Below are 54,324 nucleotides of genomic sequence, written 5' to 3' on the forward strand. Positions count from 1 at the left end.
CTGGCCGCGGACCACTGCCTGGAGCGGGTGGACGGGGGCGGCTCGGAGTTCAGCACGCTCGGCAACCCGAGCGATGAGATCAAGATCGCAAAGCCGGTCATCTACAAGGCCGAGGGGAAGGACCGCTACATCGCCGCTGCCAGCTGGAAGTGGAAGAAGATCCCCTCCAACACCAAGGGGCTCGACGCGTTCGCCATCAGCTTCAGCAAGAAGGTCACCCCCCTGGCGCACTCGCTTGTCTATCGGGGCAACGGGCAGGTCTACGGCAAGAAGAAGATGACGCAGGCGTTCAAGTCCAGCGCCTACGGAGCGGGATTCCTCTTCAACGAGGGCCCGAATGTGGGCAAGATCGACATGCAGGGGTACCAGGGCGTCATGGGTATCTCCTTCAAGGCCAGCAAGCGCGGCTGCTGGAACCTCCAGGCGTTCTCCAAGTACGGCCACTCCTGGAAGTCCCAAAGCGCGACCGGCATCACCCTCGGACTCACGAGCATCGGCTTCAACTGGGCGAACACCGGCAACAAGTGGACCCAGGCCAGCCAGCCCAGCCGCGAAGTGCGAGTCTGCCGGTCATAGCGCGGGCGCAGTGAGCAGCGGCCGGCGTCCCCTGAGCGGGGCGCCGGCCGCCAGGGGAGGGAGCACACGATGTCCATTCGACGCCTGTGGGACCGCTGGTTCGCGTCCCGGCCCCGGCTGCGGGTGCCGCTCGCCGTGGTGCTCGTCCTCGCGCTGGGGGCGGGCGGCTGGCAGGCGTACGCCCGGTTCACGGACGACGACGGCCCGCGCGAGTGGACGAAGGGGCCGTACGGCAAGGCGCCCGTGGCGCTGGGGAAGACGGCCCCGGCCCGCCCCGGCGAGATGGTGCGGCGCCTGAACAGGACTCCCCTTGCCGTCGTCGGCGGGCTGGCGCTCTACAAGGACACCACCCGCGACGGCACCCGCCTGACCGCGCGGAATGTGCGCACGGACCGGATCCACTGGCAGTACGGGCGCGACAAGGAGCTCCCGTACGACCTGGTGATCGGCGACGAACTGGCCCTCCTGTGGTGGAACGGCGGGGGCCTGACCGCCGTCGATCTGCGCACCGGCGAGCCGCGGTGGCACGCCGAGACGCCGAGGACGCTCGACGACGGCTACCACGGCCTGGTCACGAACCTGCGCGTCATGGACGGAACCGTGCTCGTCGCGTCCGAGGAGGAGCTGTGGGCGCTCTCCGCGGCCGACGGGAAGCGCCGGTGGCGGGCCGCGCCGCCGAAGGGCTGCGAGCGGTGGTCGCCCACGGACGCACCATTCGCGCTGGGGGAGGTGTACGTCGTGGAGGCCGGCGGCTGCCCGGACGACCCCGCCCTGGACGACGATCCGCAGACCGCCCGGATGGCGCAGATCGGGCTGGACGCGGACACCGGCGCCGTACGGTGGCGGTTCGCGCACGACGCGCGGCTCGCCCCGTACCGGCCCGTGGACGACGCCACCCTGGTCGCCGCCCCGGCCGACAGCGACGGCGGCATGTCGGTGACCGATGTGTCCGGGCGGCGGCCCAGCACCCGTACCCTGCCGTTCCCCGACGGGGAGCGGGCGCGGGGAAACACGGCCAGGACCCTGGTGTCCCAGGCTTACGACGACCCCGGCGCGCTGCGCGGCTACGCCCTGGACGACGGCCGGCGCCGGTGGACCCACCGGCCGCCGAAGGGCACCCGCCTCGGGGAGGCGGTGGTCGCCGACGGACGGGTGTATGTCGTGGAGCAGCCGCCCCAGGAGAAGGGCTGGCCGCCCCCGCCCGGCCCGTCGCGGCTGCTGGTCCTGGACGCCGAGCGCGGCGAACTCCTGCACTTCCTCGACCTGCCCGAGCTGGACGGGAGGCGAGGCGGCGGGGCGCAGGAACTGGTGCCGTCGCACGCCCGGAACGGCGTGGTCACGGTCTCCTGGGACAGGAGCAGCCGCTACGTCGATGTGCTGGTCCTCACCGACGCCCGGCCCTGAGAACCCTGAGCGCCTCGGGCACCGGGCGCCTCAGGCACCGGTGCCCGGGCCGGCGGCCACGGCCGAGGCGGCGGCCGTGTCCGCGGCCGTCGGCTTGCGGAGCAGCACCAGCGCCGCGTCGTCGTGGAGCCGGCCGCCGACGTGCTCCAGCAGCTCGTCGTGGAGGGCGGCGACGGTGCGGGACGGCTCCGCGCAGGCGTGCCGGGCCACCCGCTCGGCCAGCGGGTAGAAGGCGCGCATGCCGTCCCGGGCCTCGGTGACCCCGTCGGTGTAGAGCAGCAGCTGGTCGCCGTCGGAGAAGGGCAGCACCTGGAGACTCGGGCGGCGGCCGACCAGGGCGCGCAGCCCCAGCGGCGGGGCCGGGTGGGTCGGCTCGACCGCCGTGACGTTGGAGTGGCTGACCAGCAGCGGCGGGGCGTGTCCGCAGTTGACGACCTCCATCCGGCCCGGCTGGGGGTATCCGGCGACCACGGCGGTCACGAAATCGTCGGGGCCGAGGTTGCGGGCCAGGCTGCGTTCGATCCGCTCGACGACATCGAGCAGGTCAGGCTCGTCGTACGCGGCCTCGCGGAAGACGCCGAGCACCAGCGCGGTGGTGCCCACCGCGGGCAGCCCCTTCCCGCGCACATCGCCCACGATCAGCCGTACGCCGTACGGCGTGGGCACCAGCGCGTACAGGTCGCCGCCGATCCGGGCCTCCGCGGCGGCGGCGCTGTAGCGCACGGCCACCTGGAACGGGCCGACGGTCGCGGGCACCGGCTTGAGCAGGGCGTTCTGGGCGGTCTCGGCGACCGAGCGGACGGCCGCCAGCACCCGTTCGCGGCGCCCGCGCAGCAGGCTGGCCAGCCCGCTGGCCAGGGTGACGGCGACCAGCGCGGACAGTGTGACCGCCTGCTCGCGGGCCGGTTCCCCGGTCCGGGCGGCGAGCACCGCGCCCAGCGCCACGGCGAGGAAGCCGATGCCCAGCACGCTGCGGGGCCGGCAGGTGGCGGCGGCCAGCGCGGGGCCCACGGCGAGCAGCGGGAGCCAGCTCAGCCCGGCGTCCCCGATGCAGACGAGCAGCGCGACCAGGGAGGTGGTCAGCACGGTCACCACGACGGCGATGTACGCGCCGCAGCGGGATTCGTCCAGGGATGCCGCCCAGGAGGCCGGGTCCGGCCGCCGGGCATGCGCATGCTTCAGCCGGTGGCCATGGTGATGGTCTCGGGCCTGGCTCATGTCAGTGTCCGAACTCTCTCCGCTCGCGGCGCGCACCCAGGCTGCTCTCGCCCGAATGTCCGTGATGCCCGTCTCTTGTGGAGACGTCCCTTATAGACAACACGCCCACGATGGCCATTACAAGAGTTCGAATTTCAGATAGTGAGCGAAAGCCCCCTGGTCACGCGGTCGCCCGCGGGGATCAGCCGGGCCCGGACCACGTCCAGGCGCGAGGCCCCGACGCGCGCGGCCCCGGGACGGGAGGACCTCAGACGGGAGGACCCCAAGCGCGAGGACGACTCCGCCCGCAGCGAGACCCCGAGCGCGCCGAGCATGTCCCCGCTGTAGACGGGCACCGCGAGACAGACCGCACCGAGGACGGACTCCTCGCGGTCGAGGACGGGCGCCCCGGACGGGCCGGCGTCGAGGCGCCGGAGAAGTTCGGCCCGGTGGGTCACGGTCCGGGGCGTGAGATCGACCAGCGGGTGCCGGGACAGATAGTCCTCGCGGGAATCGGCGCCCAGCTCGCGCAACACGCACTTGCCCAGCGCCGTGGCGTGTCCGGCCTCCTCGAACCCCACCCCGAGGTCCACCCGCGGCACCCGCGGGCTGTCGACGATGTCGACGACCCTGATCTCGCCATCCTCGTAGAAGGTCAGATACGCGGCGACCGACAGCTCGTCGCGCAGCGCGGCGAGCGTGGGGCGGACGCGGGCCAGCAGCGTCTGGCCGCGGCTGCCGGCGCGCAGGGCGTCGACCTTCTCCCCGACCACGAACCCGCCGTCGTCGAGCTTGTGCGCATACCCGTCGTGACAGAGCGTGCGCAGCAGGTGGTAGGTGGTGGCCAGGGGCAGCCCCACCTCGCGTGCGAGCTGCTTCGCCGGCGCGCCGCCCTCGTGCGCGCCCACGGCCTCCAGCAGCCGGAAGGCCCGCTGCACGGATGTGATGAGCGTAGGGGCCACCTGAGCGCTCATGACTCCAGCTTGCGCCGGACGGCCGGGGCAGGCAAGGGATGGCGGCAAGCCTCTGACCTGCGACGCGGCCATGACAGAACGGCCCGCGGCACGCGAGCGCCGCTCCGGCGCCGCCCGCACCCCATCCATTCATCTCAACTACGCCTGCATCACGGTTACTTCACACCTGACAGATTTTGTTAAGCAACTCTTGTCACGCCAGTTGGGCCGTGTCATGGTGCTTGCCATTCATCTCCCGTCGATCACTTCCGCTTCCTACCCCGCCCGGAGCTCAAGTGTCCGCCGAACCCAAGTCCGTCCCCGAACCGAAGTCCGCCCCCGAACCGCCCGCCGAACGTCCCGAGTCGGACGTGGGCAGGCGTGTGCATGCGTTCCGACGCCTGCGCCGTATGTCGCTGCGCGCCCTCGCGGAGCGCAGCGACGTCAGCGGGAGCTTCCTCAGCCAGCTCGAGCGCGGGCGCAGCAGCGCCTCCATCTCGACGCTGGCGCGCATCGCCTCCGCCCTCGGCATCACCATGGCCGAGCTGTTCGACACCTCGGCCATCGGTCCCACGCCCCTGCGCGCCCAGGACCGGCCGGAGCTCCCCTGGGTCGGTGGTGGCCGCAAGACCTCGCTCACCCGGGAACCGCTGGCCGGTTTCGGGGTGTACGAGGCCGAGTTCGCGCCGGGAGGCTCGACCGGGGACGAGCAGTACAGCCACCCCGGGTGGCATGAGGTCGTCGTGGTGCTGACCAACCAGGTGACCGTACTGCTCGACACCGAGCGCTTCGTGCTCGGCGAGGGAGACAGCCTGGACTTCGACTCCAGGCAACCGCACCGCATCGTCAACGAGACCGATGCCATGTCCGTCGTCCACTGGGTGCTGGGCCCCGTTCAGCCCGGCGACAAGGAGTAGCCGATGTCCCCCCGATCCCCATTCTCCGGAGCATTCCACGGGGCGTTCCGCGGAGTGCGGACCCGACGCCCCGCGCTGGCCGGGACCGCCTTCGCGACCGTCGGTGTGCTGCTCACGGCCGGCTGCGCGCAAGGGGGGCCCGGCAAGGAGGCCGACGCGGCCGATCTCGTCGGCAAGCCCGCGGGCACGGTCAAGAAGGAAGCGCTCAAGGACGTCCGGATGACCTATGTGTCATACGGCGGCGGCATGCAGGACGGCCAGGAGGCCGCGTTCGTCGAGCCGTTCGCCAAGGAGTCCGGCGCCGATGTGCTCACCGACGGCCCCACCGACCCGGCCAAGATCAAGACGCAGGTGGACTCCAAGAACGTGCTGTGGGACGTGGTCGACACCACCCCGTGGGACGCCGCCGCCAACTGCGGGACGCTGTACGAAAAGCTGGACTACAAAATCATCGACACCAGCCAGCTGCCGCGCCAGACCCCCGAGTCGGACTGCATGGTCCCCTCGCTGATCTACGGGTACGGCCTCTTCTACAACGCCGAGAAGTACGGGGACAATCCCCCCACGACCTGGGCGGACTTCTTCGACACCGAGAAGTTCCCGGGCAAGCGGGGCGTCGACGGCCGTCCGACCCCCACCCCCGGCATCTTCGAGGCGGCCCTGCTGGCCGACGGCGTGGGCCCGAGCAAGCTGTACCCGCTGGACACCAAGCGGGCGCTGCGCAAGTGGGACAGCGTCAAGTCCGACCTCACGTACTGGAAGACCGGCGCCCAGCAGACCCAGATCGTGCAGTCCGGCCAGGCGGACATGGTGATGGCGTGGAGCGGCCGCATCTACGAGGCCAACGCCAACGGCGCCGACTTCCGCCCGGTGTGGAACAACAGCTTCACCCTCTATGACGTGTTCGCCGTGCCGAAGGGCTCGAAGAACGACAAGGCCGCGATGGGCCTGATCAACTACGCGCTCGGGGCCGAGCAGCAGACCAGGCAGTCCGAGTACACCAGCTACGCGCCGGTCAACGTCGGCGCCAAGCCCAAGCTGTCCCCGCAGGGCAAGAAGCTCGACCCGACACAGGAGACGGTGCTCAACCAGTCCATCACCCCCGACTTCACCTACTGGGGCAAGAACCGGGACAAGCTGTCCAAGGCCTGGTCCGACTGGCTGAACGGATGACAGCGCTCTCCCCCCGTACGGACCGTACGACGCCCGGCCGGCACGCCGACCGGCCGGGCGGGCGCGCGGAGCCCCCCGCCGCCACCGACCGGGCCCCCGGCTCCCCCCGGCGCTGGCTGCTGATCGTGCCGACCGCGCTGCTGGTGCTGGCCGGCTTCGTCTACCCGGTCGCCACGATCGTGGTGCGCAGCGTCACCCAGCCGGAGCCCGGTCTCCAGAACTTCTCGTGGCTGCTGCACGACACCACCTCGCTCGAGGTGCTGGGCCGCACCCTGGCCGTCGCCGCCCTGGCCACGCTGATCACCCTGGTGCTCGGCTACCCGTACGCGTATCTGATGACGGTGTCCGGACCGGCGCTGCGCGGGCTGCTGATGCTGGCCGTGCTGATGCCGTTCTGGACCAGCCTGATGGTGCGCGTCTTCGCCTGGGTGATCATCCTTCAGGACAACGGCGTGCTCAACACGGTCCTGGGCGCGCTGGGCCTCGGCGAGACGCATCTGCTCGGGACCACCACGGGCGTGCTGATCGGCATGTGCCAGCTCCTGATGCCGTTCATGGTGCTGCCCCTGTTCAACGCGATGCGCTCGATCGACCGGCGGGTGGTGCAGGCCGGGATGATCTGCGGCGCACCGCCCTGGACGGCGTTCCGGCGGGTCTTCGTCCCGCTGTCGCTGCCCGGGGTGTTCGCCGGGTCGCTGATGGTGTTCATCCTCTCGCTCGGCTTCTACATCACCCCCGCCGTGCTCGGCTCGCCCCGCCAGGAGCTGCTGCCCAACGCGCTGTACACGCAGATCAGCGAGTTGCTGAACTGGGGCCGCGGCGGGGCGCTCGCGGTGGCCCTGCTGCTCACGGCGGGCCTGCTGCTCGCGGTGACGGCCTGGGTGTCCAAGCGGGTCACCGGTAAGTCGGCCCAGGTCACGGGAGGTCTGGAGCTGTGAGCAGGCGAATCCCCCTCAAGATCTTCGGCGCGCTGGTCGCGCTCTGGCTGGTCGCCCCGACGCTGGTGGTGATCCCGCTCAGCTTCACCGGGCAGCGCTCGCTGGCGTTTCCGCCCGAGCGCTGGTCCCTGCGGTGGTACGAGTCGTTCTTCTCGGACAGCCGCTGGGTGGCCGATCTGCTGAACTCGCTCCAGATCGCCGCCCTCGTCGGGGTCCTGGCCACCGTGCTGGGCACGGCCGCCAGCTACGCCCTGACCCGCGGCCGGTTCCGGGGCCGGGGCGTGGCGGGCGCGCTGCTGATCGCCCCGATGCTGGTGCCCACGGTCGTCTTCGCGGTGGGCCTCTACGCGCTGTTCCTCCAGCTGCGGCTGGTGGGGACGTTCACCGGGTTCCTGATCGCGCACACCGTGCTGGCCCTGCCGTTCGTGATCGTCCCGGTGTCCTCGGTGCTGTCGCGGTTCGACACCACGCTGGAGCGCGCGGCGGCGATCTGCGGCGCGAGCCGCGGGCGCGCCTTTCTCACGGTCACCCTGCCGGTGATCGCGCCCGGTCTGCTGTCCGGGTTCATGTTCGCCTTCGTGACCTCCTTCGACGAGGTCGTGGTGTCCATGTTCATCTCCAGCCCCTATCTGGAGACCCTGCCGGTGCGGATGTACAGCAGCATCCAGCGCGACGTCGATCCCACCATCGCCGCCGCGGCCACCCTCATCATCTGCTTCACCAGCGCGCTGATCGCGATCGCGCTGCTCGCACCATCGCGGAGGCGACGTGTCAGCTGACCTCAAGCGCGGCGGGTCCGCCGACCTCACGTCGGCCGACCTCAAGCGCACCGGGGCCGCCATCGAACTGCGCGGCCTGACCAAGAACTACGGGTCGAGCCGGGCCGTGCGCGGCGTCTATCTCACCATCCAGCCGGGCGAGTTCATGACCTTCCTGGGCCCCAGCGGCTCGGGCAAGACGACCACGCTCAACATGATCGCGGGCTTTGTGCCGCCGACCTCGGGCGACATCCTGGTCGACGGCAAGCCGCTGAACTCCGTGCCCCCGCACCGGCGCGAGATGGGCATGGTCTTCCAGGGCTACGCCCTGTTCCCGCACCTGAGTGTGTGGGACAACATCGAATTCCCGTTGCGGCAGCGGAAGCTGCCGAAGGCGCGGCGGCGCGAACTGGTGCGCGCGGCGGTGCGGACCGTACAGCTGGAGGGGTTCGAACGGCGCCGCCCCGCGGAGCTGTCCGGCGGCCAGCAGCAGCGGGTCGCCTTCGCGCGGGCCATCGTCTACCGGCCGCCGGTGCTGCTCATGGACGAGCCGCTGGGCGCGCTCGACAAGAAGCTCCGCGAGGCCCTCCAGGAGGAGATCCGGGAGATCCACCGCCAGGTGGGCACCACGTTCCTCTATGTCACCCACGACCAGGAGGAGGCGCTCACCCTCTCCGACCGGATCGCCGTCTACGACGACGGGCGGATCGTGCAGGTGGGCACCGCGGAGGAGCTCTACGAGCGGCCCGAGTCGCTGTTCGTGGCCCAGTTCCTCGGCGAGTCCACGCTGCTGCGCGGCGTCGTCCACCCCGACGACCCGGGGCGGCTGCACGCGGGCGCGTACGGCGTGCCGCTGGGCGGCGCCCACACGGTGCGCGGCGACGCCGTGGTCGTGATCCGCCCCGAGCGGCTGCGGCTGTCGGCCGAGCAGCCGGCCCCCGGCCGGGCCGGGGTGCCGATCACCGTGCGCGACGAGACGTACCTCGGCCACTCGCGGAAGCTGACCGTCGAACTGCCCGGCGGGTCCACCGGGCTGGTCCGGGAGGGCCCCGGCACCGCCTCCGGGCTGCGCGTCGGCGACACCGGCTTCGCCACCTGGGACCCGGCCGTCGCCGCCGTGGTCCCCGCCACATGACCTCTTGATAAGGACAAGCGAAGTGATCAACGGTCAGGTCTCCTACTGGATGCAGGACACGGCCGCCTCCGAACGCCCGGAAAGGCCCCCGCTGGACGGGGACACCACCGTCGACGTGTGCGTCGTCGGCGCCGGATACACCGGGCTGTGGACCGCGTACTGGCTCCGCCAGGCGCTGCCCGACGCCTCGATCCTCGTGGTCGAGGCGCAGCACGTCGGCTACGGCGCCTCCGGCCGCAACGGCGGCTGGCTCTCCGGCAAGATGATCGGGCTCTCCCGCCACATGGCCGAGGGCCCCGGAGGCCGGGAGGCGGTCCTCGAACTGCGGCGCGCGGCGGTCGACGCGTTCGACGAGATCCTCGGGATCATGGCCGACCACGCCGTGGACGTGGACGCCGTGCACGGCGGCTACCTCACCATCGGCCGCACCCCCGCCGAACTCGCCCGGCTCCGGGCGGCGGTCGAGGCCGAGCGCGCGTGGGGCATGACCGAGGACGACGTACGGCTGCTGTCCGCAGCCGAGGCGGCCGACCGGATCAGCATCGACGGGATGCTCGGCGCGCTCTACAGCCCGCACAACGTACGGCTCCACCCCGGAAAGCTGGTCGCCGGCCTGGCCTCGGCCGCCGAGGCCGCCGGCGTCCGGATCGCCGAGCGCACCCCGGCCCTGGACATCGCCCCCGGCCGCGTCCGCACCGCGCACGGCACCGTGACCGCCCGCCACGTCCTGCGCGCCACCGAGGGATACACCGCGCGGCTGCCCGGCCGCCGCCGCGACATGCTGCCCATGAACAGCTCGATGGTCATCACCGAGCCGCTGTCCGAAGCGGACTGGAAGACCATCGGCTGGACCGGCGGCGAAGCCCTCTCCGGCGCCCAGCACACCTACTTCTACGCCCAGCGCACCGCCGACGGCCGCATCGCCCTCGGCGGCCGCGGCCTCCCGTACCGCTTCGGCTCCCGGCTCGACCAGGACGGACGCCTGGACCGCTGGACCATCGGCCAGCTGCACGGCGTGCTGCGCGGCCTGTGGCCCGAGGTGCGCTTCGAACTCGCCCACGCCTGGTGCGGCTCCCTGGGCGTACCGCGCGACTGGTCCCCCTCGGTGGTGTGGGACCCGGCGACGGGCCTCGGCCACGCCGGGGGCTACGTCGGCCAGGGCGTGACGGCCTCCTACCTGGCCGGCCGAACCCTCGCCGACCTGGTGGCCGGGAAGGAGACCCGCTACACCCGCCTGCCCTGGTCGGGCCGGACCTCCCCCCGCTGGGAACCGGAACCGCTGCGCTGGCTGGGCTCCTACGCCATGTACGGCCTCTACCGAATCGCCGACCTCAGCGAGGGCAGCGCCCGCCACGAGGGCACCTCGACCTTCGCCCGGCTGGCCGACACGATCACCGGCCGGCACTGATTCCTTGTCGTGCTCGGTTCTCCCCCAGCCACCGCTGGGGTACCCGCTCTGCCTCTCTGAGCAGGGGCGGAGGGCCGATCATCGGATGCACGGCGACCGCGATCCGGGCGCCCCGGAGCCGATGTTGGTGATCCGGCCGCCGTCGCCCATCGGTGGCGGCGCGAGCTGGATGATGAAGTACGGTGCCCTCACATTCACGGCGAACAGGCGGTCGAACGCCTGCCAGGACACGGTGCGCTCGGGAGGGACGGCATGAGGTGGCGGTGGCGCAGTCCGTTCACGGGGAGCCCGAAAAAGCCGCAGGCTGCGGAGCGGGCGCGGCTCGACGCGGCGATCACGGCTCTCGGCATCGCCCTTGACGAGCATCCCTTCCGCCCCGGTCAGGACGGTACGACGGCCGCCATGCGGCGGGACCTGCTGGACGCCCTCGACGCCTACGACCGGGCCAAACGCAGGGCAGCGGACGACGACCCGCACGGCGCGCGGGAAGCGGTGGAGGACGGCCGGCACGCGCTGGCCGTCCTCGACGCCCGGCTCGCGGGGCAGCGTCCGCCGGACCGGATGCCGGAGTGCTTCTTCGACCCCGTTCACGGCCGCGCGACGGCGCGCGTCCGGTGGGCGCCGGAGGGCGGCCGGGAGCGCCTCGTGGCCGTCTGCGCCACCGACGCCGCGCGCCTGGCCGAGATCTCCGGCCCGAGGGCGTCCGGCAAGGACGAGGCGTACGGAGACGAGCGTCGTCGTCCCGTGACACTGCCGGACGCGCGGGGGCCCTATGTCCTGCGGGTGGTGGCCGTCTCCCCGGCCCGTTTCATCGTGAGCAGGGACCCGGGGCGCGGAGGGCAGACCTACCGGGTGCACGGCGGGGGCGGACCGGCGGGCGCCCTGCTTCCGCTCCCGGCCGGGAGGGGCGGGACCCAGGTGTGGGTGGAGGCGGCGGCGGACGACGGAGCCGCAGGCACGGACTGGGCGGCCACCGCGCACACCCTGGATGAGGTCGCAGCGCACGATCCGATGACCCTCGGCCACGGCGACGGCCTGGTCCGCCACGACGGCCCTGCCGGCCCGGCTGTTTTCGCCCATCGCGGCCCCGGACGGTTCGAACTGCTCGCCCTGAACGGACGGCTCGTCAGGTGGGCCACGGCCGCGTCCGGGACGGGCGACCAGGACGTGTCATTCTCCCTTCCCGGCCCCGGGTGGTACCAGGTGCGGGCCCGTGGGTCGTGGACCCTCACCATGGCCGACGGCTAGGGGCTTATCGGGCAGGGGATGGCCGGGCGGATCCGGTTCGCGCTGCATGCGACCACGTGGACGGAGGCGAATCCGGTCCCCCGCAGATACCACCCGCCCACAACATCCCCACCCCAGCCGAGCCGGTCCCCTGCGGCCGCGAACCGTTCGGTCTGCCGCGCGGGGTTCTTGTCGTGGTCGGTCATGAAGGCGGGGGTCAGGTCGGTGACCTGGTCTTGGTACCAGACAGCGGCTTTCTCCGGTTCCCCGAAGGTCGCCTTGATCATCCTGGCGGGGCGCAGCAGCCAGTGCGGTACCTCCAGCGGCGGCACCTCGCTCGCCATGAACGCGGGGCTCGCGGAGGCGATCTGCCTCCACTCCTGGGGCGAGACATCGTGGACGACGAGGTGTGGTGGGCGGCGTGTGGACTCGTCGTCGTAGGTTCGGCGTTCTCCGGTCCAGCGGTAGCAGTGCCAGTGTGACGCTGTCATGAGGGTGGCTCCTGCGGGGTGGGAGCGGCCCCGCCCCGGCGGGGCGGTCTGAGGGCGGGGCCGCGGTCGGCTAGTGCGCGTACTGTCGTCCGTCGTCGGAGTCGCCGGGTGTCTGTCCGCCGGGTGTCGGGGCGTCGGTGTCCGGCATGGTGTCGCCGCCTTCTGGGTCCTGGCGGGAGGCGTGCTGTAATCGCATGGGCTGCTCCTGTGAGTTCAGATGTGCAGGGGTGTCCTCGCGCGGTTGCGCGGTGCTCGTCCCGGTCACTGGCCTGCAAGCGGGGGCCGGGGCGAGGCCCTGCCCCGGAGGGGCAGGGGATGGGGGATGGGCCGCCGAGCGGCCCACCGGTCTAGGTGGCGTCTGCCTTCAGCGCCTCGATGGGCGGCGCCTTGTGGCAGTCGCAGTCACACCGGACGGTGAAGATGAGCGCGCCACGGGTCGCGGGCGGTATGGGTGCCGCGCGGACCTCGCCTGGTCCATTGCAGAACCCGTGGATCTCGGTGGGCGTGGTGTCGGGTTCGGCGGTGTACAGCGCGCAGTACGGGGACAGGCGCCGGGCGCCGACCGGGGCAGTCACCATGCTCTCCCCGCCTGAGCTGCCCGCAGTGCCATGACCGCCTCACCCTCGTGGCGAGCGCGCCGTAGAGCGTCGATCTGAACGATCGGGTCGATGTGTTGGGGGAAGGTGAGGGCGTGCTCGGGGCAGGAGTAGATAGTCCGGCCGCCGATGCTCGCGGAGTGCACGTGTCCCACGATGACCGGCTCGTTGGTCGGCTTGTCGCAGCGCGCGCAGACATGAGACGTCACTGACTGGCCTCCTCGCCGGAACCGAACTCGACAACCGCCGCAAGAAGAAGGGCCTGGCGCAGTTGCTCGGCGTCGGTCAGGTACCGGTTGGGACCCACCGGAATGTGCCAGTGCAGGCCGGGTCCCTTCCTGCAGTGCCCGGGCGGCACACCCATGTACGTGAGCTCGGCGGTGGTCGTCGCAAGTACCTGCACCTGCCGGATGGGCTGCCAGTAGTGGGCGCTTCCCGGCGAGATGAGCCAGTACATGGTGCTGTAGTCGGCGATGACGGCGCCGCCCTGCTTGCCGAGAAGATCAAGGGTGCGTTCGCTGATGGCCTTGGGGGCGCGCACAGCGTCCCAGTAGTGGCCGACCTCGACCATCTCTACGTCGTTGCCGCGCGGCGGTGTCCACGCGGCGGGCGCGGGCTGAGCGAATGTCATGAAGATGCCTCCGGCGGAGCGTGTCTCCCAGTGCATCCAGGCAACCGCTGCGCCGTTGCCGCCGTCTCGGGCGTATGCATCTGACGCTGTGCGTATGCGGAACCTGCCCTACGCCTGCGACTGGATCGCTACTGTGGGTATTCCTTGTCGAGCCACGCCCACCGCAGATCGGGAGCGGATATGGCGCAGTCAGCACACCACCGCAGCGCAGGTGAGGCCATCGCGGCCGCCCGCCGCGAACGCGGTTGGCCGCAACGGCAACTGGCCGAAATGTGCGGGTACAGCCAGAGCACCATCAGCCGGTTAGAACGCGGTCGTCAGTCTGCCCGCGACGTCGATGTGCTCGCGCTCGTCGCCGACCGGCTCGGAATGCATCCCTCCGAAGTCGGATTGGCCGGAGGCACCACCCACAATGCTGACGTGAACCGCCGTTACTTTCTGGGCGCAGCGGCCGGCCTCGGTATACTCCCCACCCCAGTCGGCTCCACGAGCCGCCGCCCGATCAATCCAGCGGTCGTTGGCCACCTCTCCCAGCTTCGCTCCACCCTGGTCCAATCAGACGGGCTTTACGGACCGCACTCCGCCATCAGCGCCGTCCATGACCACCTCGCTGTCATCGAGCAGCAACTGCTTCCTGTAGCTACCGGTGCCCTTCGCCGCCGCATCCTGGAAACCGCCTCCGAGTGGGCAGAATTCGCCGGCTGGCTGTACGAGGACCTCGGCCACCCCGACAAGGGCCTATGGTGGTCCGACCGCGCGATGGAGTGGGCGCAGGAGGCCGACGAGCCCGTGCTCCAGGCATTCATCCTGATGCGCAAGTCCCAGCAATCCGTCGGTCTGATGCAGCAACAGCGGGCGGTTGGTTTGGCGGCGGCTGCGCTACGAGTCCGAGGCGATGTGTCCGCCCGTATCCGCGCCTCGGCTCGCCTCCAGGAGGCGCACGGCCACGCGCTTGGCGGCGACGAGAGCAAGGCCCTGCGCGCGCTCGACGCCGCCGACGCACTCGTCGGCGGAGACGATGCGGTGACCAATCAGCTTGGGGGGTACTGCAACTCTTCCTACGCCAAGGCCCAGCGGGCGACTTGCTACCTTCGCTTGGGCAAGCCAGCCGACGCCGTGACCGCCTACCAGCGAGCGCTCAAAAGTTGGCCTGATACCTACCAACGCGAGCGCGGGCTGCACCTGGCACGCCTCGCGGGCGCTCACGCCGCAAACCGTTCCCCCGATGCGGCTTGCAGCACCGCCATGGAAGCCCTGGAGATCACCCGCGAGACGGAGTCACGACGCACCACCGCAGAGCTGCGCCGGGTCGTCACCGGCCTCGCGCCCTGGCGGCGCACCGCGATGGTCCAGAGCCTGACCGAGGCAATCGCCACTGTCTGACCTAGGCTCACCGATATAAACCTCCGGGAAAGGGACCCATGGACATCAGCGAGTTGGTCGGCGCCGACGAGTGGACCACTGTTGAGGGACGCCCGTACGTCGTCTACAAGTACGCGGCCACGCTGGACGGCCGGATCGCCGCAGCGGATTCCACCAGCCAGTGGATCACGAGCGCGGCGTCGCGAGCCGAGGTCCATGCCCTGCGCGCGGCCTGCCAGGCTACGGTGGTGGGCTCCGGCACACAGCAAGCGGACAATCCGCACCTCGCCGTGCGCTCGGCGGTGGACGACCCCAAGCTGAAGGTGGCCGTACCAGCCGACGAGCAGCCGTGGCGGGTGATCGTCGACAGCAACGCGCGCACGCCCGCCGGGGCCCGCGTGCTCGATGCCGCCGCGCCCACGATCATCGCCGTGGCCGAGGACGCGGACGCCACGCACCTGGAGGGCATCGGGACCGTCGTCCGGCTCCCGCGCGCCAAGGAGGGCCTGGATCTCGACGCGCTGCTGCGCGAGTTGTCATCGCGCGGCGTGCGCGGGATGTTCCTCGAAGGCGGGCCCACCCTCGCCGCTTCCTTCGTGTCGGCCGGGCTGGTCGACCGCGTCATCGCCTATATCGCGCCCGCGCTCCTCGGACGCGGTAAGAGCGCGCTCCAGGGCGGCACCATCGAGACCATCGACGACATCCTGCGGTGCGAGCTGCTGGACGTCGCGCGGTCAGGACCTGACATCCGGCTGATCGCACGCCCGCAGCTGTGAAGCCAAGCGCCCGGCGTCTCTCTTGATCGGCAGATCAGCCTTGGATGATCGCGTTGGGCAGCATGACCAGCGACGTGGTGCCGTCGTGATTGTCGGAGGGGCACAGCTGGACGCGGATGCCGTGCCGATCGGCGAGGCAGCCGACCACGACGAGGCCCATGCGCTGCGAGACCGCGGCGTCCACGGTCGGCGGGTTGGCCAGCTTGTGGTTGATGTCCGCCAAGTCCGCGACAGTCAGGCCGATGCCCTCGTCATGGATCTCGATCATGACACGGCCGTCGGGCAGCCGGATCGCGGTCACCCGCACCTTGGTGTACGGAGAGGAGAAGGTGGTGGCGTTCTCCAGGAGCTCGGCGAGCAGGTGCACCAGGTCGGTCACGGCGCGGCCGCGGATCCCGGCCTCGGGGATGCCGGTAAGTTCGATGCGCTGGTACTGCTCCATCTCAGAGGAGGCAGCTCGCAGGACGTCGATCAGTGGGACAGGATGGGGCCACCGGAGGTGAGGCTCCGCGCCGATGAGGGTCAGGAGGTTTTCGCCGCTGCGGCGCATGCGGACCGCGAGGTGGTCCAGCTTGAAGAGGTTCTCCAACTGGTCCCGGTCGGCCTCCTCGTTCTCCAGTGCGCTGATCAGGCCCAGTTGGGCCTGAAGGAGGCCCAGATTGCGATGGGCGAGGTTACTGACCATCGAGGTGATGTGGCGGCGGAGCAGCGTCTGCTCAGCAACGAGCCGGACCGCCTGGCGGTGGACCTCGTCGAAGGCGCGGGCGACCGCCCCGATTTCGTCCTTGCTGTGAATACCGACCGGCTTGACCGTGATATCGGCCTTGTCCAGGTCGGCTCGGGACAGCTCCTCGACCAGCCCGGGAAGGCTTCGATTCGCGATGTCGAGCGCGTAGTCCCTCAGTTGCCGCAGCGCCGCTGACCTGCTGACGACCGAGGGTCGGATCCGCGTCACCCTGGAAGTGGCTTCTTCAATGATCTCTCTGGCCTTCGCCTCGGACTCTTCGCGGCGGGCAGCGGCATCCCGGGCGGCCGCCAAGCGCACCTGCTCGGCCTCTCTGTGTACCCGCTCAAGGTCTACGCGATACTGCTCGGCGGTATCCGCCGCCTTCGCGATGCGCAGACGTTCATCCTGCACCTGCCGTTCCAGTGCTTCGCGCTCTGCCGCTTCTTCCGCGGCGGCGAGCTCTGCTTCGAGTTCCGCACAGCGCGTTTGTGCGGCGTCTCGGTCGCGCACCGCTTCTTCCAGCGCCGTCTCCAGGTCCTCGATCGTCGCGCGCAGGTGCTCGCACCGCCCTTCGAGCTCGGCCTTCTGACGGCGGTGCAGTTCAAGCGCTGCCCCCAAACGCTGCTGCCTGCGCGCGTAGGCCGCCTCGTTCTGCCGGATTGACGATTCGAGCTCACCCAGCAGGCGTTTCTGATCGGATACGTCCTTTTCGAGTTCGCGGATGCGCAGCTCGGCCTGTTCCTTCTCCAGAACCGCGTCCTCCAGACGGTCACTGGCCATCTGCTCGCGGTACCTGGCCGGCTGGACGGCCAGCAGTGCCTCGCGGTGCCTCTGGTAGAGGTGTCCCTGCAAGTCCGCGGTGACCTCGATCCCGTTGAAGCCGCACGCCGCCTTCATCAGGACGTCGAGGAACTGTTTGTCAGGAATTCGTTCACCCGCGAAGTAGCGGGAGAGGGAGGGCGCGCTGACGTGATGGCATGAGGCGAACTCACGCAAGCTCTTGCCCGTGGCCCGGAACAGACCCCGCAGCGCGCGTGCCAAGTCTCGCGCCTCCGGGGAAAGACCAGGTAATAAGGGTTTGAAGCCCTTGAGGTCTTCCACGTCGCCGAAGGAAGTCTCCCCAGCCCCCGTGAATTCGCGCTCCCTCACCTGTCCGTCCTACCTCTCCGTGCCCGTCGCTGACATAGGTTCCCACCACGCAAAGCCGCCGTAGTCCACCACGCTCGGTGATCATTCGATGAGTGTGTTGAAGAACGGCACGGCGAAGCCGAAGGCCGCCACTCCTGACAGGACCGCTTTCGAAGGGCTTGCGCCGGCGGAGCCGGTCAGGATGGCTGCTCCGATGCCGCACAGGATCGCCAGCAGAAGGATGAGGGCCGACCGCGTGGTCAGCAGTGCACGGTTCACAGCAATCCCCTCGGCTGCGGCGGCATATGACCGCCGGTGACGTCTCGTCCCGCTACGCAGGTGGCTCCACTCTGCAAGCGGTCAGAGTGTTGCGGAACGGAAACACCGGTTGTTTCCGCAGATGGGAACAGATTCACGTCTCAGGTCTGTGATTCCGGCCGGAAACGGTCTGAAACGGCGCGCCTTCGCGCGCCCGCCAGCCGCCACCCCTGGCCGACCTGCGACGGAACACGGATCCGCCCCCACACACGGCCATCTATACACCACGTTTATAGACGCCATGTATAGTCCGGTGTCGATCAAGACCACGGCATCCGCCGGCGCGTCGGAAAGGCACCCATGTACGCCAAGGCATTAGCGCCCGAGTACCAAGGCGCGCTCAGTTCCCTGTCCGTGAACTCCTCCCTCGCCGACGTCCTCGCCGAGGGCACCGACCGGCTGCGCGCCGCCGAGCGGGCGGGGTCCCAGGGGGAGGCCGCTCGCTCGGGGCTCGCCGTGGCGGAGGCGTACCGCCGGCTGGGCCACATCGAGGAGGCCGATCGCGCCTGGAAGGCGAGCTACCGCGCCGCCCGGTCGGCGGGCGACGTGGGCGCGATGGCGTGGGCGGTGTGGAGCGGCGGCACCCTCGCCCGGCAGCGGGGCTCCCTCGCGCTGGCCCGCCGGCTGCTCACCCACGCCGCCGAGTTGGGCAAGCGCGGCGGAGACGTCGTGGCCCGCGGCTACTCGCTGGCCGGCCTCGCGGAGACCGGCCGTATCCAGGGCGACTACGAGGCCGTGCACGCCCTCCACGAGCAGCTGCTCGCCGAGGCCCGCAAGCGCGGCGAGGCCCGCCACACCGTGTGGGCGCTGGAGGGCATCGCCCAGATCCACCGGAACACCGGCTCGTACGACACCGCCTTCGCGATGTTCGAGGAGGCCGCGGCCATCGCGGCCCAGGCCGACGACCGGCGCGGCCACGCGTGGGCGCTGCGCGGCATGGCCGACATCGTGTCCCTGCGGGACAAGGACGTGGACCGGGCCCTGGCGCTGCTGTCCGAGGCCGAGCTCACCTGCCGCGAGATGAAGCTGTCCAGCGCGCTGGCCTACAACCACAAGATGCGCGGCAACGTCCTGTACCGCGCCGCCCATTACCCGTCGGCCCGGGAGTACTACGAGACGGCGCTGGCCGAGTTCCGCGCCATGAGCGAGCCGCGCGGCACCGCGCTGTCCCGCCTCGGGCTGGCCAAGACGCTCGCCCGCCTCGGGCAGGACCCGGCGGTCACCGCCGCGGAACTGGACGAGCTGCGGGGGGAGCTGGACCGGATCGGGCTGCGACACGCCCGCGAGATGGTCGACGCGGCGTACGAGGAGCTGGGCATATCGGCCCAGGAGAGGGGGGCCGCCCGATGACCGCGCCACCGGCCACGCTCCTCCCCGCCTCCGCCTCCGCTTCGCGGACCCTCACCCGCTGCCGCGGCCTCGTACGCCCCGCGCTGACCGCGGCCGTCGAGCGGCTCCACCCGTATCCGGGCGAGATGGCCGCCTTCTCCTTCGGCTGGTGCGAGGTGGGCGGCGGCCCGGCCGTCCGGCCCGGTGGCGGCAAGGGCGTGCGCCAGGCCCTGGCCGTGCTCGGCGCGGAGGCGGCGGGCGCGCCCGGGGCGGCCGCGATCCCCGGGGCGGTGGCCGTCGAGCTGGTCCACGCCTTCTCGCTCCTGCACGACGACATCATGGACGGCGACGAGACCCGGCGCCGGCGCGCGACCGTGTGGAAGGCGTACGGCACCGGCCCCGCCGTCCTGGCCGGGGACGCGCTGTTCGCCCTCGCGGTGCAGACGCTCGCCGAGTCGCCCGGCCCGCACGGCGGCGCGGCCATCCGGCATCTGTCGGGGGCGCTGGGCGACTTGGTGCGCGGTCAGGCGGAGGACCTGCTGTTCGAGTCCCGCCCCTGGACCGGCCCCGACGCGGTCCGCACCGCCGAGTACCGCGCCATGGCCGAGGCCAAGACCGGTGCGCTCCTGGGCTGCGCCGCGGCCCTCGGCGCCGTATTGACGGGCGCCCCGGAGCCGGTCGTCACCGCGCTGGACCGGGCCGGGCGCCACCTGGGGGTGGCCTTCCAGGCCGTGGACGATCTGCTCGGCATGTGGGGTGACCCGGAGGTCACGGGCAAGCCCGTGCACGGCGATCTGCGCCGGCGGAAGAAGACGCTGCCCGTGCTGGCGGCCCTGGCCGCGGACGGCCCGGCCGCCCGCGAACTCGCCGCGCTGCTCACCGCCGACCCGGGGACCGCTGACCCGGGCACCTCCGACGCCGCCGTCCGCCGCGCCGCCGAGCTGGTCGAGCGGGCGGGCGGCCGCGCCACCACCCTGGCCGAGGCCCACCACCACCTGGACGCCGCCCGCGCCTGTCTGGCCTCCGTCCCGCTGGCCCCGGCCGCGGCAGGGGAGCTGCTGGGCCTGATGCCGTTCCTCGTCGACCGCGCGCTCTGACGCGTCGGACCACCCCTTTGGCCCGGCTGTGCGCGCGGCGGTACGCCGCCTCGCCCATGCTGCTGGTGTGGAAGGACGGGGCCCGATGAGGCTTGTTGTCGATCTGAACCGCTGTCAGGGGTACGCGCAGTGCGTCTTCCTGGCGCCCGAGGTGTTCGCCCTGCACGGGGACGAGGCGCTGCGGTACACCCCTTACGCGGACGACTCGCGGCGCGAGCAGGTGGCCCGCGCGGTGGCCGCCTGCCCGGTCCAGGCGATCCTCCTGGACGAGGTGGACGAGACGGGCGAAGCAGGCGAGGCTTACGACCTGCCCCCGGTGGGCTCCGATGTCCGCTGACGGCCTGGAGTGGCTGCGGCGCGAGGGGCGGATCGTGATCGTCGGCGCGTCCCTGGCCGGGCTGCGGGCCGCGGAGACCCTGCGCGAGGAGGGGTTCACCGGCTCGCTCACGCTCATCGGCGACGAGCCCGACCAGCCGTACGACCGGCCGCCGCTGTCCAAACAGGTCCTGGTGGGCGACGCGCCCGCGGACCGCACCACGCTGCCCCGGCGCCGCGCGGTCGAGGCCCACTGGCGCCTGGGGACGGCCGCGGTCGGGCTGGACCCGGCGGCCCGGCGGGTGCGCTTGGCCGACGGCGACGAGGTGCCGTACGACCGGCTGCTGATCGCCACCGGCGTCCGCTCCCGCCCGTGGCCGAACCCCGCCGAAGCCGAGCTCGACGGCGTCTTCGTGCTGCGCACCAGCCGGGAGGCGGCACGGCTGCGGCGCCGGCTGGCGGCCGGGCCGCGGCGGGTGCTGGTCATCGGCGGCGGCTTCACCGGCTCGGAGATCGCGTCCGCCTGCCGGGAGCTGGGGGTGCCGGTCACCGTCGCGGAGCGCGGCCCGACGCCGCTGGTGGGCGCCCTGGGCGGGGTGATCGGCCAGATCGCGGCGGAGCTCCAGCGCGCGCACGGCGTCGATCTGCGCTGCTCGGTCACGGTCACGGGTCTTGAGGGGGACGCGGCCGGGCGGCTGCGGCGCGCCCATCTGTCCGACGGCACCGCCCTCGACGTGGACGTGGCCGTGATCGCGCTCGGCACCGTCCGCAACACCGAGTGGCTCGCCGGCTCGGGGCTCGGCGCCGGGCCCCGCGGGGTCGCCTGCGACGCCGGGTGCCGGGTCTTCGACGTCCGGGGCCTGGTCACCGACGACATCTTCGCGGCCGGGGACGTCGCCCGGTGCCCGCATCCGCTCTTCGGCTACCAGTTCCTGTCCCTCGAACACTGGGGCAACGCCGTCGCGCAGGCCGAGGTCGCGGCGCACAACATGATCAGCGCCGGTCCGGACCGCCGCCCCCACCTCTGGGTCCCCGCCTTCTGGTCCGCGCAGTTCGGGGTGAACATCAAGTCGATCGGGGTGCCCTCCCTGGGCGACGAGCTCCTCATCGCCCAGGGGTCGCTCGCCGAGCGCAGCTTCACCGGCGTCTACGGCCATCAGGGCCGCGTCATCGCCGCCGTCACCTTCGACCGGACCAGGTGGCTGGACTTCTACCGGCGGCAGATCGAGACGGCCGCGCCCTTCCCGCCGGACTTCCCCACCACGGACCGCGGCCCCGACGCGCTGCGCCCGGTCCCCGCCGACTTCCCCGACCCGTCCCTGCCCACCCACGGGCCGACCGTCACCCTCAGCGGCTACTCACCGACCGACCGGCGGATCGTCTTCACGCCCGCCCGGGCCTAGAGGCCTCACCCGGAAGGACTCTCCGTCATGACGCACGGCACGTATATGCGGAAGATCATCGACTACGCCAACCGCGCCGACCCCTATCCCCTCTACTCCGAGCTGCGGAAGACGCCCGTGCTGCGGGACGAGGACGGCCCGTACCTCGTCAGCACGTACTGGGAGATCCACGGCCTGCTGCACGACCCGCGGATCAGCTCGGACCGCCGCAACCTCAACCCGGACGCCGCGCGTCTGGTCGCCCTCGAGGACGAGGAGGACGACCCGATGCTGACCCCGAACTTCATTCGGCTCGACCCGCCCGACCACGACCGGCTGCGCCGGATCGCGATGTACCCCTTCGGGCCGCCGCACACCCCGCGGCGGATCCACGACATGCGCGGCGAGCTCACCCGGATCGTCTCCGGGCTGATCGACGACTTCCAGGGCCGGGACGGGGCCGACCTCGTCGACGACTTCGCGTACCCCTTCCCGGTGACCGTGATCTGCCGGCTGCTGGGGGTGCCCCGCAACGACGAGCCGCTGTTCCACGACTGGGCCGACACCATCGTCGCCGGCGCGGACCCCGATCCGGACGCGGACGCCACGGAGCGGCGCGCCACCGTCCGGCGGGCCCGCACCGAACTGAGCATGTACCTGTCCGAGTTGATCGAGGACCGCCGCCGCACCCCCAGCGAGGACATGCTCTCCGCGCTGGTCCACGGGGACGGGCCGGACGGGCGGATGACCCACGCCGAACTGGTCAGCACCGCCTCGCTGCTGCTGATCGCCGGGCACGAGACGACGGTCAACCTGATCACCAACGGCATGCTGACCCTGCTGCGCCACCCCGATGTCCTCAAGCGGCTGCACGACGATCCGCATCTGGCCGCCTCGCTGGTGGAGGAGGTGCTGCGCTACGAGCCCCCGGTCCAGCTGCTGCCGCAGCGCACCCCGCTCACCGACGTCGACATCGCGGGCGTCACCATCCCCAAGGGCGAGTCGATCTGGCTGATCCTGGCCTCGGGCAACCGCGACCCCCGGCGCTTCCCCGACCCCGACCGGTTCGACCCGGACCGCAAGGACAACCAGCACCTGGGCTTCGGCAGCGGCATCCACATCTGCTACGGCGCGCCGCTGGCCCGGCTGGAGGCGCAGCTCGCGCTGACCGAGCTGGCCCGCAGGCTCGAGAACCCCCGGCTGCTGGAGGACCCGCCCCCGTACCGCCGGAACGCGGTGCTGCGCGGCCCGCGTCACCTGCCGGTCGGGTTCGACGGGGTGCACGCGGCCCGGGAACCCTGAAAGCGCCGCTGGTTTCGGCTCAGGCTCAGGAGCCGCGGCAACGTCTGAAGCGGGCCGCCGCCTCGTCGAGGTCCACGATCGGGTCGGGGTAGGCCAGGGCGGCGCGGTCCGGTCCTGGCAGCCGCCAGGGGCGGTGCACGGCGGGGCCCTGGACGGCGGCGAGTTCGGGCACCCAGCGGCGCACGTACGCCCCGTCGGGGTCGTGGCGCAGCGCCTGGGCAAGCGGGTTGAGAATCCGATTGGGGCGGGTGTCGGTGCCGGTGCCCGCCACCCACTGCCAGTTGAGCTGGTTGTTCGCGAGGTCGCCGTCCACCAGCAGCGCCAGGAAGTGCCGCGCGCCGATGCGCCAGTCGGCGTACAGGGTCTTGGCCAGGAAGCTCGCCGTCAGCAGCCGCGCCCGATTGTGCATCCAGCCCTCCTGCCTCAGCTGCCGCATCGCCGCGTCCACGACCGGAAAGCCCGTCAGCCCCTCCCGCCAGGCCGCGATCTCGTCCGCGTCGTGGCGCCAGCGGTCGTGGCGCGGGCGGTAGTCGCGGTGGGCGGCGTCCGGGCGCGCGGCCAGGACCTGGTGGTGGAAGTCCCGCCAGGCCAGCTGGCGCACGAACGCGTCCGCACCCGGGCCGCGCGCCTCCAGCGCCCGGCGCGCCACCTCCCCCGGCGACAGACAGCCGAAGTGCAGATAAGGGGAGAGCCGGGAGGTGGCGTCCCCGGCGAGGTCGTCATGGCGCTCGGCGTAGTCGGCCAGCGGGCCGGACGCCCAGAGCCGCAGCCTGCGGCGGGCCGCCGTCTCTCCCCCGGCGGGCAGCTCCGGGGAGGCCGCGCCCGGGGCCAGGGACGCCGCGGTGGGCAGGCCCGCGGAGCGGATCCGGGGCACGCGGACCGCGCGCGGCGCGGCGAGCGGGGCGCGCCAGGGCTCCTCGCGCCATCGGCGGTAGTACGGCGTGAAGACCGCGAAGTGGTCCTTGCCCCCGCCCGAGGGGCCCGAGGGGCCCGAGGGGCCCGAGGGGACGAGCGCGCCGGGCGCGACCACCGTCAGCGCCGCCTCGTGCACCCGCAGCTCGCGCCCGGCCTCCGCCAGCGCCGCCCGCAGCCGCTCCTCGCGCCGCGCCGCGTAACCGCTCACCCCGGCCGCCAGATGCACCGACCCGGCGCCGGTGCGCTCCGCCACCCGGCAGGTCTCCTGGACCACCTCGCCGCGCCGGACCACCAGCCGTCCGCCGCGCGCCCGCAGCACCGCGTCGAGATCGGCGAGGCAGTCGGCGAGAAACGCCGCCCTGTTGGGCGTGGCGAAACCGGCGTCCCGTATCCCGGAATCGACGACGAACAGCGGCACCACGCTCTCCGCCTCCCGCAGCGCCCCGTGCAGCACCGGGTTGTCGTGCACCCGCAGATCCGCGGTGAACAGGGCGACGCTGACCCGCACCGGCACCCACCCCCGCTCAGCCGGGCACGGCCGCGTGCGCCTCGGCCCTGGCGACGACGTTCCGGGCCATGCCGCCGAAGACCAGACCGCCGCAGGCCGCGCCGCCCCACCCGCACAGCCGTCCGGTCAGTCCGCGCGGCTCGAAGACGGCGCGCTGCCGGTACACCGCTCCGCCCGCCCCGTCCTCGGCCACCGCGATCTCCAGCCAGGCCGGCCCGGGCAGCGGCAGCTCGGAGCGCAGCCGCAGCCGCCGCCGCGGCTCCACCGCCTCCACCCGCCAGAAGCCCAGCCGGTCCCCGGCCCGCAGCGGCGCCGCCTCCGGGCGCCCCAGGTGCAGACCCACCCCGCCGACCGCCGCGTCCAACCAGCCGCGCAGCGCCCAGGCGGGCGGCAGGGACTGCCAGCGGCCACCGCCCGCGATGCCCTCCACCGCCTGCCACAGCTCCTCGGGCGCGGCGTCCACCACGCGCTCGCGGTCGTCCGTACGGCAGCTGCCGCGCGCCCAGGGCGGGTCCGTCGGCAGCGGATCGCTCGGCTCGCCCCGGGCGGCGGGCGGCCGCAGCGCCAGCCGCAGCGCCCGGTCCAGCGGGAGCAGGCCGTCGGGGGGCGGCGGCACATAGCGGGCGATGTCGTCCTCCCGGCAGACCACCTCATGCCGCAGCGACTCCACCAGCGGGCGGGCGAGGGCGCCCGGCACGGGCGTGACCAGGCCGACCCACAGGCTGGAGAGATACGGGGTGAGCACCGGCACGGGGATCACCAGCCGCCGCGGCAGCCGGGCCACGGCCGCGTACCGCCGCATCATGTCGCGGTACGTCACCACGTCCGGCCCGCCGATGTCGAAGGCGCGGTTCACCTCGTACGGCAGCCGGGCGCAGCCCACCAGCACCCGGAGCACATCGCGGACGGCGATCGGCTGGGTCCGGGTGCGCACCCAGCGCGGGGTGACCATCACCGGAAGGCGTTCGGTCAGATGGCGCAGCATCTCGAACGAGGCCGAGCCCGAGCCGATGATCACACCGGCCCGCAGTACGGCGGTCGGCACCCCCGACGCCAGCAGCACTCGGCCCACCTCGGCGCGCGAGCGCAGATGGGGCGACAGCTCGCGCTCGGGCACCCCGGACGGGGTCAGCCCGCCGAGGTAGACGATCCGCCGGACCCCGGCGGCCCGCGCCTGCTCGCCGAAGATCCGGGCCGCCCGGCGGTCGGTCTCCTCGAAGCCGGGGCCGGTCCCCAGCGAGTGCACCAGGTAGTACGCGACGTCCACGCCCTCCAGGGCCGCCCGCACGGACCGCGCGTCCAGGACGTCCCCGCGCGCCTGCCCCACCCGCGCGGCCCAGGGGTGCCGGCGCAGCTTGTCGGGCGAGCGGACCAGGCAGCGCACCGGATGCCCGGCCGCCAGCAGCTCGGGCACCAGCCTGCTGCCGAGGTAGCCGGTCGCCCCGGTGACCAGACAGCGCGGCAGTGGTGCGGACGGGCCAGGGTTTCGGCGGTCTGCCATGCCGGACTCCATGACTGCGCGGACTGCGCGGCTGATGTCCACTGTCTTCCCCTGCCCATGCTCGGAGCCTCCGCCGGTCGGTGCAACCGGCGGACGCTGGAGTGGCCGCGCGCCAAGGGCCGTTGGAGGATGGGGGCAAGCGATGTTTGGAGGGCACGGTGTTCGAGGCCGACGACATCCGGAAGTGGCGCGACCGTGACGTGGTGGACAGCACCGGTCGCAAGATCGGCACCTTGGAGTCGATCTATGTGGACACCGCCACCGACCAACCCGCCTTCGCGACCGTCACGGTCGGCATGCCGACCCGGCGGCGGCTGGTGTTCGTCCCGTTGGGCGGCGCGAAGGTGGGCCCGAGCTATCTGAAGGTCACCTATCCCAAGGACCAGGTGCGGGACGCCCCCTCCATCGGGACCGACGGCGTGCTGCCCGCCGCGGAGGAAGAGGCGGTCTTCCAGCACTACAAGCTCAGCTATCAGCCGGGCACCGGCGGCGAGCGGCGGCTGGGCCGCCCCTGAGCGGCGCGGCCGCCGCATCGCAGGCAGGAAAAAACCTGCGAGGTGGGCTCCCTTCGCCGGCATTGTCCGGATCAGGTGTTTGGAGGTCGCCTTCCGGTCTCCCCGACCTTCCGGCCTCTCAGCCCGGCCATCTAGGACGCGCCCTTTCCAGAAAACCTCTCCGTTCCGAAGAACCGAAGCCCTTCTTCCTGGAGTCCTGACGTTCTCTTTCCTGAACGTGTCTCCGGTCGAGCTCCCTCGCTCGCCCCGCAGGCTGTTATTTACGTTACTCCCGCACCTTCCGTGCGACTAGCCCCGTTCAAGCATTTTTTCCCGATTTGCGGACTTTTTCGGCTCCACCCCCTCGGAGCAGGCCCGGAGCGGCCCTGATGCCGACCCACCCGGCCCCACCCGGCCCCGGAGTGGCCTCGGAGTGACCTCCGGGCGGCCTCGGGGTGGGCGACAGGCACCGTCCACTCCCGCGCCTTGGCTGCGCCAGGTGCCGCTTGCCCGGTAGGCTTTCCGTGTGATCTTCAAGCGCATCGGAAACGGTCGGCCGTACCCCGACCACGGCCGGGAAAGCACCCGCCAGTGGGCGGATGTCGCCCCACGCCCGGTACGTCTTGACCAGCTGGTCACCACGAAGCAGCAGCTCGACCTCGAGACGCTGCTCGCGGAGGACTCGACGTTCTACGGGGACCTCTTCGCCCATGTCGTGAAATGGCAGGGCGATCTGTACCTGGAGGACGGGCTGCACCGCGCCGTGCGCGCCGCGCTCCAGCAGCGCCAGGTGCTGCACGCGCGCGTCCTCGAACTCGGCTAGCCGACCCCTCGTCGACCCCCCGTTCGGCCCCTCGTTGGCCCTTTCGGGTTGGGCTGCGCGGCAACCATTGATCATTTAGTAGGCATCGTCACCGAGCGGCACTACGCTGCGCCTATGAGCATGCTCACCCCTCCCGGCATGGGCGGAAAGTACCGCATCACGGGCAATCGATACCCGCGCATGCGCCGGCCCCGAGGCCGCCGCCGGCTCGCGTTCGCCGCGATGGGTGCGGCGGTCGCCCTCGGCCTGGTCGGCTGGGGGACCATTCAGCTCATCGACGTGTTCTCGGGCGGCGACGACGAGAAGACGGTGCGCGCGGCGCGCGGCACGGCGGACTGCAAGCGCGAGCCCGCCAAGGGCCAGGTCAAGGGCCAGGTGAAGGCCCCGCACAAGGCCTCCAAGACGCTGCCGAAGCCCGCCGACATCACCGTCAACGTCTACAACGCCACCCCGCGCACCGGGCTGGCCAAGGAGACCGCCGACGAACTGAAGAAGCGCGGCTTCAAGATCGGAAAGGTGGGCAACGCGCCCTCCGCGTACGACAAGAAGGTCAAGGCCCCCGGCATGCTGCTCGGTGCCCCGGCGGCCACCAACGGCCCCTTCGACGTGCTCGGCACTCAGCTCGCGGGCGCCGAGACCAAGAACGACGCGCGCTCCGGCAACGACATCGACCTGATCATCGGAAACGGCTTCAAGGACCTGGTCAAGAAGAAGGACGCCGTCAAGGCGCTGACCGCCCTGGCCGAGCCGAAGCCGTCGTCCCCCGCCCCGACCTGCTGATCTGCTGATCTGTTGTTCTGCTGACCGCCCCGGGGCCGGCCCTCTCGGCCCCGGGTCAGCCCGCCGTTCCGCTCAGCCCGCCGTCCCGTACATCCGGTCCCCGGCGTCGCCGAGCCCCGGGACGATGTACCCGTTCTCGTTCAGCCGCTCGTCGACCGAGGCGGTGACCACCGTGACGGGCGCGCCGGCCAGCTCGCGCTCCAGGGTCTCCACGCCCTCGGGCGCGGCCAGCAGACACAGGGCGGTGACATCGTCGGCGCCCCGCGATATCAGCTCCCTGATCGCCGCGACGAGCGTCCCGCCGGTCGCCAGCATCGGGTCCAGGACGTACACCTGACGGCCGGAGAGGTCCTCGGGCATCCGGGTCGCGTACGTCGACGCCTGAAGCGTCGCCTCGTCGCGGATCATGCCCAGGAAGCCGACCTCGGCGGTCGGCAGCAGCCGCACCATGCCGTCCAGCATCCCCAGGCCGGCCCGCAGGATCGGCACCACCATGGGGCGCGGGTGGGACAGCCGCACCCCGGTCGTCGCCGTCACCGGGGTCTCGATGTCGACCTGCTCGGTGCGCACGTCCCGGGTCGCCTCGTACGCGAGCAGGGTGACCAGCTCGTCGGCGAGCCGCCGGAAGGTGGGGGAGTCGGTGCGCTTGTCGCGCAGCGTGGTGAGTTTGTGCGCCACCAGCGGGTGGTCGACGACATGGATCCGCATGGCATCGACAGTAACCGAGCCCGGCGGCGCCCACGCCGCCCGGCCGCCCTTCCGGCCCCTGTCCGGCCCTCCGGACGCGGCAGGCGCCACGCCATCCGGGCCTTCCGCTGGTGGGGCCGCACGACGGCGCTCACAGCGGTCCGTTTCGGTCCGCGTGAGTTACATCTCTTGGGACTGGGGCACGACGCAGCGCGGAAGACCTCTCGCAAAGCGAAGGTTTCTGCCACGATGCCGATTGGGGCGGGGCACTGTCCCGCCCGCCCCGGCACGCCTATGACCAGTGGGAGAGTCACGGTGTACTTCGCCGCATTGCTCGCGCGCACCGCAGAAGGGTGGGAAGCGAGCGACACAGAGCTCGATGATGTGGAGACCCTGACAGATCTGATCGAGCTGGCCCGTGAGGCCTCAGACGACGACACGGTGCTGGCCTTCATCGAGCACGAAGACGCGTGGTTCGGCGTCGTCCGCGTGGACGGCGAGGAGGACCCGCACATCTATGTATCGGACGCCGCCGCGGCCGCCCGCAGCTCGTACGGCCAGATGCTCACCGACGAACTGCTCGGCCGGGGCCCCGACGAGGACCTGGACAGCCTCGTCGACCTCGACGGCACCGAGGACGGTGAGCCCGAGGCGAGCGACGACGAGGACGCCGACTCGGACACGCCGGTCCCGGCGGGCCCGCTCGGCGACGCCGACATCCTCGCCGACCTCGGCATGGACGAGAAGGAGCTGAAGGCCCTGGACGGGGACGCGCTCGAATCCATCGCCGACATGCTGGGGTGCAGCATGGAGGGGCTGGAGGCGGTGCGCTGACCGCTGCCGATCCAGGCCCTGACGTCGGAGGGCGCCCCCTTCGACGCCGGACCCAGGCCGCGCCGTCCGCCACACTGGTGCCATGACCGATCCGCTGTCCGGCCTCATCTCCGGGCCCGCCCCCGACCCCCTCCGCGACCCCTGGCGCTCCACCATGCGCCTGGCGCTGGAGGAGGCGGCGCGGGCGCCGGAGACGGGCGACGTGCCGGTCGGCGCCATCGTGCTGGGCCCCGACGGCTCCCCCCTCGGCCACGGCCGCAACGAGCGCGAGGCCCACGGCGACCCCACAGCCCACGCCGAGATCCTCGCGCTCCGCGACGCCGCCGCCCGTCTCGGCGGCTGGCGCCTGACCGGATGCACTCTTGTGGTGACGCTCGAACCCTGCACCATGTGCGCCGGCGCGATCGTCCTGTCCCGCCTGGACCGCGTGGTCTACGGCGCCATCGACGACAAGGCCGGCGCCGTCGGCTCCCTCTGGGACGTTGTCCGCGACCGCCGCCTCAACCACCGCCCCGAGGTCGTCTCCGGCGTCCTCGCCGACCAGTGCGCCGCGCTCCTCACCGCCTTCTTCCGCACCCCCCGCCCATAACCGATTTAGGAGCACGGCCACCCGTCCGCTAAGCTCTCTCTCGGTAGCGTGTCCGAGCGGCCTAAGGAGCACGCCTCGAAAGCGTGTGAGGGGGCAACTCCTCCGTGGGTTCAAATCCCACCGCTACCGCTCTGAAGTGCAAAGACAAGGGCCCCGATCCCAACAGGTCGGGGCCCTTGTCGCGCTCTGTCCCGGTTTCCGTCCCGTTCCGTCCCGTTCAGCGCCCGCACCTCGAACGGCGACTTGGCGGGGGCGGGCCAGGACGTCGGGGAGTCGCTGTGGCGGCATGCGGTGACGGCCGTCCAGCAGGCCTTCGCGGCGCTGGTCGTGTCCACCTTCGTCTACCACTTCCTCTCGCTGGGCGTGATGGGCCGCACCCAAGGGGCAGCGGGCGGCCCGGGCGGGGCCGGGCCGGGGTGCGTGCCGCCATGACCATGCTGGTCGACGTCGGCTGGTATGCGCTGGCCTGTTGTCTGCTGGCCGGGGGCGCGATCGGGCTCTCGGTGCTGTGCTGGGTCGTCGCCGTGGCCTTCTTCGCCTTCAACGCGGCGCTGGCACTGGTGGGCTCCCGGAGGTCGCCGGCCGACCGGCTCGGTGGCGTCACGGTCACCAGCACATGGCGCGTCCCCGCCGCGCTCACCCGGATCGGCGGCGCGGTGCGGCGGCGCGGTGCGGCGGCGCGGTGCGGCGGCGCGGTGCGGCGGCGCGGCCAACCGGACTACTTGGAACCTGCGGAGCCTACGCCGCCGGCCAGTCGTCGGGGCCGCCGCCGTGCCACTCGATGAGCTGCGGGTCGTCGATGGGGGCGTCCGCCGCCATCAGGCCCGCACGGCTCAGTACGCCGCGCAGTTCGTCGGCGCTGACGACGACCCCGACGTCCTTGCCGTCGATCATGACTCGGCGGCGGCCGTCGAGCGGCTCGTCCACCACCACGCGGGGCCGGTCCCTGGTCTTGTCCTCCATACGACCAGCCTCACCGCGACCCGCGCCGCCCGCACCTCGGGCCCGTCGGCCGGGTGGCCCGGGCGGAGCGAATATCAGCCGTGTGGCTCAGCGCCGGCGCCGGCGTCTGCGTCGAAGAGCGCGGCGGAGTGGTGGACCTGGGCCAGGCGGCGGAGCGCGACAAGGAGGGCGTCGCCGAGGATGTTGCCGAGGATCACGGCCTCGGCCATGCCGTCGATGTCGGGGCGGCGGCGGACGAGGTCGAGAGTGGATGACATCGTCGCCATCGCCTTCGGGCCGGCGCCGCCGGGCCCCGCAGGAGCGCTAGCCCACCCGGTCCTTGTCGAAGTCGAGGTCGAGCATCCGGATCGCGTTGCCCCGGAGGATCTTGTAGACGGTCTCCGGCGGCAGCCCGGTCACATGCTCGGCCGCGACGCGCTTGGTGTGCGGCCAGGTCGAGTCGACGTGCGGATAGTCCGTCTCGAAGGTCGCGTTGTCCACGCCGACGGTGTCCAGCGAGGCGACGCCGTGCTTGTCGCGGAAGAAGCAGCAGAAGATCTGCCGGTAGTAGTACGTGGACGGCGGCTCCGGGATCAGGTCGCGCACCCCGCCCCAGGCCCGGTGCTCCTCCCAGACGTCGTCCGCGCGCTCCAGGGCGTAGGGGATCCATCCCATCTGGCCCTCGGCGTACGCGAGCTTCAGCCGCGGGAAGCGCACCAGGACGCCGCTGAACAGGAAGTCCATCATCGACGCCATGGCGTTGTTGAAGCTCAGGGCCGCCTGGACGGCGGGTGGGGCGTCCGGTGAGGCGGCGGGCATCTGGGAGGACGAGCCGATGTGCATGCACACCACCGTGCCCGTGGCCTCGCACTCCGCGAAGAACGGGTCCCAGTAGCCGCTGTGGATGCTCGGCAGCCCCAGATACGTGGGGATCTCGCTGAACGTCACGGCGCGCACGCCCCGCGCCGCGTTCCGGCGGATCTCCTGGACGGCCAGCTCCACGTCCCACAGCGGGATCAGGCACAGCGGGATCAGCCGCCCGCCGCTGTCGCCGCACCACTCCTCCACCATCCAGTCGTTGTACGCGCGCACGCACGCGAGGCCGACCTCCTTGTCGTCGGCCTCGGCGAAGGTCTGGCCGCAGAAGCGCGGGAAGGTCGGGAAGCACAGCGAGGCCTCGACGTGGTTCATCTCCATGTCCGCGATCCGGGCCTTGGGGTCCCAGCAGCCGCGCCGCATCTGCTCGCGGGTGATGCCTTCGAGGGTCATCTCGTCGCGCGAGAAGCCGACGGCCGCGATGATCCGCTTGTACGGGAACAGCAGCCCCTCGTACGTCCACCAGTCGGTCGGCGGGCCGTCCGGGTCGGTGGTGATGCGGTACTTGCCGCCGATGTAGGCCAACTCGCCGATTCCGGCGGTCATGGGCTTCGGGCCACGGTCCCGGTACTTGGCGGGCAGCCAGGTGTCGAAGAGGTGCGCGGGCTCGATCACGTGGTCGTCCACGCTGATGACCATGGGCAGTTCGGTTGCGCCGTTCGTCTCGCCAGCCATGCCGTCCTCTCCCCTGGCGTCCGGCGATCCGACCGGACACCCTAATCTGACGATCCGTCAGATGGAGAGTACAGCAACACTTCGCGCTGCTCCAAGCAGCAAGAGAAACCGGCGACCGCCTCGCCTACTGTTCGCCGCCGGCGATCTCGACCCGGCGCGGCTTGGTGGCCTCGGCCTTCGGGACGGTCAGGCCGAGCACCCCGCCGGCCAGCCGCGCGCTCGCCTTGTCGGCGTTCACCTCGCCGGGCAGCGCCATACGGAACTCGAACCGGCCGGTGCGGCGCGTGCTGCGGCGCAGCGCCCCGGGGCGCTCCGGCTTCTTCAGCTCGCCGGAGACGGTCAGTTCCCGCTCGCCGACCTCGACGTCGATGTCGTCCCGCCGGGCGCCGGGCAGTTCGAGTTCGACCGTGTACGCCTCGTCGGTCTCGGTCACCTCGGCCGGCGGCGTCCACGCCCGCCCCGGTGCGGTGGGCGGCAGTCCACCGCCGACGGTGGACTCCAGCAGCGTGCCCATCTGCTCGAAGATCTCATCGAGCTCCGCCATGGGGTTCCGCCACCTGGAGAGCCGCTGTTCGGCCGGCACACCGGACCGCCCTCGCCGTACGGGCACGCTCATCCCCGGTCACCTTCCCTTCGACGCTTCCCCTCCCCGACCACTACTACGGACATTCACCTCATATCTAGACTAAATGAGGAAAGGAGCCTCTGATGAACGGACCCGTTGTGGCCGGAGTCGACGGTTCCGAGCACAGTCTGGCGGCGGCCGGCTGGGCCGCCGGGGAGGCGCTGGACCGAGCGGTTCCGCTGCTGCTGTTGCACGCCTCCCAGCCCCTTCCGCCCCGGATCTCCCCCGTACCGGGCGCGGACGCCTGGCGGCACATCGGCGCGCAGATGATCCAGCAGGCCGCGGCGGACCTCGCCGACCGCCATCCGGGCCTGGAGGTGACCGGCGAACACATCGCGACGGCCGCGGACAAGGCGCTGCTCAGGGCGGCGCGGAGCGCCGGGCTCCTGGTCGTGGGGGCGCGCGGGTGGGGCGGCTTCGACGGGCTGGCGGTGGGATCCGTGGCGCTGCGGGTGGCGACCGCCGCGGACTGCCCCGTGGTGACGGTCCCCGAGGGGTGCGCCGGGGCGGGTACGGAGGCCGGGGCGGGCCCGGAAGCCGAGGTCGTGGCCGCCCTCGACACGCACGGCCGGATGGCCGAGACCGCCGACTTCGCCTTCCGCGCCGCCCAGGCGCGCCGGGTCCGGCTGCGCGTGGTGCACGCGTGGGCGCTGCCCGCGCCCACCCCCTCCGCGTGGATGATCGGCGTCCTCGAAGAGGACCGCGCCATGTGGGAGGACCAGGAGGGCCAGGCGGTGGCCGACGCCCTGCGGCCGTGGCGGGCGAGCCATCCGCGGGTCGAGGTCCTCATCGACGTCGTCCTGCTCAACCCGGCTCAGGCGCTGGTCAGATCCTCGGAACGGGCGCTGCTGCTGGTCGTCGGCCGCCGTACGGGCGACCGGGTCGCCGAGCGGCACCTCGGGCCGGTCGCCCACGCCGTACTGCACCACGCGCGCTGCCCGGTCGCCGTGGTCCCGCACCCGGCCTGACTCCCGTCGGCCCATCGGCCCATCGGCCCATCGAGCTGTCGGACTGTCGGACTGTCGGCCTCAGCCGAAGAAGACGCCGAACTCCGCGTAGAGGGCCGGGTCGACGCCCTTGGTCCCCACCGTGACCTCGGACAGCGGCACCCGCACGATGTCCGCGCCGCGCAGCGCCACCATCGTGCCGAAGTCCCGCTCGTACACCGCGTCGATCGCGCGCAGCCCGAAGCGCGTCGCCAGCCAGCGGTCGAACGCGCTGGGGGTGCCGCCGCGCTGGATGTGCCCGAGGACCGTGGTGCGGGCCTCCTTGCCGGTGCGGTCGGCGATCTCCCGCGCCAGCCACTCCCCGATGCCCGAGAGCCGCACATGGCCGAACTCGTCGAGCGAGGAGTCCTTCACCACCATCTGCCCCGCCTTCGGGACCGCGCCCTCGGCCACCACGACGATCGGGGCGTACCGGATCTTGAAGCGGTCCTCCACCCAGGCGCAGACCTGATCCACGTCGAACGGCTGCTCGGGGATGAGGATGACGTTGGCGCCGCCCGCGATGCCCGAGTGCAGGGCGATCCAGCCCGCGTGCCGGCCCATCACCTCGACGACCAGCGTCCGGGAGTGCGACTCGGCGGTGGTGTGCAGGCGGTCGATGGCCTCGGTCGCGATATTGACCGCGGTGTCGAAGCCGAAGGTGTAGTCGGTGCCCGTGACGTCGTTGTCGATGGTCTTGGGCACGCCGACCACGCCGATCCCCTCGCCTGCCAGCACCGCCGCGACCCCGAGCGTGTCCTCGCCGCCGATCGCGATGAGCGCGTCCATCTCGTACGCCGCAAGGGTCTCCCGCACCCGGGCCACCCCGTCCTCGCTCTTGAGCGGGTTGGTCCGGGAGGAGCCGAGGATGGTCCCGCCGCGCGGGAGGATGCCGCGTACGGCAGGGATGTCCAGCGGCACGACCGCGCCCTCCAGGGCGCCGCGCCAGCCGTCCCGCAGGCCGACGAACTCGAAGCCGCACTCCTGCACGCCCTTGCGCACGATCGCGCGGATCGCCGCGTTGAGGCCCGGGCAGTCGCCGCCACCGGTCAGCACACCGACACGCATCCGAGCCCCCTTCCGGCCGCTCGCCCGCTCCATGCCCCTCCACTCCCAGAATCCACCCTTGTACCCCGCTTTGCCCACCGTGCCCCGCGGTGCCCGCGTACGCGTGCGGAAGGGGCCCGAGCTCGGCGCGGGACACGATTTGATTCGTAGGACTGATGCGACCACTGCGCCAAACGTGTGGATAGACTCACGCGACTGCACAGGGGTCCGCGGGGAGGCAGCACGAGATGGCACAGGCGAAGAAAGTCGTGCTCTACATGCTCATCGTCTTCGTGCTGTACACGATCATCAACAGCCCGGCGCGCGCCGCCGACCTGGTCCAGGTGGGCTTCGAGGGCATATCGGACGCCGCCAAGAGCGTCGGCGAGTTCATGACCGAACTGATCAACTGATTCAACCGATCATCCGCCCGGCCGACCAACCGGCCACTGGCTCCCACCAGGCCCCTTCGGACCCCCGGCCCCGCCCCGCCGGGGGTTGTTCCATGCCTGCCCGCACCCCCGCGGACACCCCCTCCCTCCCTCACTTCACCTTTCGAACACGTAGCAATACCGCCACCAACACGTAGTAATGCGGTGCTTGCACACAGTGCACATGTCTTGTGATGCTATGACCGCTTTGCCGGGTGAGTACATCGTGAAGGGGTGGCGTGACCGTGTCGGCCCGTACCGCGCCAAGAACCCCGCCCCAGGGCGACGGCGGCAGCGACAGCGGCAGAAGCCGCGGGGCGGACGCCAGGGCGCTCACCCAGGTGCTGTTCGCCGAGCTCTCCTGCCTGACGCCCGGCACCCCCGAACACGCCCGCGTGCGCGACGCGCTGATCGAGGCCAACCTGCCGCTGGTGCGCTACGCCGCGGCCCGGTTCCGCAGCCGCAACGAGCCGATGGAGGACGTGGTCCAGGTCGGGACGATCGGCCTGATCAACGCGATCGACCGGTTCGACCCCGAGCGCGGGGTGCAGTTCCCGACCTTCGCCATGCCCACCGTGGTCGGCGAGATCAAGCGCTACTTCCGCGACAACGTCCGCACCGTCCATGTGCCGCGCCGGCTCCATGAGCTGTGGGTGCAGGTCAACGGCGCGACCGAGGATCTGACGGTGCTGCACGGCCGGTCCCCCACCACGGCCGAGATCGCCGAACGGCTCGGGCTCGGCGAGGACGAGGTGCTGGCCTGCATCGAGGCCGGGCGCTCGTACCACGCCACCTCGCTCGAGGCCGCCCAGGAAGGTGACGGACTGCCAGGGCTGGTCGACCGGCTCGGCTACGAGGATCCGGCGCTCGCCGGAGTCGAGCACCGCGATCTGGTGCGGCACCTCCTCGTCCAACTGCCCGAGCGCGAGCAGCGCATCCTTTTGCTGCGTTACTACAGCAATCTGACTCAATCTCAGATCAGCGCCGAGCTCGGCGTCTCGCAGATGCATGTCTCACGGCTGCTGTCCCGCAGCTTTGCCAGACTCAGGTCCGCAAACCGGATCGAGTCATAACCGGGACGGGGGACCCCTCCCTCACTCCTTCCGGGCAGTAATGTCGACATGGCGCTACAGCGTGTTGCCGACATGTGACATTCTGCTTGAACCGCGTTTGCCGCGGCCCGACCTCCGGTATTCAGGGGGAGGCTGCGTTCGACGCGACGAGCGCAGCTGGGATCCGTCCGCGACCCAAAGGGGGTGGCATGTCCGTAGAACTGGGCAGCTCGAAGGTGCTCACCAACGACGCACCGCACGTGCTCAACGACGGCGACGCCATCGACACCCGCACCCTCTCCCGCTCCCTGTTTCTGCGGCTCGCCGCGCTCGACCGGGACAGCGCGGAGCGCACCTACGTACGTGACACCCTCATCGAGCTGAACCTCCCTCTGGTGCGCTACGCCGCGGCCCGGTTCCGCAGCCGCAACGAACCGATGGAGGACATCGTCCAGGTCGGGACGATCGGCCTGATCAAGGCGATCGACCGGTTCGACTGCGAGCGGGGCGTGGAGTTCCCGACCTTCGCCATGCCGACCGTCGTGGGCGAGATCAAGCGCTTCTTCCGCGACACCAGCTGGTCCGTACGGGTGCCGCGGCGGCTCCAGGAGCTGCGTCTGGCCCTCACCAAGGCCAGTGACGAGCTGTCACAGAAGCTCGACCGCTCCCCGACGGTCCCCGAGCTCGCCACCGCGCTCGGCGTCTCGGAGGAGGACGTGGTCGACGGGCTCGCGGTGGGCAACGCCTACACCGCCTCCTCGCTCGACTCCCCGTCCCCCGAGGACGACGGCGGCGAGGGGTCGCTGGCCGACCGGCTCGGCTACGAGGACACCGCCCTGGAGGGGGTGGAGTACCGCGAGTCTCTCAAGCCGCTGCTGGCCAAACTCCCGCCGCGCGAGCGCCAGATCATCATGCTCCGCTTCTTCGCCAACATGACGCAGTCGCAAATCGGCGAAGAGGTCGGGATCTCCCAGATGCATGTCTCACGGCTGCTGACGCGGACTCTGGCGCAGCTGCGAGAGGGCCTCATCGCCGACTGACGCGCCGTCCGTCGGGCGCCTCCGGTGGGCTGTTGCGTGACCCTGTACTCCTGACGGGGCGTCAGCCACACTGGCCCGATGCGATACGCGTGGAGCCGGACAACGGGCCGCCGGGGCACGGCGATCGCCTCCTCGGCGGCCGCGCTGTGCCTCGGCGCGCTGCTCAGCGGCTGCGCCGGCGGCGACGACGGATATCTGGCGGCCGAGGCGGCCGGACCGGACGCACCGCGGGCCACATCCGCGCCGCCGAGGGGCGACGTGGAGCTGGTGCCGCTCGACGGCGACGGCAACGGCAACGGCACGGGCAAGGGCTCCGGCCGGGACGGGAAGCGGCGGCCCTCCGGGGCCGGGGGCACCGGGGCTCCGAGCGCCCCGGGCGCCTCGCCCCGGCCGGACGGGTCCGCCGCGACGCCGACGCCGGGCGAATCGCCCGGGAGAGACGGTGACCGGGCCGACAGCCCTCCTGACGGCGCGAGCGACGGAAGCGGATCGGGCGGCTCCGGGACACCCGGCAGCTCAAGCGGCCCGACCGACCCAGGCGGCTCAGGCGGGGGATCGGCGCCCCCTCAGTCCACACCCGGCTCGCCCTCCACCCCGAGCGGCCCGGCCGAGCTGACGCTCGGCGAGCTCGTACGCACCGCGGCCGACGACCGCTGGTGCGAGAAGGTGACCGTCGAGTTCCGGAACACCGGGGGCGCCCCCGTGACCTCGGGGACGATCACCTTCGCGACCCACATCATCGACGCCCTCGGCATCGACTGGGCGACGATCGAGTCGAAGCGCGACCTGCCGGTGCCGATCGGGACGGGCGAGAAGAAGGAGAAGACCTGGGAGGTGTGCGTGGACGACTGGCGGGTGCCGCTCGGTATGCACATCGAGACCCGGACCGCCTCGGCGACCTGGCCCGGGGGCCAGGCCGAGAGCCCGCCCGAGGACCAGGCCACGGATGAGACCGGGGACCGGTCCGGGGGTTGGGCCGTGTCCGGCGGATCTTGACGCCTACAGCGGGCCCTCCCCCACCCCGCCCCTTCCCGAGACTGGGGCTTCGCCCCAGACCCCGGGGGTCCAGGGGCGAAGCTCCTGCCACGCGGCGGAGCCGCACATCGAGACTGCGGGAAGGGGCGGGGTGGGGAAAGATCCGCCAGACACCCCTGGCCCGAGGCCCGACCCAGGGACCGCGCCCCGGGACCGGACGGGGATCAGGCCAGAGCCAGCCAGGCGACTCCGGCGACGACGGCGATCGCGACGATCACACCGACGATCACACCGATCCGCGGACCGCCGGAGGCGGAGGGAGCGGCCGCCTGCTGCTGCCGCCCGCCGCCTTCGTCGTCGACGAAGGCCCGGAACATCTGGGTCGAGCCGGCCGGGTCGTAGTTGCCCTCAGGACCTTGGGGGTTGTTCGCCATGGCCCACGACCCTAGCGAATGAGCGGATTCCCGCACACCCCCGGTCCCCAACACCCCCACACACCCCTCCCGCACCACAGACCGGCCTCTTGACCGACCCCTGAGCGAGCCTTTGCGGGCAATTTACTCTGCGAAGCCCGATTTCGTTTGCCTATAGCAACTAACTTATCTATGGTTGCCCTAAGCAACCGATAGCTCTGGAGGCGCCATGGCAGCACGGAGTCAGTACGAGGAGCTGGCACGGCAACTCAGCGCCATCGGCACCGTCAAGCGAGGGCTGTCGCGTGTCCTCCCCCAAGACTGCGCGGCCGGCTCGGCCATCGTCCTCATGCTGCTCAGCCGCTACGGCGAGATGCGCATGAGCAAACTCGCCGAGCTGCTCGACATCGACATGTCGGTCACGAGCCGCCATGTCGCCCACGCCGCCGAGCGCGGCTGGATCGACCGGCACCCGGATCCACTGGACCGCCGGTCGCGGCTGCTGAGCATCAACGCCAGCGGCGAGAAGCTGCTCGGCGAGGTGTCCGAGCGCTATACACAGGCGCTCGCCGCCTGTCTGAGCGACTGGTCCGACGACGACGTCGGCCGCCTCAACGAACTACTCGCCCGGCTGCGGACGAGCTTCGGTGACACCAGATCCCGGGTTCCCCAGCTGATCGACGAGAGCACCACCCGTACACCAACGCAACGATAGGAACTTCATGGCAACGACCACACCGGACGGCGGTGTGCGGGGACCCGCGGGGCACCCCGCCCATGCCAAGCACGGTGGCGGAGGCCACCACGGCCGCCACGACTCCGGCTCGACGGCACCGATGACCCACCGGCAGATCATGGAGGCGCTGTCCGGGCTGCTGCTCGGCATGTTCGTCGCGATCCTCTCCTCGACGATCGTCTCGAACGCCCTCCCGGAGATCATCGCCGACCTCCATGGCGGCCAGTCCGCCTACACCTGGGTGGTCACCGCCGCCCTGCTGTCGATGACCGCCACCACCCCGCTGTGGGGCAAGCTCTCCGACCTGTTCAGCAAGAAGCTCCTGGTCCAGATATCGCTGGTCATCTATGTGGCCGGCTCGGTGGTCGCCGGTCTCTCGCAGAACGCGGGCATGCTGATCGCCTGCCGTGTGGTGCAGGGCATCGGCGTGGGCGGTCTGTCGGCCCTCGCACAGATCGTGATGGCCGCGATGATCTCCCCGCGCGAGCGCGGCCGCTACAGCGGCTACCTCGGCGCGACCTTCGCGGTGGCGACCGTCGGCGGCCCGCTGCTGGGCGGCGTGATCACCGACACCTCGTGGCTCGGCTGGCGCTGGTGCTTCTACGTCGGTGTGCCGTTCGCCGTGATCGCGCTGATCGTGCTCCAGAAGACCCTGAAGCTGCCGGTCGTGAAGCGGCAGGTCAAGGTCGACTGGTCCGGTGCCTTCTTCATCAGCGCCGCGGTCTCGCTGCTGCTGATCTGGGTGACCTTCGCGGGTGACAAGTACGACTGGGTCTCCTGGCAGACCTACGCGATGGTCGGCGGCTCGATCGCCCTCGGACTGATCTTCCTCCTGATCGAGAACAAGGCGAGCGAGCCGATCATCCCGCTCCGCCTGTTCCGCAACAAGACGATCGCCCTCGCCTCGATCGCTTCGCTGTTCGTCGGTATCGCGATGTTCGCCGGGACCGTCTTCTTCAGCCAGTACTTCCAGCTGGCGCGCGACAAGTCGCCGACCATGTCCGGCGTCATGACCATCCCGATGATCAGCGGCCTGTTCATCTCCTCGACCGTCTCGGGCCAGGTCATCACCAAGACCGGCCGCTGGAAGGCCTGGCTGGTCGCCGGCGGTGTGCTGGTGACCGCGGGCCTGGGGCTGCTGGGCACCATGCGGTACGACACGCCCTACTGGCACCTGGCCATCTATATGGCGCTCATGGGCCTCGGCATCGGCATGATGATGCAGAACCTGGTGCTGGCCACCCAGAACCAGGTAGCCCCGCAGGACCTGGGCGCGGCCAGCGCCGTCGTGACCTTCTTCCGCTCCCTGGGCGGTGCGGTCGGCGTCTCGGCGCTCGGCGCCGTGCTCGGCAACCGCGTCACCCACTACGTCAAGGAGGGTCTGGCAGAGCTCGGCCCCAAGGGCCAGGCCCTGGGCCACGGCGGCACCGGCGGCGGCGGAATCCCCGACCTGGACAAGCTCCCCGCGCCGATCCGCACCGTCATGGAGAGCGCGTACGGCCACGGCATCGCGGATGTCTTCCTGTACGCCTCCGGGGCCGCGCTGCTGGCCTTCGTCTTCACGCTGTTCATCAAGGAGGTCCCGCTGAAGACCCGGTCCGGCTCCCAGGCCGCCTCCTCCGAGGACGCCGTCGAGACCCCGGCCGCGGCCGCGGGCACCCCGGCGGACCAGGAACCGGCCGCCGTGCAGCAGCCGGAGCCCGCGCTCGTGGGCGCGCCGGCCGCCGACTCGTCCGACACCGCGTCGGCGTACGCCCTGACGGACGCGACCGTTCCGCAGCGGCTCGCCGCGTTTGCCTCTGTCGCTGATGGCGGCGACGGCCACCACCCCCGGCAGGGCGTGCACGGCTTCGTACGGAACGCCGACCGCACCGCCGTCCCGCGCGCCGCGGTCACGCTGATCTCGCTGAACGGGCGGCAGCTGGGCCGTTCGGTGGCGCACGTCGACGGCTCGTTCGCGCTGGACGCGCCGGGCTCCGGCACCTACGTCCTGATCGCGGCCGCCGACGGCCACCAGCCGCAGGCGTCCACCGTCGTGGTCGGCGACGAGCCGCTCGCCTTCGACGTCGTACTGGCGGCGACCAGCGGCCTGGCGGGCACCGTGCACGGCGCCTCCGACGGGGAGCCGGTCGAGGCGGCCATGGTCGTGATCACCGATGTCCGCGGCGAGGTGCTGGCCACCGGCAAGACCGGTGAGCGCGGCGACTTCCGCTTCGAGGAGCTCGTCCCCGGGACCTTCACGGTCGCGGTCAACGCCGCCGGGTTCCGGCCCGCCGCGCTGCCCGTCGACGTCGGCGCCCAGGGTCTGACCCGGGTCGAGATCGCGCTCCAGGCCGGTGCGCGGGTGCAGGGCGTGGTGCGGGCCGGTGCCGACCGGCGGCCGCTGCCGGACGCGCGGGTCACGCTGGTGGACGCGGCCGGGAACGTGGTCGCCACCGCGACGACCGGGGAGGACGGGGCGTACGCCTTCACCGACCTGGACGCGGGCGACTACACGGTCATCGCGAGCGGCTACCCGCCGGTCGCGGGGGCGCTGACGGTCCAGGGGCAGGGGGTCGACGGACACGACGTCGAGCTCGCCCACCCCCTCGACTGAAAAGGCTGAGGACCCCGGGGCCGGGGCGCGCAGAGCGGAGACGCGCCCCGGCCCCGGCCGGGACGGCGCCGGAGCGCCGGGCCCGGAACCCGGAACCCGGCGGCGGTGTATAGCAGGTGAAGACCTGCCAGGCAGGGGACGGCCTGACACCGCCGTCCGGGTCCGGCGCACCAAGACACCCCACAGACACCGCACAGCACAGACGAGACAGCCCTGACGGAAACGGAAACGGGAGCGAGAGCGAGAGGCGGCATGACGACCACAGCAGCAGGAACGGGCGGAAGCGCGGGCGGGGGGCTGCGCGCCCAGATCCGCACGCGCGACGGCTGGGCGGTGCAGCACGCCGTGCTGACCGTCACGGACATGACGGGCGCTCAGGTGTTGCGCGCCCAGGCCGACGAGAACGGCGCGGTGCGCACGCGGGAGCCGCTGCCGCCCGGGCCGTACACGGTCATCGCCACGGCCGTGGGCTACGCCCCCGCCGCCTCGACGTCGATCGTCACGGCCTCGGGCCGCGCCGATGTCGGCACCGTGGTGCTGGCGCGGCAGGGCGGGGTGGAGCTGCCGCCGCCCGGCGCGTGGACGATCGACCCGGCGCACTCGACGGTGGGGGCCGTCGCCCAGCATCTGGGCATCTCCAGCGTGCGCGGCCGGTTCACGGAGTTCAGCGGGCGGATCGAGATAGCCGAAGACATCGAGAAGTCCGGGGTCGAGGCGGTCATCCAGGCCACGAGCATCGACACGGGGAACGGGATGCGGGACGGCCATCTGCGGTCGGCCGACTTCCTCGACGTGGAGCGGTTCCCGGTCCTGACGTACCAGAGCACCGGGCTGACCCCGGCCGGCGCGGACCGCTGGACGGTGCACGGCAAGCTGTCCCTGCACGGCGTGATCCGGGAGGTGGACCTGGACCTGACGTACCTGGGGACGGGCCCCGACCCGTGGGGCGGGGTGCGGGCCGCCTTCCGCGCGACGGCGCAGCTGCACCGCGAGGACTTCGCGATGAACTACAACCAGGTGGTCGCGGCGGGCATAGCCGCCATCGGCACGACGCTGCGGGTGGAGCTGGACGTCCAGGCCGTCCAGGGCACGGAGCTGCCGGGCGTCTGAGGCGCCGCCGTCAGTCCTGGCCGCCTGCGTCGCGGAGGGCCTCGATGCCGACGATGGCGCAGTCCAGGGCGAAGGTGAAGTCCCGCTCGCGCATCTCCTGGACGGTGGAGCCGCCCCGGGCCTCCATCACGGCCCGCGATTCGTCGAACTCCGGGCGGCCCTCGATACTGGCCATCGTCTCGGCGAAGAGCTCGTCCTGGGTGATGCCCGCGGCGCGGGAGCGGGCGGCGAAGCGGCCCTCGATGGTGCTGAAGCCGTAGACGAACTGGAACACGAGGGCCAGCGCGCCCGGCACCTGCGAGGCGGGCAGGCCGCTGTCGCGCAACACGCGCTGCACCGCGGTGGCGAAGGCCATGGCGTTCGGCCCGATGTTCATGTACTCCCCCAGCAGCGGGGGGACCCAGGAGTGGGCGACCAGCAGCCTGCGGTACTCGGAGGCGATCTGGCGGAGCTGATCGCGCCAGTCCCGCTCCTGGGGCGGTTCCAGGTGCTCATAGCCCTCGACGGGGCCCAGGCTCCCGGCGGGCAGCGACATCTCGCCCATGGCCGTGTCGAGGGCGAGTTCGAGAAGCTGGTCCTTGGTCTCGACGTACCAGTAGACCGACATCGCGGTGACCTCCAGCTCGGCCGCCAGCCGGCGCATCGAGAACCCGGCGAGCCCCTCGGCGTCCAGCAGCCGGACCGTGGCCGCGACGATCTTCACATGGTCGAGCCCGGACGGCTGCTGCTCCGCCTTGCGCTTCGGGGCCTTGCGCTCGGAGAGCCAGATGCTGGTCCGCGGACGGATGACCCGGCTGCCTGTCGCCATGGCGCGCTCTCCTTCTTCCATGCGCCAGGGCCGCGCGGCTGGGGCGCGCGGCCGATGGCGTCTTACTACCCGATGCTATGCCGCCGAGGTCTCTTGTGAAGATCGCTCGGCCCGGCGCAGCAGCAGCGCCGTCAGCGCGCCGCCCGCCAGTACGGCGACCGCTCCGACCAGCTGGCTGGTGTGCACACCGGAGGCGAAGGCGTCCGCGACGGCGGCCCGGTCCTCGTCGGTGCGCGCCGACGCGTAGGCGGCCGGGAGCGAGCCCGCCCCGACGGCGACCGCGGGCAGCAGCCCGACGAACCGGGAGTTGAGGACCGCGCCGAGGACGGCCACGCCCAGGCCGTTGCCGAACTCGGTGAGCGTGCCGTTGACGCCCGCGCCCACCCCCGCCTTCTCCGGCGGGATCGCCGACATGATCGCCGTCGCCATCGCGGGCATGGAGATCGCGATGCCCGAGCCCATGACCACAAGGCCGAGGAGCATCCCGCTGTACTCGTCGGCGCCGAGCGTCGCGATCAGGGCCAGTCCCACGGCCAGCAGCCCCATGCCGCACAGGATCGTGGCCGGGGTGCCGAGCTTGGGCAGCAGCCGGGCGCCGACTCCGGTGAGGTTGAGCACCACGATCACCAGGGCGAGCGGAGCGGTGCGCAGGCCCGCGCCCAGCGGGTCGTAGCCGAGCACGAACTGGAGATGCTGGGTGAGCAGGAACATCGAGCCGCCCAGGCCGAAGGCGACGAGGATGCCGCCCGCGACGGCGCCCACGAAGCGGCGGTCGCGGAAGAAGTGCATGTCCAGCATCGGGTAGGGGATGCGGCTCTCCCACAGCGCGAAGGCCGCCAGCACCACTACACCCACCAGCGCCGACAGCAGCACCCGCTGGGACGTCCAGCCGTGCTCGGGCCCGGAGATGATGGCGAAGACGACGCCGGTCATGCCGATTGTGGACAGCAGCGCGCCGAGCAGGTCGGGCCGGTCACCGGTGGGGTTCTTCGACTCCGGCACCAGCCAGACGACGGCGACGAGGCCGAGCAGCGCCACCGGGAGGTTGATCAGGAAGATCGAGCCCCACCAGAAGTGTTCGAGGAGCGCGCCGCCGATCAGCGGGCCCGCGGCGAGCCCGAGCGAGCTGACCGCGCCCCACAGGCCGATGGCCTTGGGCCGTTCGCTCGCCTCGAAGACCTGCACGACCACGGCGAGGGTCGTGGTCATCAGCAGTGCCCCGCCGATCCCCATGCCCGCGCGGGCGGCGATCAGCTGGCCCGGCCCCTGTGCCAGCGAGGCGGCCAGCGAGCCGATCCCGAAGAGGGCGAGCCCCGTGAAGAGCATCTTCTTCCGGCCGTAGCGGTCGGCGGCGTTGCCCGCGGTGAGCAGCAGGCCGGACTGGACGAGCGAATAGGCGTTGATCATCCACTGGATGTCGGCCGTGGTGGCGTCCATCTCCTCGGTGAGGGAGGGGATCGCGACGTTGAGGATGGTGTTGTCCAGCAACACGGTGAGCTGGGCGAGGCAGATGACGCCGAGGATCAGCCAGCGCTGGGGGTGCCCGCCGGTCGGTGGACCGGGCGGGCTGTCGGACGTGGGGTCGGCGGTCTGCGCCGTCATGGACTCTCCTTGCGCGCTTATACGGTGTACGGGCCAGGGCAGCGATGTACACCGTACAGCGACCCCCCTACGCCGTACAGGAGATTTCCGGCGGGCCATGCGTACGGGCCGGTGGCGGAGGGGATTCCTCCGTCACCGGCCCGTGGACCTGCGTGTTCGCCCGCGTCAGGACTTCGAGGACTTCGACGCCTTCTGGGTCAGGTCATAGAGGGTGGTGCCGTCGACCGTGACCTTCTTGAAGTTGGCCTGAACCCAGGAGCTGATCTTGGACGAGGTGCCGTTCCCGCCCCCGGGACCGCCGCCCATGCCGCCCATGCCGCCCGAGCCGATGAAGTAGTGGATCTTCCCCTGCTTCACATAGGCCTGGAACTGCGCGAGGGTCGGGGACGGGTCGCTGCCGTTGAAGCCGCCGATCGCCATCACCGGGTCCTCGGTGGCGAGCTGGTAGCCCGCGGCGTTCTGCGAGCCGATCGCCGCGGCGACCCAGGTGTACCCACTCGCGTTCTTTTCCAGCGCGGCCTTGACCTTGGAGCTGACGCTCGGGCCGTCGAGCAGACCGCCCATGCCGCCGCCGCGCCGGCCGCCTTCGCCGCCCATGCCACCGGGGAACATGCCCTGCCTGTTGCCCTGCTGGCCCTGGCCCTGGCTGTTCTGGCCCTGCCCGTTCTGCTGCGACGAGCCGCCGCCCGGGAAGCCGCCGCCGGGGAAGCCGCCGTTCTGGCCCCCGTTCTGACCACCGGTCTGACCGCCCTGCTGACCGCCACCGGGGACCATGCCCTGCTGGCCGTTCTGACCGCCGGTCTGGCCACCGGTCTGGCCCTGGGTGTTGCCGTTCCGCATCCCCGGCGGGCCGCCGTTACCCCCGCCCCGCAAGCCGCCCGGACGGCCGCCGCCGGGGCCGCCCATGCCACCCGACACCGCGGGACCGGCCGTGACGATCGAGCCGCCGTGCGGCGTGTCGACCGTGTTGAGCGTGTACGCGATGGGCCCGGCCAGCGACGCCGCGAGGCCAAGACCCGCCACGCCCAGCGCCAGCCGCCCGCCCAGCCGCGACGCGACCAGCAGCCCGGCCGCCGCCGCGAGCCCGGCGATCAGCACCGCCCAGCGCAGCCAGGGGTGCCAGTCGGAGGAGCGGTTCAGCAGCACGTACGACCAGACGGCCGTCACCGCGACCGCGGCCGCGAGCACCACCGACGCCGCGGCGGTGGACCGCCGCTCCCACAGCATCGCGGCGCCCATGCCCACGATCGCCGCGATGTACGGCGCGAGCGCGATGTTGTAGTACTGGTGGAAGATCCCGGACATGAAGCTGAAGGTGGCGAAGGTCATCAGCAGCGCCCCGCCCCACACCAGGAACGCCGAACGCTGGGTGTCCGTGCGCCTGGCCCGCCAGGTCAGCCAGATCCCCGCGAGCAGCAGGATGAAAGCCGCGGGCAGCAGCCACGCGATCTGACCGCCCATGTCGGAGCTGAAGAGCCGGTCGATGCCGGTCTCGCCCCACTGGCCGCCGCCGTTCCCGCCGCCACCGCCGCCACCGACGCTGCCGGTTTCGTTGCCGTTGATCCGGCCCAGGCCGTTGTAGCCGAAGGTCAGCTCCAGGAAGCTGTTGTCCTGCGAGCCGCCGATGTACGGGCGCGAGGACTTCGGCCACAGCTCGACGATCGCCACCCACCAGCCGCCGGCGACGACCATCGCGACCCCGGCGAGCAGCAGCTGGCGGATCCGCTTGCCGAGCTTCGCCGGCGCGCACACCGCGTACACCACGGCGAGCGGCGGCAGGATCAGCCAGGCCTGAAGCGTCTTGGTCAGAAAGCCGAACCCGAAGCAGACCCCGGCCAGCAGCAGCCACTTGGTGCGGGCGTCCTCCAGCGCGCGCAGCACGCAGTAGATCGCCGAGACCATCAGCAGGCACAGCAGCGCGTCGGGGTTGTTGAACCGGAACATCAGCGCCGCGACCGGGGTCACCGCCAGCGCCGCCGCCGCGATGAGACCGGCGGCCGCGCTGAACCGGCGCCGCACCGCCGCGTAGAGCACGCCGACCGTCGCCACGCCCATCAGCGCCTCGGGGACCAGGATCGCCCAGGAGCTGAGGCCGAACACCCGCACCGACAGGGCCATCGGCCACAGGGAGGCCGGAGGCTTGTCGACGGTGATGGAGTTCCCGGCGTCGGAGGAGCCGAAGAAGAACGCCTTCCAGCTCTCGCTGCCCGCCTGCACCGCCGCCGAATAGAACTGGTTCGCGTAGCCGGACGCGCCCAGGCTCCACAGGTAGAGCACGGTGGTGACGGCCAGCAGAACCCACAGGGCGGGCCTCGCCCAGCGCGGGTCCTCCGGCCGGCCGCGCCACGCCCGGGCCAGGCGCGAGCCCTGCGGGGCCGCCGGCCGTGCGTGGTGCGCGGCCGGGGGAGTCGGGGGCGGCGGCCCCGCTGCGCGGAGGCCCTGGTCGTAGGTCGTCATCGGGGGTTCCTCGGATCGTGGTCGGTCAGGTCGTGGTCGGTGGCGGTCCCGCCCTGCGGGCCTTCGGAGGGGAAGACCCAGGCCCGGAAGAGCAGGAAGCGCAGGACGGTCGCGGCGAGGTTGGCCGCGATCAGGACGGCCAGTTCGGTGCTGTGCGCCGGGGTGCCGGAGGCGGCGGCGTCCAGGGCGGCCAGGGAGCCGCTGGTCAGGGCGAGGCCGATGCCGAACACCACCAGCCCCTGGGCCTGGTGACGCACCGCCCGGTCCCGGCCGCGTACGCCGAAGGTGAGCCTCCGGTTGGCCGCGGTGTTGCCGAGCGCCGACAGCAGCAGGGCCAGCGCGTTGGCGATCTGAGGGCCCGTGCCCATCCGGAAGAGGGAGTAGAGCAGCAGATAGACAAGGGTGCTGAGCGCGCCCACCACACAGAAGCCGACCAGCTGCCGGGCCAGCCCGCCCGGGACCCCGCTCAGCCCGCGGTCGCGCGGGTCGTCGCCGAAGGGGCGGCGCAGCCGGTCGAGCGGCAGCGCGCCGGTGGCCAGCGCGCGCCCCACCCGCCAGACGCCCTTGAGGTCGTCGGTGGCCGTCTTCACGATGTGGACCGTGCTGTTGGGGTCGTCGACCCAGTCCACCGGCACCTCGTGGATGCGCAGCCCGGCCCGCTCGGCCAGCACCAGCATCTCGGTGTCGAAGAACCACCCGGTGTCCTCGACCAGCGGCAGCAGCCGCTCGGCGACATCCTTGCGGATCGCCTTGAAGCCGCACTGGGCGTCGGAGAAGCGGGCGGCCAGGCTGCCGCGCAGGATGAGGTTGTACGCGCGCGAGATGAACTCCCGCTTGGGGCCGCGCACCACGCGCGAGCTGCGCGCCAGCCGCGACCCGATCGCCAGGTCGGAGTGGCCGGAGATGAGCGGGGCCACCAGCGGCAGCAGCGCGTTGAGGTCGGTGGACAGATCGACGTCCATGTACGCCAGCACCGGCGCCTGCGACATCGACCAGACCGTGCGCAGCGCGCGCCCGCGGCCCTTCTGCTCCAGCCGGACCGCCGTGACCTCGTCGATGGCGTCGTCGAGGTAGGCGGAGATCTCGGGGGTGCGGTCCGTGCTCGCGTTGTCCGCGATGGTGATGCGGAAGGCGTACGGGAAGGTGCGGGCCAGGTGGTCGTGCAGCCGCCGCACGCACCGCTCGAGGTCGGCCTCCTCGTTGTACACGGGGACCACGACGTCGAGCACCGGCTGGCTCCGGCCGACCGTCACGTGCTCGCGAGCGGGCAAGGTCTCCAGGGGTGTCTCGGGCGGTGCCTCGAGAGGTGTGTGAGTTCGCATGTGACCGACATTCGCGAGCGGCGCTGTCACGGCTGTGTGGTCAGCCTGTGGCCTGCCTGTGAGTGCGTTACGGAGTGGTGAACGGGAAGGTCGGCGGGGACGTCCACGGGGAGGTGGACGGGCAGGTGGACGCCGAAGACGGTGCGGCCCGGCACGCTGTCCACCGTCACCCCGCCGCCGTGCGCCGTGACCACGGCGTGCACGATGGCGAGGCCAAGACCCGTGCTCCCGGCGGCGCGCGAGCGCGAGGCGTCGCCGCGGGCGAAGCGCTCGAAGACATGCGGCAGGAGGTGGGGCGGGATGCCCGGGCCGTCGTCCTCGACCTCCAGGGACACCCAAGGCGCCGAATAAGCGGAATACGGGGATGGCGAGGGAGCGGGGTGCGGCGCCCCGTACGGGCCGCGCCACAGCACGCGCGCGGTGACCGTCGTCCCGGGAGGGGTGTGGGTACGGGCGTTGGCGAGCAGGTTGACCAGGACCTGGCGCAGCCTGGCGTCGTCCCCGTGGACGACCGCGGGGTCGTCGGGCAGCTCCAGCCGCCATTTGTGGTCCGGCCCGGCCGCCCGGGCGTCGCTGACCGCGTCGACCACCACGGGCGACAGGTCCAGCTCCGCGCGCTCGACGGGGCGGCCCGCGTCGAGGCGCGCCAGCAGCAGCAGGTCCTCGACCAGGCCGGTCATCCGTGCCGCCTCCGACTCGACCCGGCCGAGGGCATGGCGGGTGTCGGGCCCGATCTCCTCGCGGCCTCGTCTGGTCAGCTCGGCGTATCCGCGGATCGAGGCGAGCGGGGTGCGCAGCTCATGGCTGGCGTCGGCGACGAACTGGCGTACCCGCGTCTCGCTCTCCTGGCGGGCCGCGAGCGCCGACTCCACATGCCCGAGCATGCGGTTCAGGGCCGCGCCCACCTGGCCGACCTCGGTGCGCGGGTCGGCCTCGGACTGCGGCACCCGCTCGCGCAGGGCGACCTCGCCGCTGTGCAGCCGGAGCTCGGAGACGCGGGTGGCCGTGGCCGCCACCCGGCGCAGCGGGCGCAGCGAGATGCCGACCATGGCCACTCCGGCGATCCCGGCGGCGACCAGCCCGGCGGCGGTGACGGAGACCTCGGCGAGGATGAGCGTGTCGATGGTGTTCTGCGCTTCGGACGTCGAGATGCCGACGAGGAAGTGGCCGTGGGCCCCGGTGACGTACTTGACGCGGTACTCGCCGTTGCCGGGGATGTCGACGGTGTGTTCGGCTCCGTCCCGCGGAACCTCGCTCAGCGCCCTTCGCTGAGCACTGGTCAGGTAGTTGCCGGAGATATCGGGCTCACCCGTGCTCGACTCCTGCTGGGAGCTGATCGCGCCGTCGCCGAGCTCACCGTCCTCGACCTCGGCAGCGACCGTCCCCATCGGCTGGCCGGGCCCGGCCACGGTGTCGCGGATGTTCTGCGTACGCCGGTCGTCCCCGAGCCGCGGGTCCTTGCCGAGGTCGAAGGGCGGGCCGGCGACCCGCATGGCGACGCCCGTGAGCTGCTTGTCCACCTGGTCGTACAGATAGGTGTGGAGGGCGATCGTGGTGACCGTGCCGATCACGGCGCAGACGACGGCGATCAGCCCGACGGCGGAGAAGACCAGCCGGGTGCGCAGCGACCACGGCCTGCGCCGGCGGCGCGCGGAGCGCCTGCCGCGCGTCGGGGGCGCGGGCGTCGGGGGCGCGGGCGGCTGACGTACAGGGAACGGCTGAGGCGCGGAGGGCACACCGGCGGCAGGGGAGAACGCCATCGATCCGGCTCGCCTACTCGCCCGGCTTGATCAGATACCCCGCGCCGCGCCGGGTGTGGATCATGGGGCTGCGGCCCACGTCGATCTTCCGGCGCAGATAGGAGATGTACAGCTCGACGACGTTGGCCTGGCCGCCGAAGTCATAGCTCCACACCCGGTCGAGGATCTGGGCCTTGCTGAGCACGCGGCGCGGATTGCGCATCAGATAGCGCAGCAGCTCGAACTCGGTCGCGGTCAGGTGGATCTCCTGACCGGCCCGGGAGACCTCGTGGCTGTCCTCGTCCAGGACCAGGTCGCCGACGGTCAGCAGCGACTCGCTGCGCGCCGCCGCGGCCCCCGACCTGCGCAGCAGGCCACGCAGCCGGGCGACGACCTCCTCCAGGCTGAACGGCTTGGTGACATAGTCGTCGCCGCCCGCGGTCAGCCCGGCGATCCGGTCCTCGACCGCGTCCTTCGCGGTCAGGAAGAGCACCGGTACCTCGGGAAGCTCGTTGCGCACCCGCCCCAGCAGCGTGAGCCCGTCCATGTCGGGCAGCATGATGTCCAGGATGACGGCGTCCGGGCGCAGTTCGCGGGTGATGCGCTGCGCCTCCGCGCCGTTGCCGGCCGTCCGCACCTCCCAGCCCTCGTAGCGCAGGGCCATCGAGAGCAGGTCGGCGAGGGCCGACTCATCGTCCACAACCAGCACCCGGACGGGGCTCCCGTCGGGTCGCAGCAGCTCGGAACGCCCATGGGGCGAGGTCGCCTTCATGGTTCTCACCTTCGGGTGACCGTCTGAGAGTCCCCTTTCCACTGTCTGTGAATAGCCTGAGAATCCTGTGCCGCCCCCGTCAGCGCCCGCCGCCAGGCCCTCTCAGGTGAGAAACCCGTGTCGAATCGGTGCCCGACCGCGCGGCGAGGAACAACCGGATGCCACCTCCGGTTGAATGGCCGCATGGCCTCTCACCACGAGCCGGGCACCGCCCCCGGCACCACCCCTGACCCGACCCCCGGCAGGACGCTCGCCACCGCACTCGGCAGGACCGGCATCTGGACCGCGGCCCTCCGCGTGACGGACCCCGCGACGGATCCCTCGGCGGACCCCGCGATCCACGACGCGGTCAGGGACGCCGCGGCCGAGCTGGAGGCGCTGGGGTACGGAGCGCTGTGGCTTGGCGGCAGCCCGTCGCCCGACCAGGCCGCCTTCCTCCTGGAGGCGACCTCCCGGATCACGGTCGCGACCGGCATCCTCAGCATCTGGGACCACGAGGCCGCCTATGTGGCCGAGCGCCACGCCGCCCTCGACGCGGCCCACGGCGGCCGCTTTCTGCTCGGCCTCGGGGTGAGCCACAGCCACATGGCCAAGCAGTACTCCCGCCCGTACACGGCGATGCGCGAGTATCTCGACGCCCTCGACGCCGCGCCGGCCCCCGTCCCCGACTCCCGCCGGGTGCTGGCGGCCCTCGGCCCGAAGATGCTGGAGCTGTCCCGCGTCCGCGCCGCGGGCGCCCACCCCTACCTCGTCACACCCGAGTTCACCGCCGAGGCCCGCGAAATCCTGGGCGCCGACCCGCTCCTCGCCCCGGACCTCAAGGTCGTCCTCGAACCGGACCCCGACCGCGCCCGCGCCATCGCCCGCGGCTATCTCGCCTACTACCTCCCGATGCCCAACTACACCAATAACCTCCTCCGGTTGGGTTTCACCGAGGACGACTTCCGCGACGGCGGCAGCGACCGCCTCGTCTCGTCCGTCTTCGCCCTCGGCGACGCCGAGGCGATCCGCCGCCGCGCCGACGAGTTCCTGACGGCCGGCGCGGACCACCTGGCCGTCCAGGTCGTGACCACCGACCCCCTGGGCGCCATCCCGCTGGCCGAGTGGCGCGCCCTGGCCGAGGCCCTGCCGCTCGGCCACGACGGCTGAGCCACGCCGGCCCCCGCCGATGGCTCACGGCCGGAGCGGGCCCACCCCCGTCGGGCCCGCTCCGACCGCCGCCGGCTCAGCCGGAGGCCCGTCCCCGGGCGTGGGAGACCCCCAGGAACGAGGACCGCCCCAGAGGCGGCGACGACCACTGCCAAGCAGCATGGCACCCCCCACTGACAATCGCCCTGACCTGCGCCTTCGCCAGGCCCCGGGCGCGCGGGCGGCGCGTCACGGCCCCGTCTCAGGCTCGCTGCGGGTTGGTACCGGCACCCAAGAGGTCTTTGGTCACGACCACGATGATCTGCCATACAAGATCACTACGTTCCTGACGACGAACCGCCGGCCGGCAAACGACCACCACAGAGGGACCGCCCACGTGCTCAACCGCTCCGCCCGCGCCCGCGCCACCGCCCTCACCTGCTGCGCGGCCGGCCTCGCCCTGCTCGCCCTCGCCTGCGAGGACGACGCCGCCTCCGGGCGGCCGGGCCAGGGACCGGGAACCGCGGGCTCGACGGACGACAGGGCGCCCGGCGGCGGCGGACACCGGACCCTCGCCCTGGGCAAGGCCACCGCGGTCGCCTACAAGCGCGGCTCGGACAACGTCCGGGGCACCCTGAGGGTCACGGCGGAGAGCGTGGCGAAGGGCACCCCGGCGGACCTGCCCAAGGGCTCGCTCCAGGCCTCGGACCACGGGCTGCGG

56 protein-coding genes, 1 tRNA gene and 1 pseudogene (2 of these 58 running past the window's edge) are annotated in these 54,324 nt (G+C 71.9%); 34 read left to right on the top strand and 24 right to left on the bottom strand.

Annotated elements, in window-relative coordinates; all coding sequences use genetic code 11:
• Together ACH4S9_RS36900 and ACH4S9_RS36905 are read left to right on the top strand one after the other, a co-directional pair.
• Positions 1–576, top strand: partial view of a hypothetical protein gene (locus ACH4S9_RS36900; RefSeq protein ID WP_398376009.1) — the 3' portion only. 228 nt of this gene lie to the left of the window's left edge; the window shows 576 of its 804 coding nt (coding positions 229–804); its start codon lies off the left edge, out of view; it ends in the stop codon at positions 574–576.
• A gap of 69 nt (positions 577–645) precedes the next feature.
• Positions 646–1,980, top strand: coding sequence for a PQQ-binding-like beta-propeller repeat protein (locus tag ACH4S9_RS36905; protein ID WP_398376011.1), 1,335 nt, complete (start codon positions 646–648; stop codon positions 1,978–1,980).
• A gap of 30 nt (positions 1,981–2,010) precedes the next feature.
• Here ACH4S9_RS36905 and ACH4S9_RS36910 read toward each other — a convergent pair whose 3' ends face one another.
• Both ACH4S9_RS36910 and ACH4S9_RS36915 read right to left on the bottom strand, forming a co-directional pair.
• Positions 2,011–3,198: a PP2C family protein-serine/threonine phosphatase gene (locus ACH4S9_RS36910; protein WP_311726184.1), complete on the bottom strand. Its 1,188-nt coding sequence runs from the start codon at positions 3,196–3,198 to the stop codon at positions 2,011–2,013.
• A gap of 134 nt (positions 3,199–3,332) precedes the next feature.
• Positions 3,333–4,151 (bottom strand): IclR family transcriptional regulator, encoded by an 819-nt coding sequence (locus ACH4S9_RS36915; protein WP_398376014.1) that lies wholly within the window; start codon positions 4,149–4,151, stop codon positions 3,333–3,335.
• A gap of 275 nt (positions 4,152–4,426) precedes the next feature.
• Between ACH4S9_RS36915 and ACH4S9_RS36920 the strand changes: the two genes are divergently transcribed.
• The 7 genes from ACH4S9_RS36920 (at position 4,427) to ACH4S9_RS36950 (ending at position 11,707) form a co-directional block, all read left to right on the top strand.
• On the top strand, positions 4,427–5,047 hold the full coding sequence (locus ACH4S9_RS36920; RefSeq protein WP_311726182.1) for a helix-turn-helix domain-containing protein: 621 nt from the start codon (positions 4,427–4,429) through the stop codon (positions 5,045–5,047).
• A 3-nt stretch (positions 5,048–5,050) separates the two neighbouring features.
• Positions 5,051–6,220 carry an ABC transporter substrate-binding protein gene (locus ACH4S9_RS36925; RefSeq protein WP_311726181.1) on the top strand — a complete coding sequence of 390 codons (1,170 nt, stop codon included), beginning with the start codon at positions 5,051–5,053 and terminating at the stop codon, positions 6,218–6,220.
• Positions 6,217–7,158, top strand: coding sequence for an ABC transporter permease (locus ACH4S9_RS36930; RefSeq protein WP_311726180.1), 942 nt, complete (start codon positions 6,217–6,219; stop codon positions 7,156–7,158). Before ACH4S9_RS36925 ends, ACH4S9_RS36930 begins: the two co-directional genes overlap by 4 nt.
• The gene (locus ACH4S9_RS36935) at positions 7,155–7,937 is read left to right on the top strand and encodes an ABC transporter permease (RefSeq protein ID WP_311726179.1); all 783 of its coding nucleotides are present in this window, start codon (positions 7,155–7,157) and stop codon (positions 7,935–7,937) included. Before ACH4S9_RS36930 ends, ACH4S9_RS36935 begins: the two co-directional genes overlap by 4 nt.
• Entirely contained in the window at positions 7,927–9,051 is a 1,125-nt protein-coding gene (locus tag ACH4S9_RS36940; protein ID WP_398376018.1) for an ABC transporter ATP-binding protein, read from the top strand. The genes ACH4S9_RS36935 and ACH4S9_RS36940 overlap by 11 nt, the downstream gene beginning before the upstream one ends.
• A gap of 22 nt (positions 9,052–9,073) precedes the next feature.
• Positions 9,074–10,459: an FAD-dependent oxidoreductase gene (locus ACH4S9_RS36945; RefSeq protein WP_311726177.1), complete on the top strand. Its 1,386-nt coding sequence runs from the start codon at positions 9,074–9,076 to the stop codon at positions 10,457–10,459.
• Between the two features lie 252 nt (positions 10,460–10,711).
• Entirely contained in the window at positions 10,712–11,707 is a 996-nt protein-coding gene (locus ACH4S9_RS36950; protein ID WP_398376020.1) for a hypothetical protein, read from the top strand.
• Here the strand turns inward: ACH4S9_RS36950 and ACH4S9_RS36955 are convergent.
• From ACH4S9_RS36955 to ACH4S9_RS36975, 5 genes are all read right to left on the bottom strand, one after another.
• Positions 11,704–12,177, bottom strand: coding sequence for a hypothetical protein (locus ACH4S9_RS36955; RefSeq protein ID WP_398376022.1), 474 nt, complete (start codon positions 12,175–12,177; stop codon positions 11,704–11,706). The genes ACH4S9_RS36950 and ACH4S9_RS36955 overlap by 4 nt on opposite strands.
• Positions 12,178–12,247: 70 nt before the next feature.
• Positions 12,248–12,373, bottom strand: a complete 126-nt coding sequence (locus ACH4S9_RS36960; protein ID WP_398376024.1) for a hypothetical protein — start codon at positions 12,371–12,373, stop codon at positions 12,248–12,250.
• Positions 12,374–12,524: 151 nt separating this feature from the next.
• On the bottom strand, positions 12,525–12,755 hold the full coding sequence (locus ACH4S9_RS36965) for a hypothetical protein (RefSeq protein ID WP_398376026.1): 231 nt from the start codon (positions 12,753–12,755) through the stop codon (positions 12,525–12,527).
• Positions 12,749–12,982, bottom strand: a complete 234-nt coding sequence (locus ACH4S9_RS36970) for a hypothetical protein (RefSeq protein WP_398376028.1) — start codon at positions 12,980–12,982, stop codon at positions 12,749–12,751. Before ACH4S9_RS36970 ends, ACH4S9_RS36965 begins: the two co-directional genes overlap by 7 nt.
• Positions 12,979–13,404, bottom strand: a complete 426-nt coding sequence (locus ACH4S9_RS36975; RefSeq protein WP_398376030.1) for a hypothetical protein — start codon at positions 13,402–13,404, stop codon at positions 12,979–12,981. The genes ACH4S9_RS36970 and ACH4S9_RS36975 overlap by 4 nt, the downstream gene beginning before the upstream one ends.
• Positions 13,405–13,584: 180 nt before the next feature.
• Between ACH4S9_RS36975 and ACH4S9_RS36980 the strand changes: the two genes are divergently transcribed.
• Both ACH4S9_RS36980 and ACH4S9_RS36985 read left to right on the top strand, forming a co-directional pair.
• A complete protein-coding gene (locus tag ACH4S9_RS36980) occupies positions 13,585–14,787 on the top strand; it encodes a helix-turn-helix domain-containing protein (RefSeq protein WP_398376032.1) in 1,203 nt (400 codons plus the stop codon).
• Between the two features lie 38 nt (positions 14,788–14,825).
• On the top strand, positions 14,826–15,542 hold the full coding sequence (locus tag ACH4S9_RS36985) for a RibD family protein (protein WP_398376034.1): 717 nt from the start codon (positions 14,826–14,828) through the stop codon (positions 15,540–15,542).
• Positions 15,543–15,579: 37 nt separating this feature from the next.
• Here the strand turns inward: ACH4S9_RS36985 and ACH4S9_RS36990 are convergent.
• Both ACH4S9_RS36990 and ACH4S9_RS36995 read right to left on the bottom strand, forming a co-directional pair.
• Positions 15,580–16,464, bottom strand: a pseudogene (locus ACH4S9_RS36990) (sensor histidine kinase); the annotation flags it as partial.
• 1,035 nt (positions 16,465–17,499) lie between these two features.
• On the bottom strand, positions 17,500–17,676 hold the full coding sequence (locus ACH4S9_RS36995; RefSeq protein WP_398376036.1) for a hypothetical protein: 177 nt from the start codon (positions 17,674–17,676) through the stop codon (positions 17,500–17,502).
• Between the two features lie 339 nt (positions 17,677–18,015).
• Between ACH4S9_RS36995 and ACH4S9_RS37000 the strand changes: the two genes are divergently transcribed.
• The 5 genes from ACH4S9_RS37000 to ACH4S9_RS37020 all read left to right on the top strand — a co-directional run bounded on the left by ACH4S9_RS37000 (position 18,016) and on the right by ACH4S9_RS37020 (position 23,140).
• Complete coding sequence (locus tag ACH4S9_RS37000) at positions 18,016–19,065, top strand: tetratricopeptide repeat protein (protein WP_311726167.1); 1,050 nt, start codon at positions 18,016–18,018, stop codon at positions 19,063–19,065.
• Complete coding sequence (locus ACH4S9_RS37005; RefSeq protein ID WP_398376038.1) at positions 19,062–20,141, top strand: polyprenyl synthetase family protein; 1,080 nt, start codon at positions 19,062–19,064, stop codon at positions 20,139–20,141. The genes ACH4S9_RS37000 and ACH4S9_RS37005 overlap by 4 nt, the downstream gene beginning before the upstream one ends.
• A gap of 85 nt (positions 20,142–20,226) precedes the next feature.
• Positions 20,227–20,478 (top strand): ferredoxin, encoded by a 252-nt coding sequence (locus ACH4S9_RS37010; RefSeq protein ID WP_398376040.1) that lies wholly within the window; start codon positions 20,227–20,229, stop codon positions 20,476–20,478.
• Positions 20,468–21,859 (top strand): NAD(P)/FAD-dependent oxidoreductase, encoded by a 1,392-nt coding sequence (locus tag ACH4S9_RS37015; RefSeq protein WP_398376042.1) that lies wholly within the window; start codon positions 20,468–20,470, stop codon positions 21,857–21,859. Before ACH4S9_RS37010 ends, ACH4S9_RS37015 begins: the two co-directional genes overlap by 11 nt.
• Before the next feature lie 27 nt (positions 21,860–21,886).
• Entirely contained in the window at positions 21,887–23,140 is a 1,254-nt protein-coding gene (locus ACH4S9_RS37020; RefSeq protein ID WP_398376044.1) for a cytochrome P450, read from the top strand.
• A 25-nt stretch (positions 23,141–23,165) separates the two neighbouring features.
• Here the strand turns inward: ACH4S9_RS37020 and ACH4S9_RS37025 are convergent, their stop codons facing one another.
• The gene (locus ACH4S9_RS37025) at positions 23,166–24,563 is read right to left on the bottom strand and encodes a cryptochrome/photolyase family protein (protein ID WP_398376046.1); all 1,398 of its coding nucleotides are present in this window, start codon (positions 24,561–24,563) and stop codon (positions 23,166–23,168) included.
• Positions 24,564–24,579: 16 nt separating this feature from the next.
• Positions 24,580–26,064: a DUF2867 domain-containing protein gene (locus tag ACH4S9_RS37030; RefSeq protein WP_398376047.1), complete on the bottom strand. Its 1,485-nt coding sequence runs from the start codon at positions 26,062–26,064 to the stop codon at positions 24,580–24,582.
• A 158-nt stretch (positions 26,065–26,222) separates the two neighbouring features.
• On the opposite strand from ACH4S9_RS37030, the gene ACH4S9_RS37035 reads away from it, so the two are divergent.
• From ACH4S9_RS37035 to ACH4S9_RS37045, 3 genes are all read left to right on the top strand, one after another.
• On the top strand, positions 26,223–26,579 hold the full coding sequence (locus ACH4S9_RS37035) for a PRC-barrel domain-containing protein (RefSeq protein ID WP_311726160.1): 357 nt from the start codon (positions 26,223–26,225) through the stop codon (positions 26,577–26,579).
• Positions 26,580–27,084: 505 nt separating this feature from the next.
• Entirely contained in the window at positions 27,085–27,381 is a 297-nt protein-coding gene (locus tag ACH4S9_RS37040) for a type II toxin-antitoxin system VapB family antitoxin (protein WP_003986294.1), read from the top strand.
• A 114-nt stretch (positions 27,382–27,495) separates the two neighbouring features.
• On the top strand, positions 27,496–28,161 hold the full coding sequence (locus ACH4S9_RS37045) for a LytR C-terminal domain-containing protein (protein WP_398376049.1): 666 nt from the start codon (positions 27,496–27,498) through the stop codon (positions 28,159–28,161).
• A gap of 72 nt (positions 28,162–28,233) precedes the next feature.
• On the opposite strand, the gene upp is transcribed toward ACH4S9_RS37045, so the two are convergent.
• Positions 28,234–28,869 (bottom strand): uracil phosphoribosyltransferase, encoded by a 636-nt coding sequence (upp, locus tag ACH4S9_RS37050; protein ID WP_385342410.1) that lies wholly within the window; start codon positions 28,867–28,869, stop codon positions 28,234–28,236.
• 273 nt (positions 28,870–29,142) lie between these two features.
• Here upp and ACH4S9_RS37055 point away from each other — a divergent pair, with 273 nt between their 5' ends.
• The 5 genes from ACH4S9_RS37055 (at position 29,143) to ACH4S9_RS37075 (ending at position 31,056) form a co-directional block, all read left to right on the top strand.
• Entirely contained in the window at positions 29,143–29,682 is a 540-nt protein-coding gene (locus tag ACH4S9_RS37055) for a hypothetical protein (RefSeq protein WP_311726157.1), read from the top strand.
• A gap of 82 nt (positions 29,683–29,764) precedes the next feature.
• On the top strand, positions 29,765–30,271 hold the full coding sequence (gene tadA / locus ACH4S9_RS37060; protein WP_398376050.1) for a tRNA adenosine(34) deaminase TadA: 507 nt from the start codon (positions 29,765–29,767) through the stop codon (positions 30,269–30,271).
• 42 nt (positions 30,272–30,313) lie between these two features.
• A tRNA-Ser gene (locus tag ACH4S9_RS37065) sits at positions 30,314–30,400 on the top strand.
• 114 nt (positions 30,401–30,514) lie between these two features.
• Positions 30,515–30,703 (top strand): hypothetical protein, encoded by a 189-nt coding sequence (locus ACH4S9_RS37070; RefSeq protein WP_398376051.1) that lies wholly within the window; start codon positions 30,515–30,517, stop codon positions 30,701–30,703.
• The gene (locus ACH4S9_RS37075; protein WP_398376052.1) at positions 30,700–31,056 is read left to right on the top strand and encodes a hypothetical protein; all 357 of its coding nucleotides are present in this window, start codon (positions 30,700–30,702) and stop codon (positions 31,054–31,056) included. The genes ACH4S9_RS37070 and ACH4S9_RS37075 overlap by 4 nt, the downstream gene beginning before the upstream one ends.
• On the opposite strand, the gene ACH4S9_RS37080 is transcribed toward ACH4S9_RS37075, so the two are convergent.
• The 4 genes from ACH4S9_RS37080 to ACH4S9_RS37095 form a co-directional block, all read right to left on the bottom strand.
• Positions 31,010–31,234, bottom strand: a complete 225-nt coding sequence (locus ACH4S9_RS37080; RefSeq protein WP_311726154.1) for a hypothetical protein — start codon at positions 31,232–31,234, stop codon at positions 31,010–31,012. The two genes, ACH4S9_RS37075 and ACH4S9_RS37080, sit on opposite strands and share 47 nt — an antisense overlap.
• Positions 31,235–31,308: 74 nt before the next feature.
• A complete protein-coding gene (locus tag ACH4S9_RS37085; RefSeq protein WP_361185976.1) occupies positions 31,309–31,491 on the bottom strand; it encodes a hypothetical protein in 183 nt (60 codons plus the stop codon).
• Positions 31,492–31,537: 46 nt separating this feature from the next.
• Positions 31,538–32,764 carry an amidohydrolase family protein gene (locus ACH4S9_RS37090; RefSeq protein WP_311726151.1) on the bottom strand — a complete coding sequence of 409 codons (1,227 nt, stop codon included), beginning with the start codon at positions 32,762–32,764 and terminating at the stop codon, positions 31,538–31,540.
• A 124-nt stretch (positions 32,765–32,888) separates the two neighbouring features.
• Positions 32,889–33,308, bottom strand: coding sequence for an Hsp20/alpha crystallin family protein (locus ACH4S9_RS37095; protein WP_311726150.1), 420 nt, complete (start codon positions 33,306–33,308; stop codon positions 32,889–32,891).
• 164 nt (positions 33,309–33,472) lie between these two features.
• On the opposite strand from ACH4S9_RS37095, the gene ACH4S9_RS37100 reads away from it, so the two are divergent.
• Positions 33,473–34,357: a universal stress protein gene (locus ACH4S9_RS37100; RefSeq protein WP_398376055.1), complete on the top strand. Its 885-nt coding sequence runs from the start codon at positions 33,473–33,475 to the stop codon at positions 34,355–34,357.
• A gap of 60 nt (positions 34,358–34,417) precedes the next feature.
• Here the strand turns inward: ACH4S9_RS37100 and ACH4S9_RS37105 are convergent, their stop codons facing one another.
• Positions 34,418–35,443, bottom strand: a complete 1,026-nt coding sequence (locus ACH4S9_RS37105; protein WP_311726148.1) for a 6-phosphofructokinase — start codon at positions 35,441–35,443, stop codon at positions 34,418–34,420.
• 227 nt (positions 35,444–35,670) lie between these two features.
• Here ACH4S9_RS37105 and ACH4S9_RS37110 point away from each other — a divergent pair, with 227 nt between their 5' ends.
• From ACH4S9_RS37110 to ACH4S9_RS37125, 4 genes are all read left to right on the top strand, one after another.
• Positions 35,671–35,835, top strand: coding sequence for a hypothetical protein (locus ACH4S9_RS37110; protein WP_311726147.1), 165 nt, complete (start codon positions 35,671–35,673; stop codon positions 35,833–35,835).
• 257 nt (positions 35,836–36,092) lie between these two features.
• Entirely contained in the window at positions 36,093–36,926 is an 834-nt protein-coding gene (locus ACH4S9_RS37115) for an RNA polymerase sigma factor SigF (protein WP_089514418.1), read from the top strand.
• A 188-nt stretch (positions 36,927–37,114) separates the two neighbouring features.
• On the top strand, positions 37,115–37,945 hold the full coding sequence (locus ACH4S9_RS37120) for an RNA polymerase sigma factor SigF (protein WP_311726146.1): 831 nt from the start codon (positions 37,115–37,117) through the stop codon (positions 37,943–37,945).
• Between the two features lie 78 nt (positions 37,946–38,023).
• The gene (locus tag ACH4S9_RS37125; RefSeq protein ID WP_398376058.1) at positions 38,024–38,941 is read left to right on the top strand and encodes a hypothetical protein; all 918 of its coding nucleotides are present in this window, start codon (positions 38,024–38,026) and stop codon (positions 38,939–38,941) included.
• Positions 38,942–39,144: 203 nt separating this feature from the next.
• Here ACH4S9_RS37125 and ACH4S9_RS37130 read toward each other — a convergent pair whose 3' ends face one another.
• Positions 39,145–39,354: a hypothetical protein gene (locus ACH4S9_RS37130; RefSeq protein WP_311726144.1), complete on the bottom strand. Its 210-nt coding sequence runs from the start codon at positions 39,352–39,354 to the stop codon at positions 39,145–39,147.
• 208 nt (positions 39,355–39,562) lie between these two features.
• Here ACH4S9_RS37130 and ACH4S9_RS37135 point away from each other — a divergent pair, with 208 nt between their 5' ends.
• The 3 genes from ACH4S9_RS37135 (at position 39,563) to ACH4S9_RS37145 (ending at position 43,775) form a co-directional block, all read left to right on the top strand.
• A complete protein-coding gene (locus ACH4S9_RS37135) occupies positions 39,563–40,048 on the top strand; it encodes a MarR family transcriptional regulator (protein ID WP_311726143.1) in 486 nt (161 codons plus the stop codon).
• 7 nt (positions 40,049–40,055) lie between these two features.
• Positions 40,056–42,665, top strand: coding sequence for an MFS transporter (locus ACH4S9_RS37140; RefSeq protein ID WP_398376060.1), 2,610 nt, complete (start codon positions 40,056–40,058; stop codon positions 42,663–42,665).
• A 252-nt stretch (positions 42,666–42,917) separates the two neighbouring features.
• Positions 42,918–43,775, top strand: coding sequence for a YceI family protein (locus tag ACH4S9_RS37145; RefSeq protein ID WP_358848473.1), 858 nt, complete (start codon positions 42,918–42,920; stop codon positions 43,773–43,775).
• A gap of 10 nt (positions 43,776–43,785) precedes the next feature.
• Here the strand turns inward: ACH4S9_RS37145 and ACH4S9_RS37150 are convergent, their stop codons facing one another.
• The 6 genes from ACH4S9_RS37150 to ACH4S9_RS37175 form a co-directional block, all read right to left on the bottom strand.
• On the bottom strand, positions 43,786–44,583 hold the full coding sequence (locus ACH4S9_RS37150) for a TetR/AcrR family transcriptional regulator (RefSeq protein ID WP_358848474.1): 798 nt from the start codon (positions 44,581–44,583) through the stop codon (positions 43,786–43,788).
• 75 nt (positions 44,584–44,658) lie between these two features.
• The gene (locus ACH4S9_RS37155) at positions 44,659–46,185 is read right to left on the bottom strand and encodes an MFS transporter (RefSeq protein ID WP_311726139.1); all 1,527 of its coding nucleotides are present in this window, start codon (positions 46,183–46,185) and stop codon (positions 44,659–44,661) included.
• 165 nt (positions 46,186–46,350) lie between these two features.
• The gene (locus ACH4S9_RS37160) at positions 46,351–48,642 is read right to left on the bottom strand and encodes an ArnT family glycosyltransferase (protein WP_398376062.1); all 2,292 of its coding nucleotides are present in this window, start codon (positions 48,640–48,642) and stop codon (positions 46,351–46,353) included.
• Positions 48,639–49,964, bottom strand: a complete 1,326-nt coding sequence (locus tag ACH4S9_RS37165) for a bifunctional glycosyltransferase family 2/GtrA family protein (protein WP_311726137.1) — start codon at positions 49,962–49,964, stop codon at positions 48,639–48,641. Before ACH4S9_RS37165 ends, ACH4S9_RS37160 begins: the two co-directional genes overlap by 4 nt.
• A 26-nt stretch (positions 49,965–49,990) precedes the next feature.
• On the bottom strand, positions 49,991–51,724 hold the full coding sequence (locus ACH4S9_RS37170) for a HAMP domain-containing sensor histidine kinase (RefSeq protein WP_311726136.1): 1,734 nt from the start codon (positions 51,722–51,724) through the stop codon (positions 49,991–49,993).
• A gap of 13 nt (positions 51,725–51,737) precedes the next feature.
• A complete protein-coding gene (locus tag ACH4S9_RS37175) occupies positions 51,738–52,475 on the bottom strand; it encodes a response regulator transcription factor (RefSeq protein WP_311726135.1) in 738 nt (245 codons plus the stop codon).
• Between the two features lie 183 nt (positions 52,476–52,658).
• Between ACH4S9_RS37175 and ACH4S9_RS37180 the strand changes: the two genes are divergently transcribed.
• A complete protein-coding gene (locus ACH4S9_RS37180) occupies positions 52,659–53,624 on the top strand; it encodes an LLM class F420-dependent oxidoreductase (RefSeq protein ID WP_398376064.1) in 966 nt (321 codons plus the stop codon).
• 376 nt (positions 53,625–54,000) lie between these two features.
• Positions 54,001–54,324, top strand: the 5' portion of a protein-coding gene (locus ACH4S9_RS37185) for a hypothetical protein (RefSeq protein WP_398376066.1). 294 nt of this gene lie beyond the right edge of the window; only the first 324 of its 618 coding nucleotides appear in the window; the start codon lies at positions 54,001–54,003; its stop codon lies beyond the right edge, outside the window.

It is taken from the genome of Streptomyces sp. NPDC021225 (genome assembly GCF_044332865.1).
In the GTDB taxonomy this organism is placed as follows: domain Bacteria; phylum Actinomycetota; class Actinomycetes; order Streptomycetales; family Streptomycetaceae; genus Streptomyces.

Excerpts from the sequence above, each read along its gene's own strand:
- upp (WP_385342410.1), bottom strand. The coding sequence starts at position 28,869 with ATGCGGATCCATGTCGTCGACCACCCGCTGGTGGCGCACAAACTCACC.
- ACH4S9_RS37080 (WP_311726154.1), bottom strand. The coding sequence starts at position 31,234 with ATGGAGGACAAGACCAGGGACCGGCCCCGCGTGGTGGTGGACGAGCCG.
- ACH4S9_RS37055 (WP_311726157.1), top strand. The coding sequence starts at position 29,143 with ATGACCAGTGGGAGAGTCACGGTGTACTTCGCCGCATTGCTCGCGCGC.
- ACH4S9_RS37130 (WP_311726144.1), bottom strand. The coding sequence starts at position 39,354 with ATGGCGAACAACCCCCAAGGTCCTGAGGGCAACTACGACCCGGCCGGC.
- ACH4S9_RS37075 (WP_398376052.1), top strand. The coding sequence starts at position 30,700 with ATGACCATGCTGGTCGACGTCGGCTGGTATGCGCTGGCCTGTTGTCTG.
- ACH4S9_RS36985 (WP_398376034.1), top strand. The coding sequence starts at position 14,826 with ATGGACATCAGCGAGTTGGTCGGCGCCGACGAGTGGACCACTGTTGAG.
- ACH4S9_RS37145 (WP_358848473.1), top strand. The coding sequence starts at position 42,918 with ATGACGACCACAGCAGCAGGAACGGGCGGAAGCGCGGGCGGGGGGCTG.
- ACH4S9_RS36955 (WP_398376022.1), bottom strand. The coding sequence starts at position 12,177 with ATGACAGCGTCACACTGGCACTGCTACCGCTGGACCGGAGAACGCCGA.
- ACH4S9_RS37135 (WP_311726143.1), top strand. The coding sequence starts at position 39,563 with ATGGCAGCACGGAGTCAGTACGAGGAGCTGGCACGGCAACTCAGCGCC.
- ACH4S9_RS37100 (WP_398376055.1), top strand. The coding sequence starts at position 33,473 with ATGAACGGACCCGTTGTGGCCGGAGTCGACGGTTCCGAGCACAGTCTG.
- ACH4S9_RS37110 (WP_311726147.1), top strand. The coding sequence starts at position 35,671 with ATGGCACAGGCGAAGAAAGTCGTGCTCTACATGCTCATCGTCTTCGTG.
- ACH4S9_RS37045 (WP_398376049.1), top strand. The coding sequence starts at position 27,496 with ATGAGCATGCTCACCCCTCCCGGCATGGGCGGAAAGTACCGCATCACG.
- ACH4S9_RS37120 (WP_311726146.1), top strand. The coding sequence starts at position 37,115 with ATGTCCGTAGAACTGGGCAGCTCGAAGGTGCTCACCAACGACGCACCG.
- ACH4S9_RS37090 (WP_311726151.1), bottom strand. The coding sequence starts at position 32,764 with ATGGCTGGCGAGACGAACGGCGCAACCGAACTGCCCATGGTCATCAGC.
- ACH4S9_RS37085 (WP_361185976.1), bottom strand. The coding sequence starts at position 31,491 with ATGTCATCCACTCTCGACCTCGTCCGCCGCCGCCCCGACATCGACGGC.
- ACH4S9_RS36975 (WP_398376030.1), bottom strand. The coding sequence starts at position 13,404 with ATGACATTCGCTCAGCCCGCGCCCGCCGCGTGGACACCGCCGCGCGGC.
- ACH4S9_RS36910 (WP_311726184.1), bottom strand. The coding sequence starts at position 3,198 with ATGAGCCAGGCCCGAGACCATCACCATGGCCACCGGCTGAAGCATGCG.
- tadA (WP_398376050.1), top strand. The coding sequence starts at position 29,765 with ATGACCGATCCGCTGTCCGGCCTCATCTCCGGGCCCGCCCCCGACCCC.
- ACH4S9_RS36930 (WP_311726180.1), top strand. The coding sequence starts at position 6,217 with ATGACAGCGCTCTCCCCCCGTACGGACCGTACGACGCCCGGCCGGCAC.
- ACH4S9_RS37015 (WP_398376042.1), top strand. The coding sequence starts at position 20,468 with ATGTCCGCTGACGGCCTGGAGTGGCTGCGGCGCGAGGGGCGGATCGTG.
- ACH4S9_RS36950 (WP_398376020.1), top strand. The coding sequence starts at position 10,712 with ATGAGGTGGCGGTGGCGCAGTCCGTTCACGGGGAGCCCGAAAAAGCCG.
- ACH4S9_RS36960 (WP_398376024.1), bottom strand. The coding sequence starts at position 12,373 with ATGCGATTACAGCACGCCTCCCGCCAGGACCCAGAAGGCGGCGACACC.
- ACH4S9_RS37105 (WP_311726148.1), bottom strand. The coding sequence starts at position 35,443 with ATGCGTGTCGGTGTGCTGACCGGTGGCGGCGACTGCCCGGGCCTCAAC.
- ACH4S9_RS37155 (WP_311726139.1), bottom strand. The coding sequence starts at position 46,185 with ATGACGGCGCAGACCGCCGACCCCACGTCCGACAGCCCGCCCGGTCCA.
- ACH4S9_RS37010 (WP_398376040.1), top strand. The coding sequence starts at position 20,227 with ATGAGGCTTGTTGTCGATCTGAACCGCTGTCAGGGGTACGCGCAGTGC.
- ACH4S9_RS37140 (WP_398376060.1), top strand. The coding sequence starts at position 40,056 with ATGGCAACGACCACACCGGACGGCGGTGTGCGGGGACCCGCGGGGCAC.
- ACH4S9_RS37020 (WP_398376044.1), top strand. The coding sequence starts at position 21,887 with ATGACGCACGGCACGTATATGCGGAAGATCATCGACTACGCCAACCGC.
- ACH4S9_RS37000 (WP_311726167.1), top strand. The coding sequence starts at position 18,016 with ATGTACGCCAAGGCATTAGCGCCCGAGTACCAAGGCGCGCTCAGTTCC.
- ACH4S9_RS37125 (WP_398376058.1), top strand. The coding sequence starts at position 38,024 with ATGCGATACGCGTGGAGCCGGACAACGGGCCGCCGGGGCACGGCGATC.
- ACH4S9_RS36905 (WP_398376011.1), top strand. The coding sequence starts at position 646 with ATGTCCATTCGACGCCTGTGGGACCGCTGGTTCGCGTCCCGGCCCCGG.
- ACH4S9_RS36925 (WP_311726181.1), top strand. The coding sequence starts at position 5,051 with ATGTCCCCCCGATCCCCATTCTCCGGAGCATTCCACGGGGCGTTCCGC.
- ACH4S9_RS36965 (WP_398376026.1), bottom strand. The coding sequence starts at position 12,755 with ATGGTGACTGCCCCGGTCGGCGCCCGGCGCCTGTCCCCGTACTGCGCG.
- ACH4S9_RS37030 (WP_398376047.1), bottom strand. The coding sequence starts at position 26,064 with ATGGCAGACCGCCGAAACCCTGGCCCGTCCGCACCACTGCCGCGCTGT.
- ACH4S9_RS37175 (WP_311726135.1), bottom strand. The coding sequence starts at position 52,475 with ATGAAGGCGACCTCGCCCCATGGGCGTTCCGAGCTGCTGCGACCCGAC.
- ACH4S9_RS37180 (WP_398376064.1), top strand. The coding sequence starts at position 52,659 with ATGGCCTCTCACCACGAGCCGGGCACCGCCCCCGGCACCACCCCTGAC.
- ACH4S9_RS37160 (WP_398376062.1), bottom strand. The coding sequence starts at position 48,642 with ATGACGACCTACGACCAGGGCCTCCGCGCAGCGGGGCCGCCGCCCCCG.
- ACH4S9_RS37095 (WP_311726150.1), bottom strand. The coding sequence starts at position 33,308 with ATGGCGGAGCTCGATGAGATCTTCGAGCAGATGGGCACGCTGCTGGAG.
- ACH4S9_RS37165 (WP_311726137.1), bottom strand. The coding sequence starts at position 49,964 with ATGCGAACTCACACACCTCTCGAGGCACCGCCCGAGACACCCCTGGAG.
- ACH4S9_RS37150 (WP_358848474.1), bottom strand. The coding sequence starts at position 44,583 with ATGGCGACAGGCAGCCGGGTCATCCGTCCGCGGACCAGCATCTGGCTC.
- ACH4S9_RS37005 (WP_398376038.1), top strand. The coding sequence starts at position 19,062 with ATGACCGCGCCACCGGCCACGCTCCTCCCCGCCTCCGCCTCCGCTTCG.
- ACH4S9_RS37170 (WP_311726136.1), bottom strand. The coding sequence starts at position 51,724 with ATGGCGTTCTCCCCTGCCGCCGGTGTGCCCTCCGCGCCTCAGCCGTTC.
- ACH4S9_RS36980 (WP_398376032.1), top strand. The coding sequence starts at position 13,585 with ATGGCGCAGTCAGCACACCACCGCAGCGCAGGTGAGGCCATCGCGGCC.
- ACH4S9_RS36915 (WP_398376014.1), bottom strand. The coding sequence starts at position 4,151 with ATGAGCGCTCAGGTGGCCCCTACGCTCATCACATCCGTGCAGCGGGCC.